Origin of the sequence: Streptomyces sp. NRRL S-340, from assembly GCF_000720185.1 — a bacterium.
Taxonomy (GTDB): domain Bacteria; phylum Actinomycetota; class Actinomycetes; order Streptomycetales; family Streptomycetaceae; genus Streptomyces.
In genome coordinates this window covers 1-54,609 of sequence record NZ_JOIY01000048.1, presented here as the reverse complement: position 1 = coordinate 54,609, position 54,609 = coordinate 1, and the positions used below count along the sequence as shown (strand labels likewise).

Sequence of the window (54,609 nt, the reverse complement as noted above, 5' to 3'; positions counted from 1 at the left end):
GGCGACCACCGAGATCTACACGTAAGGAGTCGTCGGCAGCGTCAGATGTGTATAAGAGACAGGGCCAGGACAGGGGCGAACAGGCGGGGGCAGAACGAGGGCCGCGGGCGGAACGAGGGCCAGGGGACGGAGAGGCGGCGCGGGGCGGGCCGTCTGGAGAAGCGCGGTGGTCAGCCGGTGATTCCCCGCAGCGCCATCCCGACGGCCGCTTCCGCCACCACCTGCGGTTCCTCGGCGCCCAGTTCGATCCGGCGGACCGCCGCGTCCACGACGCCCTGCAGCAGCATCGCCGCCAGCCGTGGCTGCGGGTGTCCCGCCTCTCCCAGGGCGTCGACGATCAGGGCGACCAGTCCGCCGTGCGCCGCCCGGATCTTCTCCCGGGCGCCCGCGTCCAGTTCGCGCGCGGAGATCGCCACGACGGCCCGGTGCCGCCGGTCCCCGACCAGTTCGAGCTGGCTGCGGACGTACGCCTCGATCCGGGCCCGGGGACCGTCGGCCGCGGCCATCGCCGCGGACACCTCCGCCGCCCACACCGGGAAGTCGGCCTCGCACAGCTCCTCGACCACGGCGGCCCGCGACCGGAAGTACTCGTACACCGACGACCGCGCGAGCCCGGTCCGCTCGGCCAGGGCCGGGAAGGTCAGCGCTTCCGTACCGCCCTGGGACAGCAGGGTCCGCGCCGCGTCCAGCAGGGCGGCGCGCTGCATCGACCGGTGCTCGGCCACGGAGGCCGCTCGAATCCTTGGCACGTCGTCCACTTTACGGAGGCGCCGCCCGCGGCGGGAGCCGCACCGGCCGGGCCGCCCGCCCCGGTGCCGGCTGCCGCCCTCGCCGTCACCGCCCGAAGCCCGCGAGTTTGGCGCGCAGCTGGAGCACCGACTTGGTGTGGATCTGGCTGACCCGGCTCTCGGTGACCCCGAGCACGTTGCCGATCTCGGCGAGCGTGAGGCCTTCGTAGTAGTACAGCGTGACGACGGTCTTCTCCCGCTCGGGCAGGGTGTTGATCGCGCGGGCCAGGAACCGGCGCAGTTCCCGGTCCTCGGCCACCTCCACCGGGTTGTCGGCGGCGGTGTCCTCCAGCGTGTCCATCAGGCTCAGCCGGTCGCCGCCCTCGCCGCCGACGTGCAGCAGCTCCTCCAGCGCCACCACGTTGGCCAGTGACAACTGGCTGAACACCGCGTGGAGTTCGTCGATCGCGATGCCCATCTCGGCGGCGACCTCGCCCTCCGAGGGGGTGCGCCGCAGCCGGGCCTCCAGGGTCGCGTACGCCCGCTCGACGTTGCGCGCCTTCTGCCGCACGGAGCGGGGGATCCAGTCGAGCGCGCGCAGCTCGTCGATCATCGCGCCGCGGATCCGGGTGATCGCGTACGTCTCGAACTTGATCTCCCGGTCGATGTCGAACTTCTCGATCGCGTCGATGAGCCCGAACACGCCCGAGGACACGAAGTCGGCCTGTTCCACGTTGGGCGGCAGACCGACGCTCACGCGTCCCGCGACGTACTTCACAAGCGGCGAGTAGTGAAGGATGAGCTGTTCCCGCAGTCTGTCGTCCCCCGTCGCCTTGTACGACCGCCACAGCTCGTCGAGCGTCGAGGGAGCGGGCGGCCGCACGCTGCCACCGTCGCGGGCGGCTGGGGGGATCGCCGCCCGGTCGGACCCGGAGGTGTGCTGGGGCATTCGTCGCCTTGTGCCGTTCTGCCGTGGGATGCGGCTTTCTGGGTGAGCTGTCGGTCTGGGTTCGGTATCGGGTGTCCTCGTCGAAACCACGTGAGCGTAGCGTGACTGGAGTGTCGCGGTGCGCGAACGGCGGGGCGCGGGGCGTGCGCAGATACGTTCCGCAAGGCGCTCCACCGGGTCATCCGCGTCACCCTGGGTGACAGGGTGAACGCTCAACTGCGGGAATTTACGCAGGCGTCGGCGTTCCCCCGGACGGCCGAACACGCTCGGTCAGCACGCGTCCGGATCGGCTCGGCCCGAGATCATCGCCTGGCGTGTCAACTTCCATCCGTCGCCATGTCGTTCGACGTAACCGAGGGCGCGCAGTTCGTACAGTCTCGCGACCGCGTCGTCCGGTGTCGTCCGGGCGTCGCGGGCGATGTCCGCCGCCGACGGCGCGCCGCGGGCGGGGAGCGCGGCCAGGATCTGCCGGGCCTCCGGTTCCAGCAGGTCGCGCGGGAGGACGGGGCCGCGCCGGTCGGGGGCGAGCTCGCCGATGTCACCGACCAGTTCGACGACCTCCGCGGCGTCGGTGACGAGCGTGGCGCCGCCGCGCAGCAGTTCGTGGACGCCTGCCGAGCGGGCGCTGGTGGCCGGCCCCGGGACGCCCATGGTGTGGCGGCCCAGGCGCTGCGCGGCCCGTGCGGTGACGAGGGAGCCGCTGCGCAGGGCGGCCTCCACGACCACGGTGCCGCGGGTGAGGGCGGCGATGACCCGGTTGCGGACGATGAACCTGTTCGGCGTGGGGTGGTCGCCGGGCGGCAGCTCGCCGATCACCAGGCCCTGCTGGGCGATCCTGGTGATGAGCCCGGTGTGGCCGCGGGGGTAGGGCCGGTCGACGCCGCAGGCCAGCACGGCGACGGTGGCGCCCCCGCCGGCGAGCGTGCCCCGGTGGGCGGCGCCGTCGACTCCGTAGGCGCCGCCGGAGACCACCACCCAGCCGCGCTCGGCCAGCCCTGCGGCCAGGGTGCCGGCCATGTGCGCGCCGTACTCGGTGCAGGCCCGGGCGCCGACCAGGGACACCGACCGCAGGGCCCACATGCGCAGGCTGGGCCGGCCGCGCACCCACAGGCCGGTGGGCCGGGCGTCCGCAAGGTCGTCGAGCTGGGCGGGCCACTCGCCGCCGCCGGGGCACACGAACCGCACCCCGGCCTCGCGTGCGGCGGCGAGGTCCCGCTCGGGGTCGGCCCGTGCCGCACGTGCGCACAGGCCCGCCCAGCGTCTGTCCGACACGCCCGGCAGCGGCGGCGTGCCTTCCCGCAGCCGCCGGGCGGTGTCCACCGCGCCCAGTTCCCGCACCCACCGCCCGCCGGTCACGTCCCCGGGCTCCAGGACCCGGCTGAGGAAGACCCGCGCCAGCACTTCGGGGCCGGGGAGGCCGGGGGCGGGGCCGGGAAGAGCCGCGGTGTGGTCGTCGCGCCCGCGGGCGGGGCCGGGGAGGCCGCCCGGGTCCGGGTGGCGCGGGACGGCGCTCATGCCGGCGCCCCGAGGGCCATGGGCACGCCACGCGGCACTCCGGTGCGCAGTTGCAGGGCGAGGGCGACGTCGGTCGCGTCGGGCCGGTCGTGGCCGACGAGGTCCGCGACGGTCCACGCCACGCGCAGCACCCGGTCGAGTCCGCGGGCCGTGAGGACACCGCGCTCCAGGTTGCGCTCGGCCTCGTCCATGGCGCCGGCGGCGGCGTGCCAGCGGCTGCGCAGCTCGCGTCCGGGGATCTCGCTGTTGGTCCGCCAGGGCGTCCCCGCGAGCCGGGCCGCCGCGCGCTCCCGGGCGGCCCGCACCCGGCAGGCCACCGTGCGCGTGGACTCGCCCGCGGCGTCGCGCCGGGCCAGTTCGGCGCGGGTGACCGGGTCCACCTCGATCCGCAGGTCGACCCGGTCCAGCAGCGGCCCGGAGAGCCGGGCCTGGTAGCGGCGGATCGCGGAGGGCGAGCAGTCGCACAGGGTGTCGCGCTGCGAGAACCGTCCGCAGGGGCAGGGGTTGGCCGCGAGGACCATGAGGAACTTCGCCGGGAACCGCACCACACCCGCGCTGCGGGCGATCACCACGTGCCCCGCCTCCAGGGGCTGGCGCAGGGCGTCGAGGGCGTGACTGCTGAACTCGGGGGTCTCGTCGAGGAAGAGCACGCCCCGGTGGGCGAGGGAGACGGCTCCGGGGCGGGCGACGCCCTGGCCGCCGCCGACGAGTGCCTGCATGGTGGCCGAGTGGTGCGGGGCGCAGTAGGGGGCGAGGTCGATCAGCGGTTTGCCCGGCGGCAGGAGCCCGGCCACCGAGTGGACGGCGGTGACCTCCAGGGACTCCTGGCGGCCGAGCGGGGGCAGGACGGCGGGGAGCCGTTCGGCGAGCATGGTCTTGCCGGCGCCCGGTGGGCCTTCGAGGAACAGGTGGTGTCCGCCGGCCGCGGCGACCTCCAGCGCGGTGCGCGCGGAGCGCTGGCCGACGACGTCGGCGAGGTCGTGTCCCTGGTCGTGCTGGGCGGCTCCCATGCTGTGCATGCCGGTGGCGGCCGCCGTGCCCGGCACGCGCAGGCCGGCCAGGAGCGGGTCGGGGCGGCCCGGCTCGTCCCTGTCCTCCTCCGGTACGGGTTCGTCCGTCAGGACGGCGATCAGCTGCCGCAGGCTGCGGATGCCGAGCACCGAGACGCCGGGTACCAGGGATGCCTCGGCGGCGGCGCACTCCGGTACGACCACTTGTTCGTATCCGGCGTCGGCGGCGGCCAGGACCGCCGGGAGGATGCCCCGCACGGGGCGCACCCGGCCGTCCAGGCCCAGCTCGCCGATCATCACGATGTCGGCGAGCACGCGGGGGTCGATCCGTTCCGCGGCGCCGAGCACCGCGCAGGCCACGGCGAGGTCGAAGCCGCTGCCGGCCTTGGGCACCGAGGCGGGGCTGAGTCCCACGGTGAGCTTCTTCTGCGGCCATTCGGCACCGGAGTTGACGACGGCCGCCCGTACCCGGTCGCGGCTCTCGGTCAGGCTCTTGTCGGGCAGTCCGACCAGGGTGAAGGCGGCGACGCCCGGTTCGAGGTCCGCCTGGACCTCGACGACGACGCCCTCGACCCCGACCAGGGCGACGGAGCAGGTGCGCGCGAATCCCATCACGCCACCCCCCGTACGTGCTCGACGAGGGGCGCGCCGCGCCGGGGCAGCAGGACGCCCACCAGGTCGATGCGGACGCCGCCGGGCGGTGCTCCGCCGTGGGACTGGATCCAGCGTTCGGCGAGGCCGCGCAGCCGCTCGGCCTTCTCGGGCGTGACCGCGGCCATCGGGTGCTGGAAGGCTCCGGCCCTGCGGCTCTTCACCTCGCAGACGACCAGGACGTCACCGTCGCGGGCCACGATGTCGATCTCGCCGGTCCTGCCGCAGCGCCAGTTGCGCTCCAGGACGGTCATGCCCGCCTCGGCCAGCCGGCGCGCCGCCAGGCCCTCTCCGTACCTGCCGAGTGCACTGCGTGCTTGATGCGTGGTCATGTCGGCACCACCTCCGGCGCCCACCGTCACGCATCGGGACCCATCGAGTGGATCTTGGTGGGTTACTCACCGGTTGTGGACAACCGCGTCACCCGCACGAGCGATCTTCCCGCAGGCGGGCGGTCTTCCGGGCACCGCCCGGTCCCCCGGGCTCACCCGCCGGGCAGTTCCAGGTCGCTCTTGTTCAGCTCCTCGATGTTCACGTCCTTGAACGTCAACACGCGCACCTGCTTCACGAACCGGGCCGGCCGGTACATGTCCCACACCCACGCGTCGGCCATCGTCACTTCGAAGAAGACCTCGCCCTGAACGGAGTGCACCTGCATCTCGTAGTCGTTCGTGAGGTAGAAGCGCCGCTCGGTCTCGATCACGTATTTGAACAGACCGACGACATCGCGGTACTCCCGGTAGAGCTTCAGCTCCATCTCGGTCTCGTACTTCTCGAGGTCCTCGGCGCTCATGGCATGTTCCCCTTCAGCCGTACGGTCCCCCCATTGTGCGCCAGTCCCGTGAACCCCTAGACGATTTCGGTGTCCAGGGTCACGGGCGCGGCCGGGGGACCTTCGTCGAGCAGCGTGCGCAGCAGCCCGGCGAGTCTGGTGGGATACACGGTCTCATGCGTGCGGGCCAGTTCCCGACACGTCCACCAGCGCGCTCCGAAGACGCTGCGCCGCTCCAGCTCGGTCAGCGCGGTGGCCGCCGTCGCCGTGCGCGTCGTCCGCGCCAGGAAGTACCACTCGTCCTGGTCCCAGCGGCGACCCGCGAACGGGAAGGAGCAGCGACGGCGCCAGAGCACCGGGCCGAGGTCCACCTCGGTGATGCCGGTCTCCTCCGCGAGTTCCCGCAGGGCGGCCTCCTCGCGGGTCTCGTCACCCTCCAGGCCGCCGCCGGGCGTGAACCACCAGTCGTCGGCCGGATCGTCCGGCTCGTGGCCGTGCAGGAGCAGGATGCGGTCGGCCGGGTCGAGCAGGACGACCCGCGCCACCTTGCGCGGCTCGCCGCCGGACCCGTTCACGCCGTGGCCCGCGTCCGCGGTCTCAGCGGGCACGGACCGGCTCCGTCCGTCCGCGGGCGCGGGAGCCGCCCAGCAGCTTGGCGAGCGGCCCGTACGCGCCGCCGGCGAACACCAGGACCACGCCCGCGATGATCAGGAAGAAGATCGTGCGCAGCGGACCCGGCGGGGACAGGGCGCCCAGCGCCTGGAATCCGGTCGGCCGCTCCAGCATGCCCTTGACCGGCCAGATCACGGAGTCGACCCGGGCCGTGACGTCGGCGCGGGAGACGGTGCCCCGGGCCGCGTCGGTGAGGTGGGCGGTGGAGTCCAGCGAGCCGTGGCGCTCGTCGCCGAGCAGGAACAGACGCCCTTCGGGCACCTTGACGGTGGGGAAGCCGGTGAGCTCGGCGGGGCCGCCCTTCAGGTACGGCTCGTCGATCTGCTTGCCGTTGACGGTGAGCTTGCCGTCCGTGCAGCACGCGACCGTGTCCCCGCCGACGGCCACCACCCGCTTGACGACGGGCGCGTTCGCCACCCAGGTCTTGTCGTGGAAGACGACGACGTCACCACGGCGCACCTCGTCGCCGTCGACGCGCTGGGCCAGCACGCGGTCGCCCACACCGATCGTCGGCGTCATGGAGCTGGTGGGCACGGTGTAGGGCCGGTACACGACCGCCGCCCAGGCGAATCCGCCGAGGAACAGCACCAGGCCGAGCGCCACGGCGAGCCCGGACAGCCGCTGCCCCGTCCTGCCACCCGCGGACTTCCTGCCTGTGCCGCCGCCGCGCGGGGCCGTACGTGTCGTGCTCTCGCCACCCATGGATCCGCACCCTACCCGGCGGTACCGGGCCCCGGGAGTCCCCTTCCGCGGCCGGAGCCACAGCTCCACGGGGGTTTCACAGGGGCGCACGGGTGTATGGCACGGGCGGGAGTGCGGCGGCGGGCGGCGGGCCCCGGCCGAGGCGAGCGGTCGCCGCCGTGGTCGGGGTGCCGGTGCCGGTCAGCGGCTACCGGCCGCCGTGGTCGCGGAACCGGTACCGGTCAGCGGCTACCGGCCGCCGTGGTCGGGGTGCCGGTGCCGGTCTGCGGCTTCAGGGTCCGCTTGCGCCGCCAGACGACGAGCGGCACCGCGGCGGTGAGGGCCACCCCGCCGGGGGCCACCGTCAGCGCGCCGGCCGCCGAGGACTGCTGCCCGATGCCCTGCTGGTCGAAGGTGTCCGGGACGGGCAGGGTGCCCCAGCGATTGACCGGCCAGGCGCGCACGATGGCACGGCCCACGACCTCCTTGACCGGGACCATGCCGTGGTTCTTGTCGGCCTGGTTGTAGCGCGAGTCCCGGGAGTTCTGGCGGTGGTCGCCCATGACCCAGATGAAGCCCTCGGGGACCTTGACCTTGAACTGGCCGCCCTGGTCGTCCTGGCTGCACGGGGTGTTGCCCGGGTAGACGTAAGGCTCGTTCAGCGCCTTGCCGTTGACCTTCAAAGGGCCCGTGCCGTTGCACTCGACGGTGTCGCCGCCGACGCCGATGACCCGCTTGATCAGGTCCTTCTCCTCCGCGGACGGCATCAGGCCGATCCAGCTGAGCACGGTCTGCAGCGCGTTGGGCTTGGCCGTCGGCTCGCCGGCCAGCCAGTCGTCCGGGTCGTGGAAGACGACGACCTCGCCGCGGTCGGGCTCGGAACCGAACCACGGGGTCAGCTTGTCGACCAGGACCCGGTCACCGCGCTGCAGGGTGTTCTGCATCGAGTCGGACGGGATGGAGAACGCCTGGACCAGGAACGTCTTGATCAGGAGCGCCAGCACCAGGGCGATGACGATCAGGATCGGCAGTTCCTTCCAGAAGGACCGCGGCTTCCTCGCCTCCGGGCTGCCTGTGCCGGGGGCCTGCTCATCACTGTGGTTGTGCTCCGTCACCGTGCCGTCCTCGGCTGTCGTGCTCTCGTTCCCGGAGGTCACGGCGTTGTCCGCAGCAGGGGCCGCCGCGTCCACGGGGTGTCCGCGGTGCTCCTCGCCGTCGCTGCCGGACCGTGCGCCAACCGCCACATCCCCCACGCCAACTCCTCACTCCGCGCCACCGCCTGCCCCGTCCACGGCGCAGGCCCACCACTCCCATAACGAGCGGGAGTTCCGCAGGGCTCGGGAGTTGAACCGATCTGTTGGGATCGTAGGGGGCAACCCTATGCGACGGCGGCCCGGCGGCGTCCGACCCGGCCGCCGAGTCGGAGACCGCGGCGAAGGTTTCCGGCTCCCGCAGCGTGGCCCAGTGGCCGAAGGGCCAGCCGATCACCAGCGCCCGTCCCACCACGGACTTCTCCGAGACCGTACCGCCGTAGGCGGTGTTCCGGTGGGCGCGGGAGTCGGCGGAGTTGCCCCGGTGGTCGCCCATCACCCACAGCCGGCCCTCGGGGACCGTGATGTCGAACGGGGTGTCGGAAGGCGCGTTGTCCGGATAGAGGTAGTCCCCCTCGTTCAGGGGAACGCCGTTGACGGTCACCCGCCCCTGCTTGTCGCAGCACTTGACGTGGTCGCCGCCGACCCCGATGACCCGCTTGATCAGGTCCTTCTCGTTGTCGGAGGGCAGCAGCCCGATGAAGGTGAGGGCCTCCTTGACCTGCTTGACCACGATCGGGTCGTTCTTCTTCGCGGTCTCCTCGCCGGCCAGCCAGCCGCCCGGATCGCGGAAGACGACGACGTCCCCGCGTTTCGGCTCGGCGCCGAACCAGGGGGTGAGCTTGTCGACGAGGACCCGGTCCCCGATGCGGATCGTCTGCTCCATCGAGCCCGACGGGATCACGAACGCCTGTACGAGGAAGGTCTTCAGCACCAGCGCTATGAGGACGGCCACGCCGACCAGGAGCGGGATCTCCCGTACGGCGGAGCGCCGGCGCTTGCGCTTGACCTTGCGCTGCAGCTTGCGCCGCTCCGCCCGGGTGCGCCCGCCGGCCGGGCCCGCCGGCCGCCGGACCCCGGTGGGCAGCGGGTCGTCGGCGGGGCCGGGCTGCGCGCCGCGCGGTCTGCCGCGGTTACCCATGGGCACCGCCCGCCGGGGTGGGAGCGGGCACGCGCGCGTAGGCACCGGGCCGGGTGAGGCGGGTCCAGTGACCGAGGGGCCAGGCGATCCAGTCGGCCCGGCCTATCACGTCCCCGACCGGGACCATGCCGCCGCCCGGGGAGCCCAGGTGGTCGCGCGAGTCGCTGGAGTCGCCGCGGTGGTCGCCGAGGACGAACAGCGTGCCCTGCGGCACCACGACGTCGAAGGGCACCGCGGAGGGACTGTCACCCGGATGAAGGAACGCCGACTCGTCGACCGGCTCTCCGTTCACCTCGATCCTGCCCTTCTCGTCGCAGCAGACCACGTGGTCTCCCCCCACACCCACCACGCGTTTGACGTAGTCGGCGTCCCCGAAGTACCCGGTGCCGTCGAACACGACGACGTCCCCGCGCCGCGGCCCGGCACCGAAACGGTAGGCCACCTTGTCGACGAGGATCCGGTCCCCGACCCTCAGTCCCGGCTCCATGGACCCGCTGGGGATCTGGAACGGCTGCACCACGAACGCGTTGAGGAGCAGCAGGAGGACCAGGCCGGTCAGCGCGGACAGGGTGGTCCACCCGCCGGGGACGCGGCCGGCGAGGCGCGCCGCCAACGACGAACGCGACCGGTCCTCCGCCCCCTGCGTGTCCGGAGTCCGTTCGGATCCGGCGGCGGAAGGGCGGGAGGAGCGGTCGCGCTCGGTCGGCTGTGCTTCGGTGTCCATCGGGGCGGAATGCTATCCCGCCCCGATGTGAACCCCCGAAAGCGCTCAGTTGTCGCGCTTCTCCTTGATCTTCGCGGCCTTGCCGCGCAGCTCACGGAGGTAGTACAGCTTGGCGCGGCGCACGTCACCACGGGTGACCAGCTCGATCTTCTCGACGATCGGGGTGTGCACCGGGAAGGTGCGCTCGACGCCGACGGAGAACGAGACCTTGCGGACCGTGAAGGTCTCGCGCACGCCGGAACCCTGGCGGCGGATCACCACACCCTTGAACTGCTGCACACGGGAGCGGTTGCCCTCGATGACGCGGACGTGCACGTTGACGGTGTCACCCGGACGGAAGGCCGGGATGTCGTCGCGGATCGACGCGGCGTCGACGGTGTCGAGCAGGTGAGACATGTCTCTGCTTTCTTCGCTGATGCCACAGGTCATCAACGGGAACTAGGATTTTCCGGAAGGTCTGCCGGGCGGTCGGGGCGGTCGTCGTGTCCCCCTGTGGCAGGGGCGCCCGCCGGACAGCACACAGCAGCGGCCTATTCTTCCACGTCGCCGGTCCTGCGCCAAAATCGGCCGTACGGCTCCCCCGCCGGGTCGGGCGACCAGCCCAGGATGGACAGCATCTCGCGGTCCTTCTTGTCGAAGGCCGCGGGGGCGCAGCGCTCGATGAGGTCGGGCCGGTGGGCCGTGGTGCGCCGCAGCGCCTCGTCGCGGCGCCAGCGGGCGATCTTCCCGTGGTGGCCGCTGAGCAGCACGTCGGGGATCTCCCGGCCGCGCCACAGGGGCGGCTTGGTGTAGACGGGGCCCTCCAGGAGGCTCGCCATGGCCCCGGGCGCGAAGGAGTCGTCCCGGTGCGACTCGGCGTTGCCGAGGACGCCGGGCAGCAGACGGGCCACGGCCTCGGTGACGACCAGGACGGCCGCCTCCCCGCCGGCGAGGACGTAGTCGCCGATGGACACCTCGTAGACGGGTATGCGGGTGGCGTACTCGTCCATGACGCGGCGGTCGATGCCCTCGTAGCGGGCCGGGGTGAAGATCAGCCAGGGGCGCTCGGACAGCTCGACGGCGAGTTCCTGGGTGAAGGGGCGGCCGCTGGGCGTCGGGACGATCAGCGCGGGCGCGCGGGAGCCCGTCTCGTAGCCGTCGGCCAGGACGCTGTCCAGGGCGTCGCCCCACGGTTCGGTCTTCATGACCATGCCGGGGCCGCCGCCGTAGGGCGTGTCGTCGACCGTGTTGTGGCGGTCGTACGTCCACGCGCGCAGGTCGTGCACGTGCACGTCCAGCTGTCCGCGCGCGCGTGCCTTGCCGACCAGGGAGACGTTCAGCGGTTCGAGGTACTCGGGGAAGATCGTGACGACGTCGAGGCGCATCAGGAGGCTTCTCCCGAACCGCCGGAGCCGCCGTCGGCGGCGGCGCCGCCGGATCCGGCGTCGGAGCCCTCCTCGCCCCGGGCGGAGGCGATCTCCGCGCGGTCGTCGATCAGGCCCGGCGGCGGGGCGATGACGGCCCGCTGCTCCTCCAGGTCGATCTCGGTGACGATCTCCGCCACGAACGGGATCATCACCTCGCTGCCGTCGGCGCGCTCGACGATGAACAGGTCCTGGGAGGGCAGGTGCGAGATCTCGGTGATCCGGCCGACCTCGGTGCCGTCCTCGGTGACCACGTCGAGGTCGATCAGCTGGTGGTCGTAGTACTCGTCCTCCTCCTCGGGCAGCTCGTCCGGGTCGACGTCCGCGATGAGGAGGGTGTTGCGCAGCGCCTCGGCGGCGGTGCGGTCGGTGACGCCCTCGAACCGCAGCAGGAGGCGCCCGCTGTGGACGCGGCCCGTCTCGATGGTGAGCGGTCCCGCCGAGGCGGGATCGGTGGCGAGTACGGCGCCGGGCGCGAGCCTGAGTTCCGGCTCGTCGGTACGTACCTCGACGGTGACCTCGCCCTTGATGCCGTGGGCGCGGCCGATCCGTGCGACTACCAGCTGCACGTGTCCAGATCTCCTGTCGTACGACTACGGGCCGGGGACGGCCCTTGACGGCCCTCCCCGGCCCGAGCCGGTTGCGATGCGATGAAGCGTCAGCGGACGTCGTCCACATCGACGAGGTCGACGCGGACACCCCGGCCGCCGATGGCGCCCACGACGGTGCGCAGGGCGCGTGCGGTGCGACCGTTGCGGCCGATCACCTTGCCGAGGTCGTCGGGGTGGACCCGCACCTCGAGCACACGTCCGCGACGCAGGTTGCGCGAGGCGACCTGCACATCGTCAGGGTTGTCGACGATGCCCTTCACGAGGTGCTCAAGCGCCTCTTCGAGCATGCTGCTCAGGCCTCGGTGGACTCGGACTCGGCAGCGGCCTCGTCCTTCTTCTCAGCCTTCTTCTTCTGGGTGATGGCCTCACCCTTGCCCTCGTCCTCGCCGCCGAGCGACTCGAACGACGGACGGGCGGCCTTCTCCTGCGGCTGCAGCAGGGGCGCCGGGGCGGGCTCGCCCTTGAACTTCTGCCAGTCGCCGGTCTTCTTCAGGATGGCGAGCACGGGCTCGGTCGGCTGGGCACCGACACCGAGCCAGTACGCCACGCGCTCGGCGTCGACCTCGATGCGCGAGGGGTTCTGCACCGGGTGGTACAGACCGATCTCCTCGATGGCCCGGCCGTCACGGCGGGTACGGGAGTCGGCGACGACGATGCGGTAGTGAGGCGAACGGATCTTGCCCAGACGCTTCAGCTTGATCTTGACTGCCACGGGAGTGGGTTCTCCTGGATTGACGTGGTGGGGCACGGCGGGACGCCGCGTGGGGTTGCGGTACCCGAATGCCCGATGGACGCGTCAGCCGGAGGAGAGAGGGGTCCTGTGCGGCTGTCGAGTACAGCTAGCCATTGTGCCATACCCGGCGGCACCCTCCCGGCGCAGGGTGGGCGCCGCCGGGGCACGCCACAGGGGCACCCGGCGGCCGGGTGCCGTCGTGTCCGGGCCGGCGGCCGGAGCGCGGCTGCCACGAGCAGCCGCGCCCTCAGCCCGCCGCGCCCACGACCTCCGGGATCCGGAACGGCTTGCCGCACCCGCCGCACACGATCGGGGCCTGGGCCAGGACCGAGGGGACGACGCGTACGTTGCGCCCGCAGTCGCAGACGGCCTTGACCCGGACCCCGCCGCCGGAGGAACCGTGGCGGGCGGCCGGGCCGCGGAAGCTGCGGCCGGTGTCGGCGGTGGTGGCCGCCGTGTGCGCCTTCAGGGCGCGCTGGAGGCGCTCGATCGTCGGGCGGTAGCGGCGCTTGGCCTCGGGGCTGAGCGTGACCAGGGAGAAGCCGCTGCTCGGGTGCGGCTCGTCCGGGTGGTCGAGGCCCAGCTCCTCGGCGATGGCCAGGAACCGGCGGTTGTGGTAGCGGCCGGCACGGGAGGTGTCGCGCACCCCGCGGGCGGCGGCGATGCCGTGGACTGCCTCGTGGAGCAGTCGCTCGAAGGAGAGCTCGTGCCCGCACGCGGACGACGACTCCCCGATCAGGGACTCGGGGGCGGCGAGATCGGGCAGCTCGGGGTGGTACCGCTGAATGTCGGCCCACGCCTGCGCCAGCTCCGCTGCGAGAACAGGTGGTGTCTGTGTCGTGCTCACGTAATGACAACGAGCGGGAGTGCCACTGTGTTCCTATTCCGGGGCATCCCAAATAATTTGCACGTACCCGTCAGTTGCCACTGATGCGTCCTGACGAGGGCGGGTGCGCTGATCTGCGGAGAAGCCTCACAGCTGATACCAAGGTGGTGCGTAGCCCCGCATACGCACCGGCGTGCATGCCTTCACGCACGCCGGTGCACAGGTACGCGCGCGGTGTACAAGAGACGTTTCGGCCGCTTCCCCGGCGGAAGGCTGTACGCGGTGAGCGTGCGCGGCGACGGTGACGTTACCGGGCACGCCCCAGGTGTCCCGCACCACCCCACCCCCGGCCGTCCGCGACGGGACGGCAAGGCCCGGGTTTCCGGGATGTGAAATCTCCGGGCGAGGGGCCCGGAACGGACGAAGAGGCCCTCACGACCCCTGGACGCCATGCGGAGCGGGGAGTTACCTGGCATACGGAAGTGCGCGCGCACTGCACGGGGGCCACGGAATCGGCACAGCGGCAATTCTCGGCGGATTGGGGCGCTTATCCATGACACCTACGCTCGTGCGTCAGCACCTGCCTCACGCGGGCCCGGCGCCCGGGGTGGACCTGCGTGCACGCGCGCGTGACTGGTCGGAGATCCAGGAGCGGATGCTGGTGCCGCTCTACGAGGCCGTCTACGAGCGGCTGGAGGTGGGCACCGCCACCCGGCTGCTGGCCCTCGGCTGCGGCTCCGGGCTCGCGCTGCTCATGGCGTCCGCCAGAGGGGCGGCGGTCACCGGCGTCGACACCTGCCCGGAACGGCTGGCCCTGGCACGGCAGCGGCTGCTGCCCGAGGCGCCCGGAGCGCCGGGCACCCGCGCGCGGGCGGACGCCCGGATCGTCCAGGGGCCGGTCCCGGACGTCATCGGCGGTGCGCCGTCCGGCGCGGACCGCGGTGGGACCCGCGGCACCGCCGGGGCCCACGGCGTCCCCGGCGACCCCGGCGCCGCCGGTGTCCACGACGGCCGCGCCCCCCACAGCCCCCTCGGCGCCGACGCGGCGGCCGGCCCGGCACCGGGCGCCGCGCCCTACACCCTCGTGACCGCCTTCGAGCCCCTCGGGTGCCTCGCGGACGACGCGCAGGACCCCGCCGGACCGCTCGCGGCGGCGGTGCCGCTCGCCGGGCGCGGCGCGCCGGTGGTGCTGGCGGGCTGGGGTCCGCCGGAGCGGTGCGCGGCGTCGGCCGTGCTGCGCGCGGCCACCCGGGCCGCCGACCCGCCCCCCGTCGCGCGCGACGGCCTGGAGGACGTCGCCCGCCGCGCCGGACTGCGCCCCGACGGCTCCGGACGCGTCGCATGCCCGTTCGGCTACGCGGACCTGGACAGCGCGGTACGCGGCATGCTCTCCACGGGCCTGTTCGACGCGGCCGTCGAGGCCGCCGGACCCGACCAGGTCGACAAGGAGCTGACCGAGGCCCTGCACGCCCACCAGCGGCGCGACGGGACGGTGTGGCTGCCCAACGTCTTCCGCTACCTGATCGCGCGGACGCCGTAACCCCGCCTCACTCCGCCTCCGCCTCCAGGTCCTTCTTCAGGCGGGTGATGCCGGCGACCCGGTAGGCGTCGGCCTCCTCCAGCGTCTCGTTCTCGAGCAGGGCGTCGGCCAGCGCGTCCAGTTGCGGCCGGTGCTCGCGCAGTTTGCGGCACGCCTCGTCGTAGCACTCGTCGACGATGCGCCGCATCTCGGTGTCGATGGCGTCCAGGGTCTGCGGCGCGGCGGAGAGCCCGTAGGCCTGCTGGGCGTCGTTGGGCAGGGCGGACAGGCGGCCCAGGTGCTCGCTCATCCCCCAGCGGGCCACCATCCCGCGCGCGATGTTGGTGACCTGTTCCAGGTCGCTCTCCGAACCGGTCGTGATGACGTCGTAGACGACGTGCTCGGCCGCCATGCCGCCGAGCGCGCCGATGATCCGGCCGCGCAGGTACTCCTCCGTGTACGCGTACTTGTCCGACTCCGGCGTGGACAGGGTCACGCCGAGCGCCCTCCCGCGCGGGACGATCGTGATCTTGCGGACCGGGTCGGCGCCGGGCTGGAGCATGCCGAGCAGGGCGTGGCCGCTCTCGTGGTAGGCGGTGCGCCGGCGCTCCTCCTCGGGCATCACCAGGGCGCGTTCGGCTCCGAGCTGGACCTTCTCCAGCGCCTCGGAGAAGTCGGCCTGCGTCACCTCGCGCTGGCGCCGCTTGACCGCGAGCAGGGCGGCCTCGTTGGCGAGGTTGGCCAGTTCCGCACCGGTCATGCCCGGGGTCGTACGGGCCACCCGGGCCAGGTCGACGCCCGGCGCGAGGGGGATCTCGCGGGTGTGGATCCGCAAGATGGCCTCCCGGCCGCCGCGGTCGGGGGGCGCGACGCTCACCACCCGGTCGAACCGGCCGGGCCGGGTGAGCGCGGGGTCCAGGACGTCGGCGCGGTTGGTCGCGGCCAGCACGATCACGCCCTCGGAGCCGGAGAAGCCGTCCATCTCGGTCAGGATCTGGTTCAGGGTCTGTTCGCGCTCGTCGTGCCCGCCCATCGACGCGCCGCCGCCGCGCGCGCGGCCGATGGTGTCGATCTCGTCGATGAAGACGATCGAGGGCGCCACCTTGCGCGCCTCCGCGAACAGTTCGCGCACCCGCGAGGCTCCGACACCGACGATCATCTCGATGAACTCGGACGCGGACGCGGAGAAGAACGGCACGCCCGCCTCCCCGGCGACGGCCCGCGCGAGCAGCGTCTTGCCGGTGCCCGGCGGCCCGGTGAGCAGCACGCCGCGGGGCATCTTGGCGCCCATGCGGCGGTAGTCGTCGGGGTGTTTGAGGAAGTCGACGACGTCGTCCAGTTCGCCCTTGACCTCGTCGATGCCGGCCACGTCGGCGAACGTGGTGCGCTGGGTGCCGGGCTGCAGCTCGACCGGCCGCGGCGGTGTCTTGCGGCCCAGCAGGCCGCCGGGTCCGCCGAGGCCGGAGCCGATCCGCCGGGCGAAGAAGATCCACAGCGCGGCGATGACCACGATCGGGGCCAGCGACAGCAGCAGGTTGGGCAGGAAGCCGCGCTCCTGGACTACGGGCTGCGCGGTCACCGTCACGTGGTGGCCGCTCAGGCTCTGCCAGAGCCGGTCGTCGGCGAAGGCGGGGCGCTGGGTCCTGAACTTGGTGTACGTGCCGTGGCCGCTCGGCCTGGCCCGGGCGCTCTTGAGCTGCCCCTGGATGGCGTCGCCCTTGGAGTAGATCTTGCTGACGTTGCCCGCGTCGACCTGCCTGCTGAACTCGGTGTACGAGATGGTCGGCTCGTTGCCGGTGCTGTAGTAGCTCAGCCCGCCGTAGGCCAGCAGGAAGACGATCACCGCGGTGACGAGCAGGCCCCACCACCGGCCGCGCGTCCGTCTGCCGCCGGGCCGCCGGGGCGGCTCGTCCGGGGTGCCCTCGGTGCGCCACGGCTGGTCAGGGGCCTTGCGTGGTGGCGCGGCATTGCTCATATCTGGACGTTACGGCACTCGGCGGGCCCCGGCACGCGCTGAGGGCGCCCCCGGGAGACGGGGACGCCCTCGGTGCCTGCGACGGCCGCGGCGGGCCGCGGTGGCCGTCAGCCCATGAACTTCTTGAACTCGTCGGGCAGCTCGAAGTCCTGGGCCCCCTGCTGCGGCAGGCCGAGGGCGCCGCCCTGGGCGGCCGCGGCGCGGCGCGCGGCCTCCTCCTGCTCCTGCTGCTTGCGCTTCATCGGGTTGCCCGAGCGCTGCTTGCCCTTGGCCTTCTTCGGCTGCTTCTTGCTGCGGCCGGGGCCGCCGCCCATGCCGGGGATCCCCGGCATGCCGGGCATGCCGCCGCCCTGGGCCATGCGGGACATCATCTTGCGGGCCTCGAAGAACCGCTCCACCAGGTTCTTCACGGCGCTGACCTCGACACCGGAACCCTTGGCGATACGGGCGCGGCGCGAGCCGTTGATGATCGTCGGGTCCTGGCGCTCGGCCGGGGTCATCGACTTGATGATCGCGGCGGTGCGGTCGACGTCCCGCTCGTCGAGGTTGTTGATCTGGTCCTTGATCTGCCCCATGCCGGGCAGCATCCCGAGCAGCTTGCTGATGCTGCCCATCTTCCTGACCTGCTCCATCTGGGACAGGAAGTCGTCCAGGGTGAAGTCCTGGCCCTTCTTGGACGCCAGCTTGGAGGCCATCTTCTCGGCCTCTTCCTGGCTGAACGTCTTCTCCGCCTGCTCGATCAGGGTGAGCAGGTCACCCATGTCGAGGATGCGGGAGGCCATCCGGTCCGGGTGGAAGGCGTCGAAGTCGTCGAGCTTCTCACCATTGGACGCGAACATGATCGGCTTGCCGGTGATCTGCCGGATCGACAGGGCGGCACCGCCGCGGGCGTCGCCGTCGAGCTTGGAGAGCACCACACCGTCGAAGCCGACGCCGTCGCGGAAGGCCTCCGCGGTGTTCACCGCGTCCTGACCGATCATCGCGTCGACGACGAAGAGGATCTCGTCGGGCCGGACCGCGTCGCGGATGTCCGCGGCCTGCTGCATCATCTCCTGGTCGATGCCGAGGCGGCCGGCGGTGTCCACGACGACGATGTCGTGGACCTTGGACTTCGCGAAGTCGATGGAGTCCTCGGCGACCTTGACCGGGTCGCCCACGCCGTTGCCCGGCTCCGGCGCGTAGACCGCGACGCCGGCGCGCTCGGCGACGACGCTCAGCTGGTTGACGGCGTTCGGCCGCTGGAGGTCACAGGCGACCAGCAGCGGCGAGTGCCCCTGCTCCTTGAGCCACTTGCCGAGCTTTCCGGCCAGGGTGGTCTTACCGGCACCCTGCAGACCGGCCAGCATGATCACCGTGGGCGGCTGCTTGGCGAAGCGGAGGCGGCGGGTCTCGCCGCCGAGGATCGTGACCAGCTCGTCGTTGACGATCTTCAGGACCTGCTGGGCCGGGTTCAGGGCCCGGGAGACCTCGGCGCCCAGGGCCCGCTCCTTGACGTTCTTGATGAACGTCCGGACGACCGGGAGGGCCACGTCCGCTTCGAGGAGGGCGATGCGGATCTCGCGCGCGGTGGCGTCGATGTCCGCCTCGGAGAGCCGTCCCTTGCCGCGCAGGTTCTTGAAAGTCGCTGACAGGCGATCGGAGAGAGTGTCGAACACGGCGCTCGCGGTCCTCGGGGTCGGGGATGGCTTAAGGAATCGCCCTCCAGGGTATCCCGGCCGGGCAGAACCGGGTCACGGTCGGGCCCGCAGCGTCTCCTCCAGCCGCCGCGCGAGCAAGAGCGCCTCCTGCCGCGGCAGCGGCTCGCCCGCCGGGTCCGTGGCGTAGAAGGCGTCCACCGCGTTGGCGCCGAGCGTGCTGACGTGGGCGCTGCGCACCCGTACCTTCGCCTCCTCCAGGGCATGCCCGATGCGGAACAGCAGGCCGGGCGCGTCCTGGGCGCGGACCTCGATCACGGTGGCGTGCCGGGAGGCGGCCGGGGCGAGGGTCACCCGCGGCGGGGGCGCCGCCACGCCCCGGCGGCGTGGGTGGGCGGCGTCGCGTTCGGCGAGCCGGGAGGCGATGTCCAGGGAGCCGTCCAGCGCCCGGACGAGGTCGGCACGCAGCCGGGCGGCCTGGGGCAGCGAGCCGTACTCGGCGGCGACCCGCCAGTTCAGCAGCAGGACGGTGCGTCCGCCGAAGCCGTCGGGCAGGTCCACGGTCCGCAGTTCGGCGGTGCGGACGGTGAGGCGGTGCACGGCGAGCACCCCTGCGACGGCGGGCAGCACGCCGGGCTGGTCGGGGACGGCGATGAGCAGTTCCACACCCAGCGGTTCGGCCGGGCCGGAGGGTTCCTCGGCGGGCGGGGCCCCCTGTGTGCGCAGGGCCAGGACCGGGCCGTCCGTGCGGTGCGCCTCGACCGCGAGGCGTTCCTGCTCTGCGGTGGGTTCGGCGGCGGGTGCGGGACCGTCGGGCAGGTCCCCGGCGAGGACCGCGGCGGCCCGGCGGACCAGGTCGGCGACGAGGGAGCCCCGCCAGGAGGACCAGGCGGCCGGGCCGGTGGCCAGCGCGTCCGCCTCGGTCAGCGCGTGCAGCAGCTCCAGGGTGCCGCGGGTGCCCACCGCGTCGGCGACCGCGCGGACGGTGGCCGGGTCGTCCAGGTCGCGCCGGGTGGCGGTCTCGACGAGCAGCAGGTGGTGGCGTACGAGGGTGGCGAGGACGGCGGCGTCGGCGGGGCCGAAGCCGATGCGCGCGGCGACGTCCGCGGCGATGGTCGCGCCGGCGGCCGAGTGGTCGCCGGGCCAGCCCTTGCCGATGTCGTGCAGCAGCGCGGCGACCAGGAGCAGGTCGGGGCGGCCGACGCGGCGGGTGAGCGCGGAGGCGCGGACGGCCGTCTCGATGAGGTGGCGGTCGACGGTCCAGACGTGGACGGCGTTGCGCTGCGGGCGGCAGCGCACCCGTTCCCAGTCGGGCAGCAGCCGGGTGACCAGCCCTTCCGCCTCCAGGGCCTCCCAGACCTGCACGGCGGGCCGGCCGGAGCCGAGGAGGGTGACGAGTTGTTCGCGGGCCTCGGCGGGCCAGGGTGTGGGCAGGGGGCGCGCGGTGGCGGCCAGGTGGCGTACGGCGTGCAGGGAGAGCGGGAGACCGGCCTGTGCGGCGGCGGCCGCGGCACGCAGGGGGAGGACGGGGTCGCCTTCGGGGCGCGCGGCGCGGGCGAGCACCGCTTCGCCCTCCTGTTCCACCACCCCTTCGGCGAGCGGGGTCCGCTCGGCGCCCTGTCTGCCACCGCCGAGCAGGGCGCGCAGCCGGGGCCGCACGGCGCGGGCCCTGAGTACGCGCCCCACTTCGCGCCAGGTGACATCGCTCGCGTACGAGATGACGCGCGCCGCCTCGTACACCTGGCGCAGCAGGGTGTCGGCGTCGAGCAGGCCCAGCCCGGCGGCGACCTGGTCCTGCTCCTGCAACGCGAGCCGGTCGCCGGCGCGGCCGGTGGCCAGGTGCAGGGCGTCGCGTACGTCGAGCAGCCGGCGGCGCGCGTCGGCGAGGCCTTCGCGGGGGGCGTCGGCCAGCCAGGAGGCGGCCACGGCGCGCAGGGCGGTGGCGTCGCGCAGGCCGCCGCGGGCCTCCTTGAGGTCGGGTTCCAGCAGGTACTGGAGTTCGCCCTGGCGTTCGGCGCGGTCGGCGCACAGTTCCCGGAGTTCGGGGAGGCGGCGGGCGGCCTGGTTGCGCCAGTCGGTGAGGACCGCCGTGCGCAGGCCGGCGGTGAGGGCGGGGTCGCCGGCCAGGTGCCGGGCGTCGAGCAGGCCGAGCTGGACCCTGAGGTCGCCGCCGGCCGTTCCGCGTGCCTGGGCCGGTGTGCGTACCGAGTGGTCGAGATCGAGGCCGAGGTCCCACACGGGGTACCAGAGGCGGTCAGCCAGGGCGGCGACGGCGGACGGGTCGCCGTCGTCGTGCAGCAGGAGCAGGTCGAGGTCGCTGCGCGGGGACAGCTCGCCGCGGCCGTAGCCGCCGACGGCGACGAGGGAGACGCCTGTCAGTCCCCCGGCGTCTGCGGCGGCCGTGGTGAACAGCCGCGCGAGCCAGTCGTCGGTGAGCTGTGCGAGGGCCGCGCGGCGCGGCGGCCCGGACCGCGCGTCCTCGGTGAGGAGGCGCAGCCGGGCCGCCGCGTAGCCGCCGGGCCGCGACGGGCCCGTCTCGTCCGTCCGGCCGGCCCGGCCGCTCTCGCTCTCACTCTTGCGCGTCACCCGGTGACTCCTGTCCTCGATCGCTCGCCGAAGCCGTCAGAGCGCGTCGGGGCCGCGCTCGCCGGTGCGGACCCGGACCGCCGTGTCGACGGGCAGGGACCAGACCTTCCCGTCGCCGATCTTGCCCGTGCGGGCCGCCTTGACGACGACCTCGATCAGCTCTTCGGCGTCGTCGTCCTCGGCCAGCACCTCGATGCGGATCTTGGGCACCAGGTCGACGGTGTACTCGGCACCGCGGTAGACCTCGGTGTGTCCGCGCTGGCGGCCGTAGCCGCTGGCCTCGGTGACGGTGAGCCCGTGGACGCCGAAGGCCTGCAGGGCTTCCTTGATCTCGTCGAGCCGGTGGGGCTTCACGACGGCGGTGATGATCTTCATGCGTCCACCTTCTTGCTCGGCGTGCTCTGCGGGTCCGGCTCGCTCTGCGTGCTCTGCGGGTCAGGCCTGCTCCGCCGGCCCGCCGCGGCGGCGGCCAGGGCGGAGACGGTGCCCGCGACACCGCCGCCCGCGCCGCTGAAGTCGTAGGCCGTCTCGGCGTGCTCGGCCTGGTCGATGCCGGAGACCTCCTCGTCCTCGGTGACCCGCATCCCGATCGTCCTGTCGATGAGGAAGGCGAGGACCGCGGAGGCGACCAGGGAGTAGGCGAGGACGGCGAAGACCCCGGCGCACTGCTTCCAGAACTGGTCCAGGCCGCCGCCGTAGAAGAGGCCCTTGACGTCGGACTGGCCGGTGCCGCTGGCGAAGAGGCCGACCAGGAGGGAGCCGATGATGCCGCCGACCATGTGGACGCCGACGACGTCCAGGGAGTCGTCGTAGCCGAACCGGTACTTCAGGCCGACCGCCATGGCGCACAGGACACCGGCGACGGCGCCGACCGCGATGGCGCCGAGCGGCGAGACCGCGCCGCCGGACGGGGTGATGGCGACCAGGCCGGCGACCGCGCCGGAGGCGGCTCCCAGCGTGGTGCACGCGCCGTGCCGGATCTTCTCGTAGCCGAGCCAGGCGAGCATGGCGGCGGCGGTGGCGATCTGCGTGTTGACGAACATCAGCGGGCCGACGCCGTCGTCGTTGCCGAGCCAGGAGCCGGCGTTGAAGCCGAACCAGCCGAACCACAGCAGCCCGGCGCCGAGCATGACCAGGGGGAGGCTGTGCGGGCGCATCGGGTCCTTCTTGAAACCGGACCGCCTGCCGATGACGAGGATCACGCCGAGCGCCGCCGCACCGGCGTTGATGTGCACCGCGGTGCCGCCGGCGAAGTCGATCACACCGAGGTCGAAGGCCCAGCCGCCGCTGCCCCAGACCCAGTGCGCGACCGGGAAGTACACGATCGTCGCCCACAGCACCACGAACAGCGACCATGCGGTGAACTTCACCCGGTCCGCCAGCGCACCGCTGATCAGTGCGGGGGTGATGATCGCGAACATCAGCTGGAAGACGGCGAAGACGAAGACCGGGATGGTGTAGCCGGGCCACAGGTCGGCCTTGCCGATCCCGGAGAACCCGACGAAGCCGGAGGTCCAGCCGACGAGCGAGCCCCTGTCGGTGCCGAAGGCGATCGAGAAGCCGTAGAGCACCCACAGGAGGGTGATGATCCCGAGGCTGATGAAGCTCATCATCAGCATGTTCAAGGTGCTCTTGACGCGGACCATGCCTCCGTAGAAGAAGGCCAGGCCCGGGGTCATGAGCATCACCAGGGCGGAACAGATCAGCATGAAGCCTGTGTTGGCGGACGACAGCTTCGGTGCGTCCGCCGCAAGCATGATGGCTGGTGCCATCGGCGTCTCCTCGTCGGTTGGTACGGCCCCGTGCGGGCGAAGCCTGGCGGCCCCGGCAGCGGTACCGAGGGCATGAGGGGTGGGCCGGTTCTGCGCGACGAGATTCGCGCAGCGCGGTTTCCGTGGACGCCCCTCGTTGTTTCGCCGGGGTGACGAAGACGCCTGGTGTGTTACGCGTCGGTGAATTGCGGGCGGACGGCGAACCGGCCGCGACGGCCTTCCGGTGACCTGGCGCGGGGGAGCCGGGTCGGGCGGTTCGGGAGGGCCGGCCGCGGCCGGGGTTCTGGGCCTGCCTGCCCGGAGGCCGGGTCAGACCGCCTGGGCGGTCTCGGGGAGTTCGGCGGCGAGCTGCTCGGTCAGGTCGATGACCTCGGCGAGGTCGCCGTAGTCGCGCACGGCGTTGTCGACGGTCTTGCGGATACGGGTGTTCAGGCGCTCGGAACGGACCTTCTTGGCCACCTCCATCGCGTGCGCGGCGTAGCGCGTGCTCTGCTCGGGCTCGCGCTGCAGGAGGTGGACGGTGGCCATGCCGATCAGGTTCAGCGCGTAGGAGCGCTGGTGGTCGGCGTCCTCGGCGAAGAGCTGGACGGCCTTCTCCATCAGCGGCTCGGCCAGCGACGCGTAGGCGGGGCTGCGGCCCGCGACGTAGGCGAGGTCGCGGAAGGAGTGGGAGTTCTCGCCGTACAGCTCGGCCTCGGAGAAGAAGCGGATCCAGTCGGGGTCGGGCTCGTCCCAGTCGTCCACGTCGGTGAAGGCGTCCTCGGCCATCCGCACCGCCCGCTTGCACTTGCCGGGCTGGCCCATGTTGGCGTAGGCGCGGGCCTCCATCGCATACAGCATGGACTGGGTGCGCGGACTTGCGCAGTCGCGGCTGCCGTACTGCGCGAGGTGGATCAGCTCCAGGGCGTCGTCGGGGCGGCCCAGGTGGATCATCTGGCGGCTCATGCTGGACAGCACGTAGGAGCCGAGCGGCTTGTCGCCGGCCTCCTTGGCGGCGTGCAGGGCGAGCACGAAGTACTTCTGGGCGGTGGGCTGGAGCCCCACGTCGTAGCTCATCCAGCCGGCCAGTTCGGCCAGTTCCGCGGCGACCTTGAACAGGCGCCGGGTGGTGCCCTCCGACTGGGGCTCCTGGAGGAGGTCGGTCACCTCGTGCAGCTGGCCGACGACGGCCTTGCGGCGCAGTCCGCCGCCGCACTGGGCGTCCCACTTGCGGAACATCACCGTGGTGCTCTCCAGCAGCTCCAGCTCGGGGCGGGAGAGGCGGCCGGGGCGGCGGGTGGCGGCGGCCGGCTCGGGGGGCGCGAGCGGGGCCGGGGGCGAGGGGACCAGCCAGCGCTGGAGCGGTTCGATGAGGGAGGGGCCGGCGGACAGCACCAGGGAGCTGCCGAGGAAGCCGCGCCGGGCCAGCATCAGGTCGCTGCGGGAGAACTCGCTGAGCAGGGCGACGGTCTGGGGGCCCGTCCAGGGCAGGTCGACGCCGGTCGCGGAGGGCGTCTGGCGGGCCGTGCGCAGTCCGAGGTCCTCCACGGAGACGACGCAGCCGAAGCGCTCGGAGAACAGCTCGGACAGGATCCGCGGGATCGGCTCGCGCGGGTTCTCCCCGTCCAGCCAGCGGCGCACGCGCGAGGTGTCGGTGGAGATGTGGTTCGCCCCCAGCTGGCGGGCCCGGCGGTTGACCTGGCGGGCCAGCTCCCCCTTGGACCAGCCGCTGCGCACGAACCACGAGGCGAGCAGCTCGTTCTGGCGCTTGTCCGCACTCGCTGCGTTCGTCCCGCCGTCGCCGTTGCCGCTCACTGGAACGCCCCCATTCCTGAGACCACTTGTCGCCGAGTGCGCCAAGCCCTGTCAGAATGCCGGTCGGCACCGCCCTCCGTCCGGCGGTCGCCACCCTTCGAACGGACTGCCGACTTGCCTCCGGCATACCCACGAGCGCATGTGCCCCCAGGACTCGCACACTCACAGTAATCCTACGATCACGGCCCCAGCCATGGCGATTTCAGAAACGCCACCATTCGCCACCCCAACGAATGAACTCTCGGTGGCGTTGGCGCGATTCACTTGACACAGGACGACCGCGACCGGGCGGAGCGGCGCATCAGCAGGCGCGTGCCGTCCCACGCACCACCCGGGTCACTTCCGGACGCCGCCCGCACCGGACGGCGCCGGGGAGGCCGCGGGGACAGAGCGTCACGTTCCGCATCCGCCTCGTAACCATCGGGGGGACGGATCCGTTGGAGGGGGCATGGGGTTCACGATCGGCGGCATTCGCGAGATCCGCTCCGGCGCGCGGCGGCGCGGCCGGTCGTACCGCTCGTCGGAGTGCACCGCGGTGGCCGAGTACACGGGACTGTGGGGCTGGGACGTGGTGCGCGGCGCGCGGGCCGTGGGCGGCGCGTGTTCCTGCGGGCGCACGGACTGCCCGGCCCCGGGCGCGCATCCGCTGGAGTTCGCGCCCGGCATCCCGGCCGGGGCCACGCTGGACGAGGTGAGCCGGGCGTGGGCCGAGCTCCCGGGGGCCTCGGTGATGCTGGCGGTCGGGCACGCGTTCGACGCGATCGAGGTCGCCGAGCCCGCCGGGCGCAGCGCCCTGGCCCGGATGGAGCGCATGGGACTGCCCCTCGGCCCGGTGACGGCGACCCCGGACGGCCGCGTCCACTTCTTCGTCGCCCCCGGCGCCGCCGCCGAGCTGCCCGCACTCCTCTACCGCATGGGCTGGGACGACCCGGCCGCCCTCGACCTGCGCGGCCTCGGCCCGGGTACGTACCTCACGGCCCCGCCCTCCGACCGGGGCGGCCGGGGCCCGGTCCGCTGGCTCCGCTCCCCCGCGCTCGACACGGCCGACCCCCCGGAGGCCCGCCTGCTGCTGGGCACGCTGGCGTACGTGGCGCACCGGTCCCGGGGGTAGGACTCCCGGGGGCGGTGCGGTCCGCCCGGTCCGGCGGGGCGTCGGCGCAGGATCGTTCCTCCGGCCGGGCGACGGGGCGGCCCCGTACGATCGCCTGATGACGATCACCTACGAGTGGCGGGGCGAGGTCGAGGACGCCGCGCTGGACGCGCTGCACGCCGGGGGTTTCGGGTATCCGGCCGGCCGGGGCCAGTGGCGGGAGCGGTTGCTGCGGCACAGCCTCGGCTGGGTCTGCGCCCGCCGGGACGGCCGCCTGATCGGCTTCGTCAACGTCGCCTGGGACGGCGGGGGCCACGCCTTCCTGCTGGACACGGTGGTGGCCCCGGACCACCGGTCGCACGGGGTCGGGGCCGAGCTGGTCGCGACGGCGGCCCGGCGGGCGCGCGCCGCCGGGTGCGCGTGGCTGCACGTCGACTACGAGGCCGGCCTGCGCCCCTTCTACATCGACGCGTGCGGTTTCCGGGAGACGGCGGCCGGACTGCTCGCCCTGTGAGGCGGCCTCGGCCTGACTGCTCGCCCGGTGCGGGCGCGGCGGCCGGTCTCGCCGCGCCGCGGAAGCACCGGGCGGCCTGCGCCGCACACGGCAGCGGCGCCCGTCCCCACCGGATCCCGGGGGCGGGCGCCGCTGCCGGTGCGGGCGCGGGCCGGCGAGCGGCCGGCGGTCGCGCCGGCCGTCAGTCGCCGATCAGGGCGTCGACGAACGCCTCCGGCTCGAAGGGCGCCAGGTCGTCCGCGCCCTCACCGAGGCCGATGAGCTTGACCGGGACGCCCAGCTCACGCTGGACCGCGACCACGATGCCGCCCTTGGCGGTGCCGTCGAGCTTGGTCAGCACGATGCCGCTGATGTCCACGACCTCGGCGAAGACCCGGGCCTGGACCAGGCCGTTCTGTCCCGTGGTGGCGTCGAGCACGAGCAGGATCTCGTCCAGCGGGGCCTGCTTCTCGACGACGCGCTTGACCTTGCCCAACTCGTCCATGAGGCCGGTCTTGGTGTGCAGCCGGCCGGCGGTGTCGATGAGCACCACGTCGGAGCCCATCTCCTTGCCCTCCTTCACCGCGTCGAAGGCGACGGAGGCGGGGTCGCCGCCCTCCGGACCGCGCACGGTGTAGGCACCGACCCGCTCGCCCCAGGTCTGGAGCTGGTCCGCGGCGGCGGCACGGAAGGTGTCGGCGGCGCCGAGGACGACGCTGCGGCCGTCGGCGACCAGGACCCGGGCGAGCTTGCCGGTGGTGGTCGTCTTGCCGGTGCCGTTGACGCCGACGACCATCACGATGCCCGGCTTGCCGGTGGCGGGCTCGGTCTTCACCGTACGGTCCAGGTCGGGGCCGACCAGGGTGAGCAGCTCCTCGCGCAGCAGGGCGCGCAGCTCCTCGGGGGTGCGGGTGCCGAGCACGCGGACGCGTTCGCGCAGCCGGTCGACCAGCTCCTGGGTGGGCTGCACGCCGACGTCGGCGGTCAGCAGGGTGTCCTCGATCTCCTCCCAGGTGTCCTCGTCGAGGTGCTCGCGGGACAGCAGGGTGAGCAGGCCCTTGCCCAGGGCGTTCTGCGACCGGGAGAGACGGGCGCGCAGCCGGACCAGGCGGCCGGCGGTGGGCTCGGGGACCTCGATCTCGGGGACCGGGAGTTCCTCGACGACGGGCGGCTCCTCCACGGCGGTGGGGGCCGAGCCGCCCGGAAGGTCCACCTCCTCGATCGTCCGCCGCGGCTCCTCGCGCGGCGTCTCGGCCTCGTCGCCGACGTGCGGTTCGGCCGGAGGGGCGGCGGTGATGTCGGGCGGGCTGGGCGGTGGCGGGGGCAGCGGCTTCCTCCGCCGGCTGCCGACGACGAGCCCGCCGAGCGCGCCGAGCACCACCACGGCGATGACTACAGCAAGGATGATGGTTTCCATAACGCGTCCAGTATCAGCCATGGGCCCCGGCTGGAGGCGGCTTGTGGCTTCACCCAAGAGACAAACGCCACCTAAAGACGCGAGTAGTATCAAAGTACGATGGTGGTGCGTGGGTCAACACGCGTAGAGTCCCGACATCGCCGCTCGGACGGCGCCCGCCGCTCCCCCGCGAGCCGCACCCCACCCCCACGAACGAGGCACGGACCCTTCTTCATGAGCAATACCGCCGAGGGCGAAGGCGCCCTGGAGACCCGCGGCATCGAACAGGTGCCCGACCGTGAGCGCACCGCACGGACCCGCGAACTGTTCCCCACCTGGGTCGGCGCCAACATCAGCGTGCTGCTGCTCACCATGGGCGCGAGCCTCGTCGTGGCGTACCACCTCAACTTCTGGCAGGCGCTCGTCTGCGCCGCCGCCGCGCCCGTGGTGTCGTACGGCCTGGTCGGCCTCATCGGTATCGCGGGCAAGCGCGGCGGCGCGCCCGGCATGGCTCTGTCCCGCGCGGTCTTCGGCCAGCGCGGCAACCTGCTGCCCGGTTCGCTGATCTGGGTCGCCCGCTGGGGCTGGGAGACGATCAACGCGGTGACCGGCGCCTACGCCATGCTCAGCGTGCTGGACATCGTCTTCGGGCTGAAGGCGAACAGCGTGCTCGACCTGGTGATGCTGCTGATCTTCGTCGTCGCCACGTTCGCGATCTCCGGCCTCGGCATCAACGCCGTCCAGAAGTGCAACAAGTACGCGACCTACCTCTTCGGCCTCTTCTCCGTCCTGGTGCTGGTCTACCTGATCGTCGACACCGACTGGTCGAAGGTGTTCGCGCACTCTGCGGGCTCCACCGCCGCGGTGATCACCGGCATCGGCATGATCGCGGCGGGCGGCGTCAGCTGGATCCCGACCGCGCCGGACTTCACCCGCTACCTGCCGCGCACCGCCTCGTCCAGGGCGATCGTGGGCACCTCGGTCGGCGGCGCCGGCATCGTCGTCCTGCCGATGGTGCTGATGGGCGCGGTGATGGCGGTCTCCACGCCCGACCTGGCCTCGGCCTCCGACCCGGTCTCCTTCCTCGGCGAGATCCTGCCGACCTGGATCGCGGTGCCGTACCTGCTGATCGCGCTGATCGGCATGCTGCTGATCAACTCGATGTCGATGTACTCGGCGGGCTTCACCGCGCAGACCCTCGGCTTCAAGGTGCCGCGGCACTGGGCGGTCTCGGTCAACGCGGTGATCTCGCTGGCCTTCGGCGGGGTGCTGATGCTGGTGGCGACCAGCTTCATGGGTTCGTTCATCGCCTTCCTGTCGCTGCTCGCGGTGGCCTTCTCCGCCTGGGTCGGCGTCTTCGGCGCGGACATGCTGCGGCGCACCGAGTACGACGGCGCCGCCATGGCCGACACGACGCGGACCAGCGCCTACTGGTACAAGGGCGGCTTCTCTCCCGCCGCGGTGGCCGCCTGGGCGATCGGCCTGGCCGCCGGTCTGATGTTCACCACGTCCGACTGGTTCACCGGCCCGCTCGCCCACAACAACGTCATCGGCGAGTACGGCCTCGGCTGGGTCGCCACGATCGTGATCTCCGGTCTGCTGTACGTGGTGCTGCCCAAGCCGGCGGTGGTGACGCCGGGCACGGCGGGCGCGCGGTCCGCCGAGCGGCAGGAGTCGCTCGCGCTCTGACCCGAGCCGCGCCGGGCGCCGCCCGGACCGACCGCTCCCTTGCCCCCTCCGCTGCCCGGCAGCGGAGGGGGTTTCGTCTTGTCCTTCCACGCCGGCGTGACCGCAGGACCACAACTCGGAGGACCGGACCGATCCAGCCGGTCCGCGGTCCTGGCGTCCGGCGGTGCGGGGGGGGGCGCACGCCGTACGGTCCCTTTGGCGCGTGTCCTGTCGCAGGTGCGCGGCGCCGAACGGACGTGCAGGTGGAGACCGGGGCGCCGGCCGAGTTCCCGGACGGAGGCCTCGCCCGCCGCGAACCAGAGCCACACAGGGCAGTCAGACTGCGGCCGGGCGGCTCCGCGCTCCCGCCCGGACATGGTGACCGCCGACGGCCGAGTTCGCGGGCCGGGCGCGCGTCGCCGCGCTCCCGCGCGGACGCGACCGCCGCCGCCGTCGCAGGCCCTCGGACGGCCGGGGCGTGGCAGGCATCCCGTCCCGCGACGGGACGGGCGGGACGGGCGGGACAGGACGGCATCCAGGCGGCGCGTGCCCGGGAACCGGCCGGGGGCGCGTGCCCGGGAACCGGCCGGGGGCGGGTGCCCGGGAACCGGCCGGGGGCGGGTGCCCGGGAACCGGCCGGGGGCGGGTGTCCTCGTCCGGTGACGTACGGAAAGAACCGCCGCCCCCGCTCGGTGGTGACCGAGCGGGGGCGGCGGACGGTTCGAGGAGAGGGGCAGCGGGGACTTTGGCCCTTCTCCTCGGGTTCATGGACCTCTTGCGAGGCTCAGCCCATCTCCTCCAGTGCCTTGCCCTTCGTCTCCTTGACGAACTTCAGGACGAACGGGATGGAGAGCGCGGCGAAGACCGTGTAGATCACGTAGGTGCCGGACAGGTTCCAGTCGGCCAGCGACGGGAAGCTCGCCGTGATGGCCCAGTTGGCGATCCACTGCGCGGAGGCGGCCACGCCCAGGGCGGCGGCACGGATCCGGTTCGGGAACATCTCGCCGAGGAAGACCCACACGACCACACCCCAGGACAGGGCGAAGAAGAGGACGAACACGTGGGCGGCGACCAGGGCGACCCAGCCCTGGGTGGCGGGCAGCTTGCCGTCGACCAGGTGGTACGAGAACGCCCACGCCTCCAGGGCGAGACCGACGACCATGCCGACCGAGCCGATGAGGGCGAGCGGCTTGCGGCCGATGCGGTCCACGAAGATCATCGCGATCACGGTGCCGATGATGTTGATGATCGACGTCGTGAAGGAGTAGAAGAACGACTGCGTCGGGTCGACACCGACCGACTGCCACAGCGTCGAGGAGTAGTAGAACGCGACGTTGATGCCGACGAACTGCTGGAAGACCGACAGGCCGATACCGATCCAGACGATCGGCTTGAAGAAGAAGCCGCCGCCGAGCAGGTCCTTGAAGGTGGACTTGTGCTCGCGCCGCATGGCGTTCTCGATCTCGGCCACGCGGGCGTCGAGGTCGGTCTTCTCGCCCTCGACCTCGGCGAGGATCGCGCGGGCCTTCTCACGGCGGCCGACGGAGAGCAGGAAGCGCGGGGACTCGGGGATGGCGAAGGAGAGCAGGCCGTACAGGACGGCCGGGACGACCATCACGCCGAGCATGACCTGCCAGGCCTCAAGGCCCATCAGCTTGCCGCGCTGGTCGCCGCCGGCGGCGTTGAGCAGACCCCAGTTGACCAGCTGCGAGATGGCGATGCCGACGACGATCGCGGCCTGCTGGAAGGAGCCGAGCCGGCCCCGGTAGGCGGGCGGGGCGACCTCGGCGATGTAGGCGGGGCCGATCACGGAGGCCATGCCGATGGCGAAGCCGCCGATGATGCGCCACAGCGCCAGGTCCCACAGGGCGAACGGCAGGGCCGAGCCGACGGCGCTGATGGTGAACAGGACGGCGGCGATCTGCATGCAGCGGATGCGGCCGATCCGGTCGGCGATGCGGCCCGCGGTGGCGGCGCCGACGGCACAGCCGATCAGCGCGATGGCGATGACCTGGGCCAGCGCGGCGGGACCGATGTCGTAGCGGTCCCGGATGGCCTCGACGGCGCCGTTGATCACGGAGCTGTCGTAGCCGAAGAGGAACCCGCCCATGGCGGCCGCCGCCGCGATGAAGATGACATGCCCGAGATGATCGGGGTGAGCCGTACCGGCTCCTGGCTTCGGCGCCTGCGCTGTGCTGGTCACGTGTACTCCTCGGGCACTCCGGCAGCGCTGCCGGGGTGGGGTCAGCCCTCCCGGGTCTTGAGACCCTGAAGGTGAAAGCAACGTTGCAGAGACTATGCCTTCAAGTTTCGAAGTCAATACTTCTTCTGCTGTGAGTTTGCCCCACCCGCGTGGCGAGCTTGCATTCAAGTATTGAAATCAAGTAGCGGGACATGCTCCGACTACCCCGAAGCCGCGCGGACACGCGAAGGAGCACGAGGCGCGCGCGGGCGCCGGAACGCGGGCCGGGGCCCGGTCGGCGTGCGCGTGCACGCCGGCGCCCGCGTGAACGCGGTCGCCCCGGACCCGGTCGCCGCGGACGTGCCTGTTCAGCGGAGCCGCTGGCTGATGACCTTCGACACACCGTCGCCCTGCATGGAGACGCCGTACAGGGCGTCGGCCACCTCCATGGTGCGCTTCTGGTGCGTGATCACGATGAGCTGCGAGGCCTCCTGCAGCTCCTGCATGATGCGGATGAGCCGCTGGAGGTTGGTGTCGTCGAGGGCCGCCTCGACCTCGTCCATGACGTAGAACGGGCTCGGACGGGCCTTGAAGATCGACACGAGCAGCGCGACGGCGGTCAGCGAGCGCTCTCCGCCGGAGAGCAGGGAGAGCCGCTTGACCTTCTTGCCCGGCGGGCGCGCCTCGACGTCGACGCCCGTGGTCAGCATGTTGTCCGGGTCGGTCAGCACGAGACGGCCCTCGCCGCCCGGGAAGAGCCGGCCGAAGACGCCTTCGAACTCGCGTGCGGTGTCCCGGTAGGCCTCGGTGAAGACCTGCTCGACGCGCTCGTCGACCTCCTTGACCACCTGCAGCAGGTCGGCGCGGGTCTTCTTCAGGTCCTCCAGCTGCTCGCTGAGGAACTTGTGCCGCTCCTCCAGGGCCGCGAACTCCTCCAGGGCCAGCGGGTTGACCTTGCCGAGCTGCTGGTAGGCGCGCTCGGCGGCCTTCAGCCGCTTCTCCTGCTCGGCGCGGACGAAGGGGCGGGGCCGGTTGCGGGGGTGCTCCGGGTCCTCCGGCAGCTCCTCCCCCTCGGCCGGCAGCGAGGGCGGTACGGGCTGGTGCGGCCCGTACTCCGCCACCAGGCCCGCCGGTTCGACGCCCAGCTCCTCCAGCGCCCGGGCCTCCAGTTGCTCGATGCGCAGCCGCTTCTCCGCGCCGAGCACCTCGCCCCGGTGGACGGAGTCGGTCAGCTTGTCGAGTTCCGCCTTCAGGTCGCGCCCCTCGGCGCGGGCCGCGGTCAGCTCCCGTTCCCGGTGCGCCTTGGCGGTCTCGGCGGCGGCCCGCTCCTGCTCCGCGCGGGCCAGGGAGACCTCGACGTGCGCCAGCAGTTGCCGCGCCCCGGCGCCGACGGCCTCGGCGACGGACGCCTCGTGGCGCAGCCGGGCGTGCCGCTGTTCGGCACGCGCGCGTGCCTCGCGTTCGGCGCGGGCGGCCCGGTCCAGGGAGTCGGCCCGGCCGGCCAGGCCCCTGACCCGTTCCTCGTGCGTACGGACCTGGAGACGGGCCTCCATCTCGGTCTGCCGGGCGTTGGCGCCGTCGGCGGCCAGACGGTCCCGTACGTAGGTGTCGGGCTCCTCCTCGACGGGGGTCTCCTCGGCGACGGCGAGCCGTTCGGCGAGTTCCTCCACCTCCTGCTGGGCCCGGTCCAGGGCCTCCTGGGCGCGGGCAGCGGCGGCCGTGGACCGCTCGGCCTCCCCGGCGGCACCGCGCGCCTGACCGGCGAGCCGCCCGAGCTGCTGTGCCACCGCCGACTTCTCCCGGTCGGCCGCGCGCCGGTGCTCGCCCAGTTCCTCGACGAGCGCGGCGCACTCCCCGCGCCGCTCGGCGGCCCGCTGCTGGGCTTCGGCCGACTCGGTGCAGCGCAGGGCGAGGTCCGCCAGCTCGGCCGCTGCCTCGTCGACGGACGCCTGCACTTCGAGGAGGCTGGGCGCCCCGGCCGAACCGCCCTGCGCGAAGTGCGCCCCGAGCAGGTCGCCCTCGGCGGTGACCGCGGTGAGCGCGGGGTGCGCGTAGACCAGGTCCTCGGCGTCCTCCAGGGTGCCGACCACGACGATGCCGTGCAGCAGCCGGCGTACGGCGGGCATGAGGTCGGCGGGCCCGCGCACGAGATCGGCGGCGAACCGGTGCCCTGCCCCCGGCCCGTCCCCGCCGGCCCGAGGGCCGGTCGCGACGGGGCCGCGGGGAGCGTCGTCGCCCGGACCGGTCAGGGTGGGAGCGCCGGAGGCCGCCGCCGGGCCGGTCGCGGCGGGAACACCGGAGACCGCCGCCGGGCCGGTCGCGTCAGTGGCGGCCCCTGCGCCGTGCGAGCCGGGCGCGTTCAGGCCGTCGCCGGGGCCGGCAGCGGGCCGGCACGGGGGCTCCGGGGCTCCGGCGAGCAGCAGGGCCGCGCGGCCCGCGTCCTGTTTGCGCAGCAGGCGGATGGCGTCGGCCGCCGCGGCGGGGGTGGAGACCGCCAGTGCGTCGGCTGCGGCGCCGAGTGCCGCCGCCAGGGGGGTCTCGTAGCCCGGGGTGATCGTCAGGACCTCCGCCGCCGGGCCCAGCAGGCCGGTGAGCCGGTCCGTGGCGTCGAGCAGGGCGCCCGTACCGTCCTTGCGGCGCAGCCCGAGGGCCAGGGCGTCGTGGCGCGCCTGGGTCGCCGCGCGCCGGCGTTCGGTGGCGGTGGCGGCCTCGCGGGCGGCGGTGAGGGCGGCGTCCGCCTCGGCCAGGGCGGCCTTCGCCGCGTCGTGCCGTTCCGCGAGGTCGTGGTCCTCGGCGTCGAGGCCGTCGACCTCGGCCTTGAGCGCCTCGTACTCCTCCTGGGCGCGTACGGCGCGTTCCTGGGCCTCGTCGCGGGCGGCGGCCAGGCGGTCGATCTCGGCCTGGGCGGAGGCGGCGCGGGAACGGGCCGCGTTCACCTGGCCGCTGAGCCGGGCCAGGCCCTCACGGCGGTCGGCGATGGCGCGGGCGGCGTCCTTCAGGCGGCGTTCCTCGGCGGCGAGTTCGCGTTCCAGTTCGGCGCGGTGGGTGACGGTGTCCTCGAGCGCCCGCTGCGCCGCCTCCAGGGCGGCCTCCAGCTCGGCCTCCTGTTCGCGGACGCGGGCGGCCTCGCGCTCCAGGTCCTCGGGGTCGCGTCCGCGCCGTTCCTCGACGGGGGCCGAGGTCGCGCTCTTCACCCGGGCGTCGGCGAGCGAGACGGTGCCGCGGACGCGTTCGGCGAGCTGGGACAGCTCGTACCAGGTCTGCTGGGCGCGGGTCAGGCGCGGGGCGAGCCGGCGCACCTCGTCCTCCAGGAGCGCCTCCCGCTGGAGCGCCTTGCGCAGTTCGCGCTCGGCGTTCTCCTTGCGTTCCTTCAGCGCGGCCTCGTCGGCGACTTCGGCGCGCAGGGCCTCTTGGAGGCGTACGAGGTCGTCGGCGAGCAGGCGCAGGCGGGCGTCGCGCAGGTCGGCCTGGATGACGGCGGCCCGGCGGGCGACGGCCGCCTGGCGGCCCAGCGGCTTGAGCTGGCGGCGCAGTTCGTCGGTGAGGTCCTGGACGCGGGCGAGGTTCGCCTGCATCGCGTCCAGTTTCCTGAGCGCCTTCTCCTTGCGCTTGCGGTGCTTGAGGACGCCGGCGGCCTCCTCGATGAAGGCGCGGCGGCCCATCGGGTCGGCGTGCAGCACGGAGTCGAGCTGCCCCTGGCCGACGATGACGTGCATCTCGCGGCCGATGCCGGAGTCGGAGAGCAGTTCCTGGATGTCCAGGAGGCGGCAGGTGTCGCCGTTGATCTGGTACTCGCTGCCGCCGTTGCGGAACATGATCCGCGTGATGGTGACCTCGGCGTACTCGATGGGCAGCGCCCCGTCGGTGTTGTCGATGGTCAGCGACACCTCGGCGCGGCCCAGCGGCGGGCGGCCGGTGGTGCCGGCGAAGATGACGTCCTCCATCTTGCCGCCGCGCAGCGACTTGGCGCCCTGCTCGCCCATGACCCAGCTGAGCGCGTCCACGACGTTGGACTTGCCCGAGCCGTTCGGGCCGACGACGCACGTGATCCCCGGTTCGAACCGGAGCGTGGTCGCCGAGGCGAACGACTTGAACCCTCTCAGGGTCAGGGCTTTGAGGTGCACGCCGTCGGACTTTACCCGCCGCCGCTACCGCACTTCATGAACCCTCGCAACCGCGCGGTTTCACCCGTGTACACGCAGGGCACACCAGACGTTGAAGAGACTGAAAGGATGCAGGGGGCAAGGAAGGCCGGGCGCGGGCCGGGACCGGGCGGGCCGGACAGGGCCGAGGGGTCCCAGGGGGGAAGAGCGGGGGCAAGAAAGAAGGGACGCCGAAGCGTCCCTTGCGACTCTGACGACTGAGCGGTTGATACGGGCAGCCCAACCACTGTGTCGCTGTGCCGATGCAGTGATCAGGTGAGCGCAGGCTCCGCCTGGTGTGCGTCCACGCGCTCCATGATCCTGTCGTGAGAAGCGGCAGCCGCCAGCGCGTCGTTCTCGGCCTGGATTCGTACCAGCTCGGATTCCAGGTCCTGGACACGCTGCTGGAGCCGTCGCATCTCGGCGAGGAGTCGAGGGTCGGAGCCGCCGACGTAACCGAGAAGCGCCTTTGCCATGATGGATGGTCCTCCACAATGAGTGACCGACCGAAGCGGTTTGGGTCGTGAGGGATTCGCACCCGTGGTGCTTGGCACTGTTCAGTTTTTCGTGCCGTTCTTCCATGCCAAACAGCTGAGGTGCGCGGGCTTTCAGCGTCTCACCAAAAAGTTTGACGGTCAACACGATCACGCCCCGTACCGATGGGCGTCCCGGGGGCGCGCGACCGGAAATCGGTGGCGCTGCGGCTCCTGCGGGCCCCGGGGGGCGTGGCGATCATCCTGCCGTGCGAAGCGTGCCGCGGCAAGTGCCTCTCCGCAATCACCTGCCGTTTTGCCTCCGGGCCCATGCCGGTGGCAGGTGCGGTCCGCCGCGTGCCGGGACGGCGGCGAGGTGGGCTCAGCGGATGGCGAAGCCGTCGTAGCCGCCGCGTGGTGTGTCCCAGATCTCGGTGACGCCCTCGACCCGGCCGGGCGTGTCGCTGCCCTCCAGCCAGGCGAGAAGGCGCTGGCATGCCGCGCGGGACCCCTCGGCGACGACCTGCACGCGGCCGTCGGCCAGATTGAGAGCGAAGCCGCTCAGGCCGCCGATCTCCAGCGCCGTGGCCCGCGTGAACCAGCGGAAACCCACGCCCTGGACGTGTCCGCGCACCCAGGCGACCAGTCGAACATCCTCGCTCATGCCTGCAACCTAACCGGGCGGTACCGTGCGGGGCACATCCGCCCCTGACCCCATGAGGTGGCGGGGCACCGATCCGGGACATCCCATAGGAAAACCACTCGATCGAGTGATGCCGGTTGACCGGGCCGGCCGGCCCGGCGCCCACGTCGGGGGCGGCCCGCGGTGGACACAGGTCTTCGGCCACCGGTCGACGCCGCTCACCCGCCCAGCGAGCACTGGCCGACAGTTAGCGCAATCTGCCGGTTCGCGCTGTGTTCGCGTACGCTCAAGCCATGAGCATCATGCCGGAGCCCGCCGCGGAGCAGGACCTCCCGTACAACGTGTTCGCCAAGGCCTGCCCCTCGCGCGGCACGCTGGAGCACGTCACGGGACGCTGGGGCGCACTCACCCTCGGTGCCCTGTACCAGGGGTCCCTGCGCTTCAACGAACTGCGCCGCCGCGTCGACGGGGTGAGCGAGAAGATGCTCTCGCAGACCCTGCACGCGCTGGAACGGGACGGTCTGGTGCACCGCGAGGCCCAGCCGACAAACCCGCCCCGCGTGGACTACGAGCTGACCTCCCTCGGCCGCGAGGTCGCCGAGCGGCTGCTGGCCCTCATCCACTGCGTGGAGGGCCGGATGGACGAGGTCCTCACCGCCCGCGAGACCTACGACGCCCGCCGGGCCTGACGCTCAGCCCCGGCCGGACGGCCCGGGCGCGGCCGCCCGCGTGCGCGGTGCGGGCTGGCACTTCGGGCAGTAGTAGCTGGAACGGTTCATCCAGGGACGGCGGCGCATCGGCGTGGCGCAGCGGCGGCAGGGCATGCCCTCGCGGCCGTAGGCGTCCAGGGAGCGTTCGAAGTAGCCGGATTCGCCGTTGACGTTGACATACAGGCTGTCGAAACTGGTGCCGCCGACCGCGAGCGCCGCGTTCATCACGTCCCTGATGTGACCGAGGAGTTCGGCCGTGCGCGGGCGGGTGAAGCCGGTGGTGGGACGCTCGTAGTGCAGGCGCGCCCGCCACAGCGCCTCGTCGGCGTAGATGTTGCCGACGCCGCTGATCAGCGACTGGTCGAGCAGGGCCCGTTTGATCGTGGTGCGCTTGCGGCGCAGTGCCTGGTGGAACGCCTCGTCGTCGAACAGCGGATCGAGGGGGTCACGGGCGATGTGCGCGATGACGTCGGGCAGGCCGTCCGGTGTGTTGTCGTGCAGGGAGAGACCGCCGAAGGTGCGCTGGTCCACGAAACGCAGCTCGGTGCCGAGGGAGTCGGCGAACCGGACGCGGATGCGCAGGTGCTTCTCGTCGGGCGCCTCGTGCGGCTGCACCAGCAGCTGGCCGCTCATGCCGAGGTGGGCGAGGACGGACTGGTTGGTCTCCTCCAGCGGCAGCCACAGGTACTTGCCGCGCCGGGCGGCGGCGGCGATGTGGTGGCCCTTGAGGCGGTGCGCGAAGTCGTCGGCGCCCGCGACGTGCCGGCGTACGGCGCGCGGGTGCAGCACCTCGACGTCGGCGACGGTGCGGTGGGAGACCCACCGTTCCAGGCCGCGCCGGACGACCTCGACCTCGGGCAACTCGGGCATCGGGACCCCCGTCAGGACCGTGACCCCACGGTCCGCTGGACGAATCCGAGCGCCCGCCCGGAGCCGTGGGCTCGGGGCGGGCGCTCGGTCACGCTGTACTGCTCGTACCGGTCAGGCGGTGGCGGACGACGGGTCGCCGTCCTGGGCGGCGGCCTGCTCGGCCGCCTTGGCGCGCTCGTCCGCGGCGGCCTTGATGGCCCGCCAGGCGGACTCGGCGGCCTGCTGCTCCGCCTCCTTCTTGCTGCGGCCGGTGCCGGTGCCGTACGAGACGCCTCCGACGCGGGCGGCAGCAGTGAAGGTCTTCTCGTGGTCGGGGCCGGTCTCCGTGACCAGGTACTCGGGTACTCCGAGCCCTTCGGTCGCGGTGAGTTCCTGGAGGCTGGTCTTCCAGTCCAGGCCGGCTCCGAGGTTCGAGGACTTCTCGATCAGCGGGTCGAACAGGCGGTGCACCAGTTCGGAGGCCGCGTCGAGGCCCTGGTCGAGATAGACCGCGCCGATCACCGCTTCGAGGGTGTCGGCGAGGATGGAGGCCTTGTCCCGGCCGCCCGTGCCCTCTTCGCCCCGGCCGAGCCGGATGAAGGAACCCAGGTCGAGTCCGCGGCCCACTTCCGCCAGCGCACGCGAGTTGACCACCGCGGCCCGCAGCTTGGCCAGCTGGCCCTCGGGCAGGTCGGGGTGGGTGCGGTACAGCGTGTCCGTGACGACGAGGCCGAGGACGGAGTCACCGAGGAACTCCAGCCGCTCGTTCGTCGGCAGGCCGCCGTTCTCGTACGCGTAGGAACGGTGGGTCAGCGCGCGCACCAGAAGGGCGGACTCGAGCTGGTAGCCGAGCCGCCCTTCCAGAAGCGTGTGGGACGAGGCCGTGTTGTCCGACGGAACACCCCCGCGTCGGCGGGAACTGCTGGCGTCGGCGTCAGCCGCCTTCTTGGCAGTGGACACGGTGCCTCTCACCAGCCGCTCAGACCTCGAGGACCTGGCGCTTGTTGTAGGTGCCGCAAGACGGGCACGCGATGTGCTGCAGCTTGGGCTCGTGGCAGCGCTCGCACGCAACCAGGGTGGGGACCGCAGCCTTCCACTGCGACCGGCGGTGGCGCGTGTTGCTGCGCGACATCTTCCGCTTCGGAACAGCCACGGCTACTTCTCCTGCTTCTCGTCGACGCCCGCTTCGGCGCCGCTCATCTCGTCCTTCTCGCCGTCCGACGTGGTGCCGGCGAGTCCCTGCAAAGCCGCCCAACGGATGTCGACGGCGTCGTGGTGGTGGTCCGGGTCGTCCGCGAGCCGTACTCCGCACTGGGAGCACAGGCCCGGGCAGTCTTCCTGGCACACCGGCTGCATCGGCAGTGCGAGCACCACCGCATCGCGCAGCAGAGGTTCGAGGTCGAAGAGTCCGTCCTCGAGAAGGAGCCTGTCCTCGTCGTCCTCGGCGTCGTCGCCCGGTTCCGCGATCACGCGGCCCCGGTCGTCGGCGTCAGGGTACGAGAACATCTCCTGGAAGTCCGCTTCGAGCGCAAGCCCGACCGGCTCCAGACACCTTACGCACTCCCCCTCGGCCTGTGCACGGGCGGTGCCTGTGACGAGCACACCTTCCATGACCGACTCGAGCCGGAGTTCGAGTTCCACCGGGGCGCCTTCCGGCACTCCGATCACTCCGTGGATACCGAGGTCCCGGGGGGCCGGGACCTCGCGGGTCAGGCGCTGCAGCGCGCCGGGCCGCCGCCCCAGCTCATGTGTGTCGAACACGAGAGGGTTGCGGTGGTCGAGGCGGGAGCTGTGAGCCATTCCTGCTTTCGGTTTCCGAACTCGGAGGGACGCCGCCTCGGAGGTGCACCCGGGCAGCGCTGACCGCGCACTTACGCGCGACCGAAGAGCCAGGATACTTGACCTTTCGCTCTCGGCCCAATCCGGTCCCCGGGGCCGGAGCACGGCGGCCCGGAGCTACAGGCCGCGCCCCTGTTCGTAGGCCCGCAGCTGCTCTGCGCTGATCATGCCCGTGTCGAAGAGGCTGGTCTCGTCGAGCGCGTACCCCTGGTGGGACGGGCTCTGCTGCGCCTGCCGGCCCTGGTGCGCCTGCTGGACGTCGTGGGCCTGCTGCGTCTCGTGCGCCTGCTGGGGCTGGTGCGGGTCGTAGGCGCCGCTCTGGCCGGGGTCGTATCCCCCCTGGTAGCCGTAGGGGTCGGCCTGCTGGTAGCCGTACGGGTCCTGCTGGCCGCCGTAACCCTGCTGGTAGCCGCCGTAGGGATCGCCCTGGGCGGGCTGGGGCTGCTGGTAGCCGTAGGCGGGCTGGGGCTCGTACACCGGCTGCTGCGGCTGCTGCGGGCGGTCGGGCCGCTCGGCGGCCGGGGCGGCGGGACTCTCGGTGAGGTCCGCGAGACCGGCGAGGTAGTCGGCGTCGCTGGAGTGCTGCACGGTGCTGGTGTCGTCGGCGAGGGCGCCGAGGTCGTCGGTGGCGATGCGGCCGTGCAGCTTCTGCCGGCCGCGGCCGACGGCCTCCAGCGTCTTGGCGAGCACGGCCTCGAAGGCGCCCAGCTTGGCGTCGACGTAGGCGTCGGCGTCGCGGCGCAGGGTCTCCGGGTCGTGGCTGCGCTCGGGGGCGTCCTCGTCCTCGTAGCCGTCCTCGTTCAGGCCGGGGCCGGTGCCCAGCAGCTTCTCCCGGCCGCGGCCGACCGAGCCGAGGGTCTTGGTGAGGACCACCTCGAAGTTGGCGAGCTTGGAGTCGACGTAGTCGTCGGCCTCGGCGCGGACCTCCTCGGCCTCCCGGCGGGCCTCCGAGAGGATCCGGTCGGCCTCCGCCTGGGAGCGGCGGGCCACCTCGGTGTCGGAGATCAGCGAGCCGCGCTCGGCGTGCGCCGTCTCGATGATCCGCTCGGCCTCGCGCCGGGCCTCCTCGACCATCTGCTCACGGTCGCCGATCAGCTCCTGGGCCTGTGCCAGCGAACCGGGCAGGGCCTGGCGCACCTCGTCGAGCAGCGCGAGCAGTTCGGCGCGGTTGACCACGCACGAGGCCGACATGGGCATGGACCGGGCGCCGGAGACCCTCGTCACGATCTCGTCGAGCTTCTTCTGCACGTCCACGGTGTGCTCGCCACTCTCTACCGATGTGCGGGTAACGGACGGGACGACTGTACGACCATGAGGCTGCCGCCGGACACCGGGTGACGGGCCGTCAGGACGTCACTTCTTCTCCAGCCGGGCGGTCAGCGCCCGCAGGACCACGTCGGGCACCAGGTGGGCGATGTCGCCGCCCCAGGCCGCGACCTCCTTCACCAGGGAGGACGACAGGAAGCTGTAGGTGGGGTTGGTCGGCACGAAGAGCGTCTCGACGCCGGAGAGGCCGTTGTTCATCTGGGCCATCTGCAGCTCGTAGTCGAAGTCGCTGACCGCGCGCAGGCCCTTGACGATGGCGGGGATCTCGCGCTGCTTGCAGAAGTCGACGAGGAGGCCGTGGAAGGACTCGACGCGGACGTTGCCGTAGTCGGCGGTGACCTGGCGGATGAGGTCGATGCGCTCCTCGATCTCGAACAGGCCCTTCTTGGACTGGTTGATCATCACCGCCACGTAGACCTCGTCGTACAGACGGGAGGCGCGGGCAATGATGTCGAGGTGTCCATTGGTGATCGGGTCGAACGACCCGGGACAGACGGCGCGGCGCACTTGAGATCCCTCGCTCTCCGGTCCGGTCATCGTGCGTCTTCGCACGTAGAGGCGGCGCGACCGTACCAAAACGTTCCCTCGCCGTAGCGGCGGGCCCGGATCGCGTCGAAGCCGGGCGGCCACCCGAACTCGCCGCCTCTGGTGCTGCGCTCCACGGTGACGAGGGCCCCTGCGGCGAGCCACCCCTGAGAGCGGAGTGTGAGCAGAATCTCCCGAAGATCGTCGTCGGAGACGGCGTACGGCGGGTCGAGGAAGACGATGTCGTACGGGCCGGCCGGGGGCGGTGACTGGACGGCCTGCTCCGCGCGGCCGGCGCGCACCTCCGCGCCGGGCAGGCCGATGGCCTTCACGTTCTCCCGGACGGTGCGGGCGGCGCGGGCGTCGGCCTCGACGAGGAGGACGTGCCCGGCGCCGCGGGACAGGGCCTCCAGACCGACGGCGCCCGATCCGGCGTACAGGTCGAGGACCCGTTCGCCCTCCAGCGGGCCGCCGAGCAGGGACTGCCAGGTGGAGAACAGGCCTTCGCGCGCGCGGTCGGAGGTGGGGCGGGTGCGGCCTCCCTGCGGGACGGCAAGGCGACGTCCGCCGGCTTTGCCGGCGATCACGCGGGTCATCTGAGGTCCTTGATGGTGAGCGGCTTTGCGTTCAGTGTGGCCGGTCGCGCGGTCTGCCGCGCCCCTGGGCCGGTGTTGTCCGGTCTGTTCAGCCCTTTTCCAGGTACTGCTCCCTGTCCTCGTCCAGCAGGGCGTCCAGGGCCGTGCGCAGCCCGGGCAGGTGCTCCAGGGCGGGGTCGGCGGCCACCACGGCGGCGGCCTCCTCGCGGGCCTGGGCGATGATCTCCTCGTCCTCGATGACGGCGAGCACCCGCAGGCTGGTGCGCGCGCCGGACTGGGCCTGGCCGAGGACGTCGCCCTCGCGGCGCTGTTCGAGGTCGATGCGGGAGAGTTCGAAGCCGTCGAGGGTGGCCGCCACCGCGTTCAGCCGCTGGCGGGCGGCGCTCGCCTCGGGCATCTCGGTGACCAGCAGGCACAGGCCGGGCGCCGAGCCGCGGCCGACCCGGCCGCGCAGCTGGTGCAGCTGGGAGACGCCGAAGCGGTCGGCGTCGGTGATCACCATCACGGTGGCGTTGGGGACGTTGACGCCGACCTCGATGACGGTGGTGGCGACCAGCACGTCGGTGTCGCCCGCGGCGAAGCGGCGCATGACCGCGTCCTTGTCGTCGGGCTGCATCCTGCCGTGCAGCACCTCGACCTTCAGCCCCTGCAGGGGTCCCTTCGCGAGCTGCTCGGCCACGTCCAGGACCGCGAGCGGGGGACGCTTGTCGGCGCCTTCCTCCGGAGGCTTCTTCCCGGCGGCCTTCCCGGGGCCCTCCTCCTCGTCCCCGATGCGCGGGCAGACGACGTAGGCCTGGTGCCCCTGGGACACCTCTTCGCGCACCCGCTCCCAGGCGCGCGCGAGGAAGTGCGGTTTGTCGGCGGCCGGGACGACGTGGCTGGCGATGGGCGAGCGGCCGGCCGGGAGCTGGTCCAGGACGGAGGTCTCCAGGTCGCCGAAGACGGTCATCGCGACCGTGCGCGGAATGGGGGTGGCGGTCATGACCAGCAGGTGCGGTGGCTGCTTGCCCTTGCCGCGCAGGGCGTCGCGCTGCTCGACGCCGAAGCGGTGCTGTTCGTCCACGACGACGAGTCCGAGGTCGTGGAACTGCACCTTGTCCTCGATCAGCGCGTGGGTGCCGATCACCAGGCCTGCCTCGCCGGTGGCCAGGTCGAGCAGGGCCCGCCGGCGGGCGGCGGCGCCCATGGAGCCGGTGAGCAGCACCACCTTGGTGGCGTGCTCGGCGCCGCCCAGCATCCCTCCCTCGGCCAGCTCACCCATCATCTCGGTGACCGACCGGTGGTGCTGCTGGGCGAGCACCTCGGTGGGCGCGAGCATCGCGGCCTGTCCGCCCGCGTCCACGACGGCGAGCATGGCGCGCAGGGCCACCAGGGTCTTGCCCGACCCCACCTCGCCCTGGAGCAGCCGGTGCATGGGGTGGTCGGTGGCGAGGTCGTCGAAGATCTCCCGGGAGACCTTGCGCTGGCCTTCGGTGAGGGTGAACGGGAGGCGGTCGTCGAAGGCGGCGAGCAGGCCGTGCGGGCCGGGCTTCCTGGGCACGGCGGGAAGCTGCGTCTCGGCGTGCCTGCGGCGGGCCAGGGCGACCTGGAGGACGAACGCCTCGTCCCACTTGAGGCGGGCGCGGGCGTCGGCGACGTCCGCCTTGGTGTGCGGGCGGTGGATCTTGAGCAGGGCCTCGGGGAGGGTGACCAGGCCGCGGCCGGCGCGCAGGGCGGCGGGCAGCGGGTCGACGGCCTCCTGGGCGCTGGGCAGGACGGTCTGGACGGCCTTGCCGATCTTCCAGGACTCCAGTTTGGCGGTCGCCGGGTAGATCGGGATGAGGGCGCCGGCCCAGGACTCGACGGTCTCCTCGGCGTCACCCTGGAGCAGTTCGTAGGCGGGGTGGGCCAGCTGGAGGCGCCGGTTGAAGACGGAGACCTTGCCCGCGAACAGCGCGCGGGTGCCCGGCAGCAGTTCCTTGTGGGGTTTGTGCACGCCGTTGCCGAAGAAGACCAGCTGGAGCCGGCCGCTGCCGTCGGTGATCGTCACCTCCAGGCGCTGGCCCTTGCCGCGCGGCGCCCGGGAGGAGGCGAAGGTGTGCAGGCGGGCGTCGGCGACCTGGGCGACCACGGTGACGTGCTCGTCCATCGGGAGGTCGGCGAGGTGGGTGAGCTGGCCGCGCTCCTCGTATCTGCGGGGGTAGTGGTGGAGGAGGTCACCGACGGTGTGCAGGCCGAGGTGCTCGGCCATCACCTTCGCGGTGGCGGGGCCGAGCACCGACTTGAGCGGTTGGCGCAGTGGTTCTGGCAGTGCGGGCACGAGATCCATTGCACACCACCGCACCGACAATGCCGTAGCCGTCCGGGGAAACCCCTGGTCGCGCGGGGTGCCCGGGCTGTGGACGAGGCTCAGCCGGCCTCCCCGCGCGGCAGGCGCGGGCGGGAGGAGGAGGGCGGCGCCGGGCCGCTACTCCACGCCGATGAGCAGCAGGGCGCCCTGCCTGCCGCCCCGGTAGACGACCGTGTCGACGGCCAGGTAGGAGTCGCGGACGCGGGCTTCGAGGTCGCCGGCGACGGTGTCGGGGACCTCGTCGCCGAGGACGAGGGTGACCAGTTCGCCGCCGGCCGCGAGCATCCGGTCCAGGACGGTCCGGGCGGTGGCGGTGACGTCCGGGCCGATGACCGCGACGTCGCCGTCGATGAGGCCGAGGACGTCCCCGGCCTGGCAGATGCCGGCGGTGGTCCAGGAGCGGTGCTCGGCGACGACGACCTCGGCGTGGCGGGTGGCCCCGGCGGCCGCGGTCATGGCCACGACGTCCTCGTCGAAGCGGCGGCCGGGCTCGTGCACGGCGAGGGCGGCGATGCCCTGGACCGCCGAGCGGGTCGGGATGAGGGCGACCCGGATGCCCTCGCGGCGGGCCTGCTCGGCCGCCGCGGCGGCGGTGTCGCGCAGCTCGGCGTCGTTGGGCAGCAGCACCACCTCGCGCGCGTGCGCCCGCCGCAGGGCCTCCACCAGCTCGCCGCTGGCCGGCGGCTCGCCCGGGCGGGCGAGCACCGGCATCGCCCCGGCCTCGGCGCACAGTGCGGCCAGCCCCTCGCCCGGGACGACGGCCACCACCGCGCGCGGGGCGGGCTCGCGCGTCCGCTCGGCGGTGGCGGCGGTGTGCGCGTCGCCCGCGCCGAAGTGCGTGATCCGGATCCGGTGCGGACGGCCGGCCTCCACACCGGCCTCCACCGCGGCCCCGGCGTCGTCCACGTGCACGTGGACGTTCCACAGCCCGTCGCCGCCCACCACGACCAGGGAGTCCCCGAGCGCGTCGAGCCGCTGCCGCAGCCGGGCGACGGCGAGGTCCTCGGCCTCCAGGAGGTAGGTGACCTCGAAGGCGGGGCCGCCGCCCGCGGAGGCGGCCGAAGGGGCGGCGGAGGCGGTGGGCGGGCAGGGCGCCGGGGGCCCGGCCGCCGCGCAGGACCCGGGAGTCTCGGCGGGTTCGGCGTCGTCCCGCACGCGCGCGTGCGGGACGACGGACCGGTTTCCGGCCGCGCGCACCGGCGGGGCGCCGCCCTCCCCCGGCCCGCTCCGCGCGCCCGGCCCCCGGGAGGCGGGCGTCTTCCCCGCGGGCGCCTCGTGGCCGGCGGACGGCGCCCGCCCCGTGAACGTCTCGACCAGGGCCGCGAGGACGGCCACCAGGCCGCGTCCGCCCGCGTCGACCACCCCGGCGCGCTCCAGGACGGCCAGTTGGCCGGGGGTCGCGGCCAGGGCCGTGCGCGCGCCCTCGTAGGCCGCCCGTGCCACCGCCCCGCAGTCGCCCTCGGCACCGGTGGCCGCGTCGGCGGCGGCCGAGGCGACCGAGAGGACGGTGCCCTCGACGGGGTGGGCCACGGCCTGCCGGGCCGAGTCGGCGGCCCGCCGCAGGGCGAGCCGCAGCCCGCGGCCGTCGGTGTGGGCGCTGTCACCGTCGGCGGCGAGCACCTCCGCCATGCCGCGCAGCAGCTGGGCGAGGATCGTGCCGGAGTTGCCGCGGGCGCCGATGAGCGCCCCGTGCGCCATCGCGCGCGCGGCCTCGGAGAGCGAGGGGCCGCCGGACGCCGCGCCGCCCGCCTCGTGGCCCGCGAAGACGGCCTCGACGGCCGCGGCGGCGGACTCGGCGGTCAGGTAGAGATTGGTGCCGGTGTCACCGTCGGCCACGGGATAGACGTTGATCGCGTCGATCTCCTCGCGCGCGCGGCCGAGGGCGCGCAGGGCCAGGCCGCACCAGGTGCGCACCGCCGGCGCGTCGAACGTCTGCGCCACCTGCGCCACCTGCGCCTCCTCGAGCTGCTGGACCGGACGGCAGCGTAGACCCAGGGGCGGCGCCCGCCGGAGGAGGGCCCGGGCGGGCCCCTGAGCCGCCATGGTAGTTTCGTTGTACGGGAGCAGGCGTTGTATGCTGCTCCGGTTGCCCGATCCGTCGGGCTCTTCCCCCTGGCACCGCCACTCAGATTCAGCGTGCTCTCCGAGCCTCCGGATCCTGATCCCGGCATGCCGGGATCAACCGTAAGTGCATCTGAAGTCTTTGGAGTGACCCGTGGCTGCCAACTGCGACGTCTGCGGCAAGGGGCCGGGCTTCGGCAACAACATCTCGCACTCGCACCGCCGTACGTCCCGTCGCTGGAACCCGAACATCCAGCGTGTGCGTACCGTGGTCGGCGGGACGCCGAAGCGCGTGAACGCTTGCACCTCGTGCATCAAGGCCGGCAAGGTCTCGCGCTGACGCTCAGCTGAGCGCGCGGCCACTGCCGGTTCGCTGCACTGAGCCGGTCCACCTGTCAGGTGGGCCGGCTTTTTGCCGTACCCGGACGCCGCGCACCGCGCCCGCCTGCCGGGATCGGGGAATGCCTGCGCGCCGCCGACGGGTGGCACGTACGCCGCCGGGCCGGACGGACCGGCTGCCCGGCTCGCGCGGGGTGGCCCGTTCCGTCAGGCGGCTCACCGGGAGGGCGGCCACCGCGGTCGGGCCGGCGGGCTACCCGGCGGTGTGCGGTGTGCGGAACCTCCAGCCGTGGTCCACGGGACCGATCCCGCCGCCGAGCGCGAAGCCGGCCGCGATGGCCCCGGTGACGTACTCCTTGGCGGCCCTCACGGCCTCGGGCACGGACTGCCCCTTGGCGAGCTGCGCGGCGACGGCGGAGGCCAGGGTGCAGCCCGTGCCGTGCGTGTGCCGGTTGTCGAGGCGCGGGGCGCGCAGCCAGTGTTCCTCACGGCCGTCGGTGAGCAGGTCGACGGCGTCTCCCGCGAGGTGGCCGCCCTTGATCAGCACCCAGGCCGGGCCGTACGCCAGGACGGCGTCGGCGGCCTCGCGCAGCTGGTCCTCCGAGGTGACCTCGACGCCGGTGAGTTGGGCGACCTCGTCGAGGTTGGGGGTGGCGACGGTGGCCGTGGGCAGCAGCGCGGCGCGCACCGACTCCAGGGCGGAGGCGGCCAGCAGCGGATCGCCGTGCTTGGAGACGCCGACGGGGTCGACGACCACGGGCGCGTCCGTGCCGGCCAGCAACGCCGCGACCGTCTCGACCAGTTCCGCCGAGGACAGCATGCCGGTCTTGACCGCCTGGACGCCGATGTCGTCGACGACGCTGCGGTACTGGGCCCGGACCGCCTCCACGGGCAGTTCCCAGGCGCCCTGCACGCCGAGGGAGTTCTGCGCGGTGACCGCGGTGAGCACGCTCATGCCGTGCACGCCGAGGGCGAGCATCGTCTTCAGGTCGGCCTGGATGCCTGCGCCGCCGCCGGAGTCGGAACCGGCGACGGTCAGGACGCGGGGGGGCGCGGCGCTCACGACTCGATGTCCCCGAAGTGGTCCCAGCCGCCCTTTTTGGTCCAGGGGGCGCCGTCGACCGTGACCTGGGGCAGGGCCGAGGGGTTGAGCACTTCGCCGATCACCTTCCAGCGGGCCGGCAGTTTCACGTCCGGGGGGAAGGTCGCCACGATCGCGTGGTCCTCCCCCCCGGTCAGCACCCACTGCAGCGGGTCGACGCCGACGGCCTGCCCGATGTCGTTCATCTGCGAGGGGATGTCGATGGCGCCGGAGCGGACATCGATGCGGACCTTGCTGGCCTCCGCGATGTGCCCGAGGTCGGCGATGAGTCCGTCGCTGACGTCGCACATCGCGGTCGCGCCGAGTCCGGCGGCGGCCGGGCCCGCGTGGTACGGCGGTTCGGGCCTGCGGTGGGCCTCGACGAAGGCGCGCGGGGAGCGGAAGCCGCGGCAGAGCACGGCGTACCCCGCGGCGGACCAGCCCAGCCAGCCGGTGACGGCGACGAGGTCACCGGGCTGGGCGCCCGCGCGGGTCACCGGTTCGTGGTTGCGCAGGTCGCCGAGGGCGGTGATCGACACCATGATCGTGTCGCCGCGGACCACGTCGCCGCCGACCACGGAGGCTCCGGCGACCTGGCACTCGTCGCGCAGGCCGTCCATCATCTCGGTGGGCCAGGTGACCGGCAGTTCGGCGGGGACGACCAGGCCGAGCAGCAGCGCGGTCGGCACGGCACCCATGGCGGCGATGTCCGCGAGGTTCTGGGCGGCGGCCTTGCGGCCCACGTCGTACGCCGTGGACCAGTCGCGGCGGAAGTGCCGCCCCTCCAGGAGTATGTCGGTGCTCGCCACGACCCTGCGGTCGGGGGCGGCGACCACCGCGGCGTCGTCGCCGGGGCCGACCCGGACCGCCGGGGTGGTGGTGAGACGGGAGGTGAGCTCCCTGATGAGCCCGAACTCCCCGAGCTCACCAACAGTGCCCTTCATTGCCCTTACGCCCCTTCTGTCCCTGTGCGTTCCCGGTCGGGTTCCCACTCGCGCGTCCGCGCGGGCCTCGTTACGGTCGTGGTGTCCGTCGACTTCAGTCCTACCTGCACCCCGGCGCGCGGGCCACGTCGGTCCCGGGTCTCCCCGTGGCGTGCGGCGACGCGATACCGTGGCGTTCCTTTTCCCCACATGATCCTCGTGGCCGCCCTGGAGGTTCCGTGGTACAGGCGTACATCCTGATCCAGACGGAGGTCGGCAAGGCGTCGACCGTCGCCGAGACGATCAGCAAACTGCCCGGAGTGATCCAGGCCGAGGACGTGACGGGTCCCTACGACGTCATCGTGCGCGCGCAGGCCGACACCGTCGACGACCTGGGCCGCATGGTGGTCGCCAAGGTCCAGCAAGTGGAGGGCATCACCCGCACCCTGACCTGCCCGGTCGTGCATCTGTAGCCCCCGTCTACCCTTGGGCCGGTGAGTTCCTTCCGTCACCGGCTGCTCGGCCTGCCCGTCGCCCTCGCCGCGCTGATCACCGCAGCGGGCTGCTCCTCAAGCGACGACCGTGCCACCGCTGCGGTTCCCAGCCCGGACACGGCGGTCGCGAAGCTGTGCGGGAACCTGGACAGAGCACTGCCGCAGAAAGTGGACGGGCTGAGCCGCAAGGACCCGCGGCCCGGCTCCGCGCTCACCGCGGGCTGGGGAAGCCCGGCGATCATACTGCGCTGCGGTGTCCCCCGGCCCGCCGAGATGGACGACCCGGAGGCCGACGGCGCGGAGGTGGACGGGGTCGGCTGGCTGCTCCAGAAGCAGCCGGACGGCTCGTTCCGCTTCACCACCACCCTGCGCAAGGCCTACGTCGAGGTCAGCCTGCCCGCGAGCCGCACCGGGAACGGCGTGGCCCCGCTGGTCTCCCTGGCCCCGGCCGTCAAGAAGGCGATCCCCGAGGGGATCGCCGACTGAGATCTTCGCCGGGTGCGAGGAGCGGGGGGCCGCCGTGGGGCCCGGGCCGGCGGCCGGCCCCGCACCCACGCGGCGGAGCCGCGTGCCGGTCCCCCGCGCCCCGTGCGGGGCGCTTTCAGCGCAGGCCGGTCGACCGGTTCAGCGCCGCCTGGATGAGGCGGTCCACCAGTTCCTCGTAGGAGACGCCGGTGGCCTGCCACATCTTCGGGTACATCGAGATGGGCGTGAAGCCGGGCATGGTGTTGATCTCGTTGATGACGAACTCGCCGTCCTCGTCGAGGAAGAAGTCCGCGCGGACCAGGCCCTCGCAGGAGGCCGCCTCGAACGCCTCCACCGCCAGCCGCCGCACCTCGGCGGTCTGCTCCCCGGTGAGCGGGGCGGGCACGATGCCGGGCGTGGAGTCGATGTACTTGGCCTCGAAGTCGTAGTACGCGTGCTGCTGGGGCGGCGGGATCTCGGCCGGCAGGGAGGCGCGCGGGCCGTCCTCGAACTCCAGCACCCCGCACTCGATCTCCCGGCCGCGCACCGCGGCCTCCACGAGCACCTTCGGGTCGTGCCGCCGGGCCTCCTCGATCGCCTCGTCCAGGCCGGAGAGGTCGTCGACCTTGGTGATGCCGATCGAGGAGCCCGCGCGCGCGGGCTTCACGAACAGCGGCCAGCCGTGCTCGCCGGCGAAGTCGACGATCTTCCTGCGGGCCGCCGACCGGTCCCCCGCCCACTCGCGCGGGCGGATCACCACGTACGGGCCGACCTTGAGCCCGAAGGAGGTGAACACCCGCTTCATGTACTCCTTGTCCTGGCCGACGGCCGAGGCGAGCACGCCCGAGCCGACGTAGGGCACGCCGGAGAGCTCCAGCAGGCCCTGGAGGGTGCCGTCCTCGCCGTAGGGGCCGTGCAGCACCGGGAAGACGACGTCGACCTCGCCGAGCGCCTTGGGCACCGAGCCCGGCTCGCTGTAGACGACTTCGCGGCTGCCCGGGTCGACGGGGAGCACCACGCCGCCCTCACCGGTCTCGGCGAGGTCGTCGACGCTGGGCGTACGCCGGTCGGTGATCGCCATGCGGTCCGGGTCGTCCGCGGTCAGGGCCCAGCGGCCGTCCCGGGTGATGCCGATCGGCAGGACCTCGTACTTGGTCCGGTCGATGGCGCGCAGCACCGCACCGGCGGTGACCACGGAGATCCCGTGTTCGGAGCTGCGGCCGCCGCAGACGACGGCCACGCGCGGCTTGCGAGGCGGCTGCTCGGGGCTCTGGGGGAGGTTCTCGGTGCTCATATCGCGATGAGAGTACCCGGTGGTAGGGCCCGGGGGCAGGCTGGGAAACGCGGGTCGCTCAGCGTCGTTCGGGCTTCGCGCTGCGCGACATCAGCTCCTTGAGGGCGTCCTTCGGGGATTTGCCTTCGTGCACGATGCCGACGACCGTCTCGGTCAGGGGCATGTCGACGCCGTGCCGGCGGGCCAGATCCAGCACCGACTCACAGGACTTGACGCCCTCGGCGGTCTGCTTGGTGACCGCGATGGTCTCCTGGAGCGTCATGCCCTTGCCGAGGTTGGTGCCGAAGGTGTGGTTGCGCGAGAGCGGCGAGGAGCAGGTGGCCACCAGGTCGCCGAGGCCGGCCAGGCCGGAGAAGGTCAGCGGGTCGGCGCCCAGGGCCATGCCCAGGCGGGTGGTCTCGGCGAGCCCGCGCGTGATGAGGGAGCCCTTGGCGTTGTCGCCGAGCCCCATGCCGTCCGCGATGCCGACGGCGAGGCCGATGACGTTCTTGACGGCGCCGCCCAGTTCGCAGCCGACGACGTCGGTGTTGGTGTACGGCCGGAAGTACGGGGTGTGGCAGGCGGCCTGGAGCCGGCGGGCGACGGCCTCGTCGGTGCAGGCCACCACGGCGGCGGCCGGCATGCGGGCGGCGATCTCGCGGGCGAGGTTGGGTCCGGTGACCACGGCGATGCGGTCCGGCCCGACCTTCACGACGTCCTCGACGACCTCGCTCATGCGCATGGCGGAGCCGAGTTCGACGCCCTTCATCAGGGAGACGACGACGGTGTCCGGGGCCAGCAGCGGCCGCCATGCGGCCAGGTTGGCGCGCAGGGTCTGGGAGGGGACGGCGAGGACCGTGAAGTCGGCGCCGCGGGCGGCCTCGGCGGGGTCCGTCGTGGCCCGCACGGTACGCGGGAGTTCGATGCCGGGCAGGTAGTCCGGATTGGTCCGGGTGGAGTTGACCGCCTCGGCCACCTCCGGGCGGCGGGCCCACAGGGTGACGTCGCAGCCGGCGTCGGCGAGGACCACGGCGAAGGCGGTGCCCCACGATCCGGTGCCGAAGACGGCCGCCCTGACCGGCTGGTCCGGCTTGCTCACGTGCCCTGCCCCTCTTCCTGCACCGCTTTCTCCCGCGCTGCCTCGTCCTGTTCCCGCGCGGCCCCGGTCCGGCCCTGTGCCGTCTGCGCCTGGGTCCTGCGGCGCTGTTCGATCCGCTCGCGGCGCGGGTCGTACGGCACGGCCGGCGCCTTCTCGCCGCGGATGTGCTCCAGCTGGCGCGTGACGGCGGCCATGATGACCTCGGTGGCCTCCTTCAGCACCTCCGGGGTCATGTCGCGGTCGTAGAAGCGCGAGAGGTCCACCGGCGGCCCGGCCAGCACGTGGTGGGTCTTGCGGGGCAGCAGCCTGGGCTTCTTGGCGTAGGGCGGCAGGAGTTCGTTGGCGCCCCACTGGGCGACCGGGATCACCGGGCACCGGGTCTGCAGCGCGACCCGGGCGGCACCGGTCTTGCCGGTCATCGGCCAGCCGTCGGGGTCGCGGGTGAGGGTGCCCTCGGGGTAGAAGGCGACGCACTCGCCGCGCTCCACGGCGTCGATCGCGGCGCGGAAGGCGCTCAGCGCGTCCGTGCTCTCCCGGTAGACGGGGATCTGCCCGGTGCCGCGCATGGCGGCGCCGACGAATCCCTTCTTGAAAAGCCCGCTCTTGGCGAGGAATCGCGGGACGCGGCCGGTGTTGTACTGGAAGTGGGCGTACGCGAAGGGGTCGATGTGCGAATTGTGGTTCACCGCCGTGATAAATCCGCCCTCCCTCGGCATGTTCTCCATTCCACGCCAGTCCCGCTTGATCAGAACCACCAGCGGCGGTTTGCAGATCACCGCTGCGAAGCGGTACCAGAAGCCGATTCTGCGGCGGGGCACACGAACACCTTCCTCTAGGGCTGACCTGTGGGCCGGGGGGCCGCACAAGTGTCGCCCCAGGCCGCCGGTCTGTCGAGGGACACCGTACGCCCCGGCCTGCCCGCGACCCGATGGGCCAGGGAGAATGTCCGCGACGAGAGAGGGACGAACGCCCGTGCAGTGGACCTTGGTGATCCCCCTGAAGCCCCTGTCGCGGGCCAAGAGCAGACTCTCGGACACCGCCCACGACGGCGTACGCCCGCACCTGGCCCTGGCCTTCGCCCAGGACACGGTGGCGGCGGCGCTGGACTGCCCCGCGGTCGCGGATGTGGCGGTCGTCACGGACGACCGGCTGGCCGCACGGGAGCTGGCGGTGCTGGGCGCGCGGATCGTCCCCGACGCCCCGCGGGCCGGCCTGAACGCCGCGCTGGCGCACGGTGCGGCGACCGTACGGGCGGCCGGCGGGGCCCGCCCGGTGGCGGCCCTGAACGCGGACCTGCCCGCACTGCGGCCGACGGAACTGGCCCGGGTCCTGGAGGCCGCGACGGAATTCCCGCGCGCATTTCTCGCGGACGCCGCACAGATCGGCACCACCTTGCTCGCGGTCGCCCCGGAGCAGGAATTGCGGCCGGCTTTCGGCACCGGTTCCCGCGGCCGCCACCGGGAATCCGGGGCGGTGGAACTGCGGCTCGACTCGGTGCCTTCGGTACGCCAGGACGTGGACACCGGCGACGACCTGCGGGCGGCCCTGGCCCTGGGGGTCGGCCCGCGCACGGCGGCCGCGGCGGCACGCCTGCTGATCGCCGGGCAGTGAGAGCGGGCGGGCAGGAATGAAGGCGATCCCGGAACAAGCGGGTCCCGGGAACGGGAGGCCGGGGCCGGGGAGACCAGGACCGGGGAGACCGGAGAACGAAAGACCGGAAAGCGGAGGGCCGGGGAACGGAAGGCCGGGGAAACGGCAGGCCGGGATCCGGGAGGCCGGGCGGGGGCGGGCGGGCAGGGGCGGGCGGGCTCCGGAGGGGGCAGTAG

General features: G+C 72.9%; 50 protein-coding genes and 1 pseudogene. 9 read left to right on the top strand and 42 right to left on the bottom strand.

Translation table 11 applies throughout. From position 1 onward, the window contains the following. Positions 1-170: 170 nt before the first annotated feature. The 17 genes from IG64_RS30920 to IG64_RS30840 all read right to left on the bottom strand — a co-directional run bounded on the left by IG64_RS30920 (position 171) and on the right by IG64_RS30840 (position 13,528). Positions 171-725, bottom strand: coding sequence for a TetR/AcrR family transcriptional regulator (locus IG64_RS30920; protein ID WP_037862181.1), 555 nt, complete (start codon positions 723-725; stop codon positions 171-173). Between the two features lie 109 nt (positions 726-834). Beyond that, positions 835-1,677: an RNA polymerase sigma factor WhiG gene (gene whiG / locus IG64_RS30915; RefSeq protein ID WP_037862179.1), complete on the bottom strand. Its 843-nt coding sequence runs from the start codon at positions 1,675-1,677 to the stop codon at positions 835-837. 270 nt (positions 1,678-1,947) lie between these two features. Continuing rightward, positions 1,948-3,192 (bottom strand): DNA-processing protein DprA, encoded by a 1,245-nt coding sequence (gene dprA / locus IG64_RS30910; protein WP_078884324.1) that lies wholly within the window; start codon positions 3,190-3,192, stop codon positions 1,948-1,950. Beyond that, entirely contained in the window at positions 3,189-4,814 is a 1,626-nt protein-coding gene (locus tag IG64_RS30905; protein WP_037862177.1) for a YifB family Mg chelatase-like AAA ATPase, read from the bottom strand. Before IG64_RS30905 ends, dprA begins: the two co-directional genes overlap by 4 nt. Then, positions 4,814-5,215, bottom strand: a complete 402-nt coding sequence (locus IG64_RS30900) for a YraN family protein (RefSeq protein WP_078884323.1) — start codon at positions 5,213-5,215, stop codon at positions 4,814-4,816. Before IG64_RS30900 ends, IG64_RS30905 begins: the two co-directional genes overlap by 1 nt. A 122-nt stretch (positions 5,216-5,337) precedes the next feature. Then, on the bottom strand, positions 5,338-5,646 hold the full coding sequence (locus tag IG64_RS30895; protein ID WP_014675276.1) for a DUF2469 domain-containing protein: 309 nt from the start codon (positions 5,644-5,646) through the stop codon (positions 5,338-5,340). Between the two features lie 56 nt (positions 5,647-5,702). Next, entirely contained in the window at positions 5,703-6,233 is a 531-nt protein-coding gene (locus tag IG64_RS30890; RefSeq protein WP_037862175.1) for an NUDIX hydrolase, read from the bottom strand. Further along, positions 6,223-6,999 carry a signal peptidase I gene (gene lepB / locus IG64_RS30885; RefSeq protein WP_037862174.1) on the bottom strand — a complete coding sequence of 259 codons (777 nt, stop codon included), beginning with the start codon at positions 6,997-6,999 and terminating at the stop codon, positions 6,223-6,225. Before lepB (IG64_RS30885) ends, IG64_RS30890 begins: the two co-directional genes overlap by 11 nt. Before the next feature lie 221 nt (positions 7,000-7,220). Further along, entirely contained in the window at positions 7,221-8,093 is an 873-nt protein-coding gene (gene lepB / locus IG64_RS30880; protein WP_234438662.1) for a signal peptidase I, read from the bottom strand. Then, on the bottom strand, positions 8,071-9,210 hold the full coding sequence (lepB, locus tag IG64_RS30875) for a signal peptidase I (RefSeq protein ID WP_037862187.1): 1,140 nt from the start codon (positions 9,208-9,210) through the stop codon (positions 8,071-8,073). The genes lepB (IG64_RS30880) and lepB (IG64_RS30875) overlap by 23 nt, the downstream gene beginning before the upstream one ends. Then, positions 9,203-9,934 (bottom strand): signal peptidase I, encoded by a 732-nt coding sequence (gene lepB, locus IG64_RS30870; RefSeq protein ID WP_037862173.1) that lies wholly within the window; start codon positions 9,932-9,934, stop codon positions 9,203-9,205. The genes lepB (IG64_RS30875) and lepB (IG64_RS30870) overlap by 8 nt, the downstream gene beginning before the upstream one ends. 45 nt (positions 9,935-9,979) lie before the next feature. Next, on the bottom strand, positions 9,980-10,330 hold the full coding sequence (gene rplS / locus IG64_RS30865) for a 50S ribosomal protein L19 (protein ID WP_037862172.1): 351 nt from the start codon (positions 10,328-10,330) through the stop codon (positions 9,980-9,982). 134 nt (positions 10,331-10,464) lie between these two features. Then, positions 10,465-11,298, bottom strand: a complete 834-nt coding sequence (trmD, locus tag IG64_RS30860) for a tRNA (guanosine(37)-N1)-methyltransferase TrmD (protein WP_037862171.1) — start codon at positions 11,296-11,298, stop codon at positions 10,465-10,467. Further along, complete coding sequence (rimM, locus tag IG64_RS30855) at positions 11,298-11,906, bottom strand: ribosome maturation factor RimM (RefSeq protein ID WP_037862169.1); 609 nt, start codon at positions 11,904-11,906, stop codon at positions 11,298-11,300. The genes trmD and rimM overlap by 1 nt, the downstream gene beginning before the upstream one ends. Before the next feature lie 89 nt (positions 11,907-11,995). Continuing rightward, positions 11,996-12,235 carry an RNA-binding protein gene (locus IG64_RS30850; RefSeq protein WP_030612780.1) on the bottom strand — a complete coding sequence of 80 codons (240 nt, stop codon included), beginning with the start codon at positions 12,233-12,235 and terminating at the stop codon, positions 11,996-11,998. A gap of 5 nt (positions 12,236-12,240) precedes the next feature. Further along, entirely contained in the window at positions 12,241-12,660 is a 420-nt protein-coding gene (gene rpsP / locus IG64_RS30845) for a 30S ribosomal protein S16 (protein ID WP_037862168.1), read from the bottom strand. A gap of 268 nt (positions 12,661-12,928) precedes the next feature. Further along, the gene (locus IG64_RS30840; RefSeq protein ID WP_037862167.1) at positions 12,929-13,528 is read right to left on the bottom strand and encodes a hypothetical protein; all 600 of its coding nucleotides are present in this window, start codon (positions 13,526-13,528) and stop codon (positions 12,929-12,931) included. Between the two features lie 532 nt (positions 13,529-14,060). Between IG64_RS30840 and IG64_RS30835 the strand changes: the two genes are divergently transcribed. After that, a complete protein-coding gene (locus tag IG64_RS30835) occupies positions 14,061-15,047 on the top strand; it encodes a class I SAM-dependent methyltransferase (RefSeq protein WP_063758853.1) in 987 nt (328 codons plus the stop codon). A gap of 7 nt (positions 15,048-15,054) precedes the next feature. Here IG64_RS30835 and ftsH read toward each other — a convergent pair whose 3' ends face one another. The 6 genes from ftsH to IG64_RS30805 all read right to left on the bottom strand — a co-directional run bounded on the left by ftsH (position 15,055) and on the right by IG64_RS30805 (position 24,787). After that, positions 15,055-17,001 (bottom strand): ATP-dependent zinc metalloprotease FtsH, encoded by a 1,947-nt coding sequence (gene ftsH, locus IG64_RS30830; RefSeq protein ID WP_107474403.1) that lies wholly within the window; start codon positions 16,999-17,001, stop codon positions 15,055-15,057. Between the two features lie 107 nt (positions 17,002-17,108). Further along, the gene (gene ffh / locus IG64_RS30825) at positions 17,109-18,656 is read right to left on the bottom strand and encodes a signal recognition particle protein (protein ID WP_037862166.1); all 1,548 of its coding nucleotides are present in this window, start codon (positions 18,654-18,656) and stop codon (positions 17,109-17,111) included. Positions 18,657-18,731: 75 nt separating this feature from the next. Next, positions 18,732-21,221, bottom strand: coding sequence for a [protein-PII] uridylyltransferase (locus IG64_RS30820; RefSeq protein ID WP_037862165.1), 2,490 nt, complete (start codon positions 21,219-21,221; stop codon positions 18,732-18,734). Between the two features lie 36 nt (positions 21,222-21,257). Continuing rightward, positions 21,258-21,596 (bottom strand): P-II family nitrogen regulator, encoded by a 339-nt coding sequence (locus tag IG64_RS30815; RefSeq protein ID WP_037862164.1) that lies wholly within the window; start codon positions 21,594-21,596, stop codon positions 21,258-21,260. Then, the gene (locus IG64_RS30810) at positions 21,593-22,993 is read right to left on the bottom strand and encodes an ammonium transporter (protein WP_078884321.1); all 1,401 of its coding nucleotides are present in this window, start codon (positions 22,991-22,993) and stop codon (positions 21,593-21,595) included. The genes IG64_RS30815 and IG64_RS30810 overlap by 4 nt, the downstream gene beginning before the upstream one ends. Before the next feature lie 309 nt (positions 22,994-23,302). Beyond that, a complete protein-coding gene (locus IG64_RS30805; protein ID WP_037862163.1) occupies positions 23,303-24,787 on the bottom strand; it encodes a hypothetical protein in 1,485 nt (494 codons plus the stop codon). 448 nt (positions 24,788-25,235) lie between these two features. Here IG64_RS30805 and IG64_RS30800 point away from each other — a divergent pair, with 448 nt between their 5' ends. Together IG64_RS30800 and IG64_RS30795 are read left to right on the top strand one after the other, a co-directional pair. Further along, positions 25,236-25,898 carry a bifunctional DNA primase/polymerase gene (locus IG64_RS30800; RefSeq protein WP_037862162.1) on the top strand — a complete coding sequence of 221 codons (663 nt, stop codon included), beginning with the start codon at positions 25,236-25,238 and terminating at the stop codon, positions 25,896-25,898. Positions 25,899-25,995: 97 nt separating this feature from the next. Further along, complete coding sequence (locus tag IG64_RS30795; protein ID WP_037862161.1) at positions 25,996-26,391, top strand: GNAT family N-acetyltransferase; 396 nt, start codon at positions 25,996-25,998, stop codon at positions 26,389-26,391. 181 nt (positions 26,392-26,572) lie between these two features. Here IG64_RS30795 and ftsY read toward each other — a convergent pair whose 3' ends face one another. Further along, entirely contained in the window at positions 26,573-27,787 is a 1,215-nt protein-coding gene (gene ftsY / locus IG64_RS30790; protein ID WP_037862159.1) for a signal recognition particle-docking protein FtsY, read from the bottom strand. A gap of 213 nt (positions 27,788-28,000) precedes the next feature. Here ftsY and IG64_RS30785 point away from each other — a divergent pair, with 213 nt between their 5' ends. Next, positions 28,001-29,455, top strand: a complete 1,455-nt coding sequence (locus IG64_RS30785; protein WP_037862157.1) for a cytosine permease — start codon at positions 28,001-28,003, stop codon at positions 29,453-29,455. 763 nt (positions 29,456-30,218) lie between these two features. On the opposite strand, the gene IG64_RS30780 is transcribed toward IG64_RS30785, so the two are convergent. The 4 genes from IG64_RS30780 to IG64_RS30765 form a co-directional block, all read right to left on the bottom strand. Continuing rightward, a complete protein-coding gene (locus tag IG64_RS30780) occupies positions 30,219-31,637 on the bottom strand; it encodes a sugar porter family MFS transporter (RefSeq protein ID WP_037862156.1) in 1,419 nt (472 codons plus the stop codon). Positions 31,638-31,984: 347 nt separating this feature from the next. After that, complete coding sequence (locus tag IG64_RS30775; RefSeq protein WP_037862155.1) at positions 31,985-35,740, bottom strand: AAA family ATPase; 3,756 nt, start codon at positions 35,738-35,740, stop codon at positions 31,985-31,987. 290 nt (positions 35,741-36,030) lie between these two features. Continuing rightward, positions 36,031-36,234 carry a hypothetical protein gene (locus IG64_RS30770; protein WP_018567931.1) on the bottom strand — a complete coding sequence of 68 codons (204 nt, stop codon included), beginning with the start codon at positions 36,232-36,234 and terminating at the stop codon, positions 36,031-36,033. Between the two features lie 379 nt (positions 36,235-36,613). Beyond that, positions 36,614-36,895 carry an acylphosphatase gene (locus IG64_RS30765; protein WP_037862154.1) on the bottom strand — a complete coding sequence of 94 codons (282 nt, stop codon included), beginning with the start codon at positions 36,893-36,895 and terminating at the stop codon, positions 36,614-36,616. A gap of 272 nt (positions 36,896-37,167) precedes the next feature. Here IG64_RS30765 and IG64_RS30760 point away from each other — a divergent pair, with 272 nt between their 5' ends. Next, positions 37,168-37,563, top strand: a complete 396-nt coding sequence (locus IG64_RS30760; RefSeq protein ID WP_037862153.1) for a winged helix-turn-helix transcriptional regulator — start codon at positions 37,168-37,170, stop codon at positions 37,561-37,563. Between the two features lie 3 nt (positions 37,564-37,566). Here IG64_RS30760 and mutM read toward each other — a convergent pair whose 3' ends face one another. From mutM to IG64_RS30715, 9 genes and pseudogenes are all read right to left on the bottom strand, one after another. Beyond that, positions 37,567-38,454, bottom strand: coding sequence for a bifunctional DNA-formamidopyrimidine glycosylase/DNA-(apurinic or apyrimidinic site) lyase (mutM, locus tag IG64_RS30755; protein ID WP_037862151.1), 888 nt, complete (start codon positions 38,452-38,454; stop codon positions 37,567-37,569). Between the two features lie 111 nt (positions 38,455-38,565). After that, positions 38,566-39,405, bottom strand: coding sequence for a ribonuclease III (gene rnc / locus IG64_RS30750; RefSeq protein ID WP_199811685.1), 840 nt, complete (start codon positions 39,403-39,405; stop codon positions 38,566-38,568). Between the two features lie 7 nt (positions 39,406-39,412). Further along, complete coding sequence (gene rpmF / locus IG64_RS30745; protein WP_007493396.1) at positions 39,413-39,586, bottom strand: 50S ribosomal protein L32; 174 nt, start codon at positions 39,584-39,586, stop codon at positions 39,413-39,415. A gap of 2 nt (positions 39,587-39,588) precedes the next feature. Continuing rightward, the gene (locus IG64_RS30740; protein WP_037862147.1) at positions 39,589-40,233 is read right to left on the bottom strand and encodes a YceD family protein; all 645 of its coding nucleotides are present in this window, start codon (positions 40,231-40,233) and stop codon (positions 39,589-39,591) included. A gap of 156 nt (positions 40,234-40,389) precedes the next feature. Next, positions 40,390-41,526, bottom strand: a complete 1,137-nt coding sequence (locus IG64_RS30735; RefSeq protein WP_037862145.1) for an ATP synthase F0 subunit B — start codon at positions 41,524-41,526, stop codon at positions 40,390-40,392. A 99-nt stretch (positions 41,527-41,625) separates the two neighbouring features. Further along, entirely contained in the window at positions 41,626-42,105 is a 480-nt protein-coding gene (gene coaD / locus IG64_RS30730) for a pantetheine-phosphate adenylyltransferase (RefSeq protein WP_037862143.1), read from the bottom strand. A gap of 26 nt (positions 42,106-42,131) precedes the next feature. After that, positions 42,132-42,722, bottom strand: a pseudogene (rsmD, locus tag IG64_RS30725) (16S rRNA (guanine(966)-N(2))-methyltransferase RsmD); the annotation flags it as partial. An 85-nt stretch (positions 42,723-42,807) separates the two neighbouring features. Next, the gene (gene recG / locus IG64_RS30720) at positions 42,808-45,027 is read right to left on the bottom strand and encodes an ATP-dependent DNA helicase RecG (RefSeq protein ID WP_037862140.1); all 2,220 of its coding nucleotides are present in this window, start codon (positions 45,025-45,027) and stop codon (positions 42,808-42,810) included. A gap of 138 nt (positions 45,028-45,165) precedes the next feature. Next, positions 45,166-46,998, bottom strand: coding sequence for a DAK2 domain-containing protein (locus IG64_RS30715; protein ID WP_037862139.1), 1,833 nt, complete (start codon positions 46,996-46,998; stop codon positions 45,166-45,168). 265 nt (positions 46,999-47,263) lie between these two features. Between IG64_RS30715 and rpmB the strand changes: the two genes are divergently transcribed. Next, complete coding sequence (gene rpmB / locus IG64_RS30710) at positions 47,264-47,449, top strand: 50S ribosomal protein L28 (protein WP_003993230.1); 186 nt, start codon at positions 47,264-47,266, stop codon at positions 47,447-47,449. Between the two features lie 252 nt (positions 47,450-47,701). Here the strand turns inward: rpmB and thiD are convergent, their stop codons facing one another. Together thiD and IG64_RS30700 are read right to left on the bottom strand one after the other, a co-directional pair. Continuing rightward, complete coding sequence (gene thiD / locus IG64_RS30705; protein WP_037862138.1) at positions 47,702-48,511, bottom strand: bifunctional hydroxymethylpyrimidine kinase/phosphomethylpyrimidine kinase; 810 nt, start codon at positions 48,509-48,511, stop codon at positions 47,702-47,704. Further along, positions 48,508-49,473: a thiamine-phosphate kinase gene (locus IG64_RS30700; RefSeq protein ID WP_037862137.1), complete on the bottom strand. Its 966-nt coding sequence runs from the start codon at positions 49,471-49,473 to the stop codon at positions 48,508-48,510. The genes thiD and IG64_RS30700 overlap by 4 nt, the downstream gene beginning before the upstream one ends. Positions 49,474-49,691: 218 nt before the next feature. Here IG64_RS30700 and IG64_RS30695 point away from each other — a divergent pair, with 218 nt between their 5' ends. After that, positions 49,692-49,925 (top strand): Lrp/AsnC family transcriptional regulator, encoded by a 234-nt coding sequence (locus IG64_RS30695; RefSeq protein WP_030168388.1) that lies wholly within the window; start codon positions 49,692-49,694, stop codon positions 49,923-49,925. 21 nt (positions 49,926-49,946) lie between these two features. Then, entirely contained in the window at positions 49,947-50,432 is a 486-nt protein-coding gene (locus IG64_RS30690) for a DUF3515 domain-containing protein (RefSeq protein ID WP_037862136.1), read from the top strand. A 115-nt stretch (positions 50,433-50,547) separates the two neighbouring features. On the opposite strand, the gene IG64_RS30685 is transcribed toward IG64_RS30690, so the two are convergent. The 3 genes from IG64_RS30685 to IG64_RS30675 are packed head-to-tail and all read right to left on the bottom strand — an operon-like array spanning position 50,548 to position 53,601. Further along, the gene (locus tag IG64_RS30685; protein WP_037862134.1) at positions 50,548-51,705 is read right to left on the bottom strand and encodes a D-alanine--D-alanine ligase family protein; all 1,158 of its coding nucleotides are present in this window, start codon (positions 51,703-51,705) and stop codon (positions 50,548-50,550) included. A 58-nt stretch (positions 51,706-51,763) separates the two neighbouring features. Continuing rightward, positions 51,764-52,783 carry an NAD(P)H-dependent glycerol-3-phosphate dehydrogenase gene (locus IG64_RS30680; protein ID WP_037862132.1) on the bottom strand — a complete coding sequence of 340 codons (1,020 nt, stop codon included), beginning with the start codon at positions 52,781-52,783 and terminating at the stop codon, positions 51,764-51,766. Beyond that, positions 52,780-53,601 (bottom strand): lysophospholipid acyltransferase family protein, encoded by an 822-nt coding sequence (locus tag IG64_RS30675; protein WP_037862130.1) that lies wholly within the window; start codon positions 53,599-53,601, stop codon positions 52,780-52,782. Before IG64_RS30675 ends, IG64_RS30680 begins: the two co-directional genes overlap by 4 nt. 154 nt (positions 53,602-53,755) lie before the next feature. On the opposite strand from IG64_RS30675, the gene cofC reads away from it, so the two are divergent. Then, positions 53,756-54,394 (top strand): 2-phospho-L-lactate guanylyltransferase, encoded by a 639-nt coding sequence (cofC, locus tag IG64_RS30670; protein WP_037862128.1) that lies wholly within the window; start codon positions 53,756-53,758, stop codon positions 54,392-54,394. The last annotated feature ends 215 nt before the right edge of the window (positions 54,395-54,609 follow it).

Excerpts from the sequence above, each read along its gene's own strand:
- dprA (WP_078884324.1), bottom strand. The coding sequence starts at position 3,192 with ATGAGCGCCGTCCCGCGCCACCCGGACCCGGGCGGCCTCCCCGGCCCC.
- IG64_RS30835 (WP_063758853.1), top strand. The coding sequence starts at position 14,061 with ATGACACCTACGCTCGTGCGTCAGCACCTGCCTCACGCGGGCCCGGCG.
- lepB (WP_037862173.1), bottom strand. The coding sequence starts at position 9,934 with ATGGACACCGAAGCACAGCCGACCGAGCGCGACCGCTCCTCCCGCCCT.
- recG (WP_037862140.1), bottom strand. The coding sequence starts at position 45,027 with ATGGATCTCGTGCCCGCACTGCCAGAACCACTGCGCCAACCGCTCAAG.
- IG64_RS30760 (WP_037862153.1), top strand. The coding sequence starts at position 37,168 with ATGAGCATCATGCCGGAGCCCGCCGCGGAGCAGGACCTCCCGTACAAC.
- ftsH (WP_107474403.1), bottom strand. The coding sequence starts at position 17,001 with ATGAGCAATGCCGCGCCACCACGCAAGGCCCCTGACCAGCCGTGGCGC.
- IG64_RS30800 (WP_037862162.1), top strand. The coding sequence starts at position 25,236 with ATGGGGTTCACGATCGGCGGCATTCGCGAGATCCGCTCCGGCGCGCGG.
- lepB (WP_037862174.1), bottom strand. The coding sequence starts at position 6,999 with ATGGGTGGCGAGAGCACGACACGTACGGCCCCGCGCGGCGGCGGCACA.
- whiG (WP_037862179.1), bottom strand. The coding sequence starts at position 1,677 with ATGCCCCAGCACACCTCCGGGTCCGACCGGGCGGCGATCCCCCCAGCC.
- lepB (WP_037862187.1), bottom strand. The coding sequence starts at position 9,210 with ATGGGTAACCGCGGCAGACCGCGCGGCGCGCAGCCCGGCCCCGCCGAC.
- IG64_RS30795 (WP_037862161.1), top strand. The coding sequence starts at position 25,996 with ATGACGATCACCTACGAGTGGCGGGGCGAGGTCGAGGACGCCGCGCTG.
- ftsY (WP_037862159.1), bottom strand. The coding sequence starts at position 27,787 with ATGGAAACCATCATCCTTGCTGTAGTCATCGCCGTGGTGGTGCTCGGC.
- IG64_RS30850 (WP_030612780.1), bottom strand. The coding sequence starts at position 12,235 with ATGCTCGAAGAGGCGCTTGAGCACCTCGTGAAGGGCATCGTCGACAAC.
- IG64_RS30905 (WP_037862177.1), bottom strand. The coding sequence starts at position 4,814 with ATGGGATTCGCGCGCACCTGCTCCGTCGCCCTGGTCGGGGTCGAGGGC.
- rplS (WP_037862172.1), bottom strand. The coding sequence starts at position 10,330 with ATGTCTCACCTGCTCGACACCGTCGACGCCGCGTCGATCCGCGACGAC.
- trmD (WP_037862171.1), bottom strand. The coding sequence starts at position 11,298 with ATGCGCCTCGACGTCGTCACGATCTTCCCCGAGTACCTCGAACCGCTG.
- mutM (WP_037862151.1), bottom strand. The coding sequence starts at position 38,454 with ATGCCCGAGTTGCCCGAGGTCGAGGTCGTCCGGCGCGGCCTGGAACGG.
- IG64_RS30685 (WP_037862134.1), bottom strand. The coding sequence starts at position 51,705 with ATGAGCACCGAGAACCTCCCCCAGAGCCCCGAGCAGCCGCCTCGCAAG.
- IG64_RS30740 (WP_037862147.1), bottom strand. The coding sequence starts at position 40,233 with ATGGCTCACAGCTCCCGCCTCGACCACCGCAACCCTCTCGTGTTCGAC.
- IG64_RS30895 (WP_014675276.1), bottom strand. The coding sequence starts at position 5,646 with ATGAGCGCCGAGGACCTCGAGAAGTACGAGACCGAGATGGAGCTGAAG.
- IG64_RS30770 (WP_018567931.1), bottom strand. The coding sequence starts at position 36,234 with ATGGCAAAGGCGCTTCTCGGTTACGTCGGCGGCTCCGACCCTCGACTC.
- IG64_RS30765 (WP_037862154.1), bottom strand. The coding sequence starts at position 36,895 with ATGAGCGAGGATGTTCGACTGGTCGCCTGGGTGCGCGGACACGTCCAG.
- IG64_RS30810 (WP_078884321.1), bottom strand. The coding sequence starts at position 22,993 with ATGGCACCAGCCATCATGCTTGCGGCGGACGCACCGAAGCTGTCGTCC.
- IG64_RS30785 (WP_037862157.1), top strand. The coding sequence starts at position 28,001 with ATGAGCAATACCGCCGAGGGCGAAGGCGCCCTGGAGACCCGCGGCATC.
- IG64_RS30700 (WP_037862137.1), bottom strand. The coding sequence starts at position 49,473 with ATGAAGGGCACTGTTGGTGAGCTCGGGGAGTTCGGGCTCATCAGGGAG.
- IG64_RS30815 (WP_037862164.1), bottom strand. The coding sequence starts at position 21,596 with ATGAAGATCATCACCGCCGTCGTGAAGCCCCACCGGCTCGACGAGATC.